60 protein-coding genes (1 of these 60 running past the window's edge) are annotated in these 55,793 nt (G+C 73.1%); 18 read left to right on the top strand and 42 right to left on the bottom strand.

Translation table 11 applies throughout. The features are described from left to right. Both E4P38_RS20205 and E4P38_RS20200 read left to right on the top strand, forming a co-directional pair. Window positions 1-385 carry the 3' portion of a hypothetical protein gene (locus E4P38_RS20205; protein WP_135133779.1) on the top strand. It extends 104 nt beyond the left edge of the window, so the window shows 385 of its 489 coding nt (coding positions 105-489); its start codon lies beyond the left edge, outside the window; the stop codon is at window positions 383-385. A 6-nt stretch (window positions 386-391) separates the two neighbouring features. Then, on the top strand, window positions 392-865 hold the full coding sequence (locus tag E4P38_RS20200; protein ID WP_135133778.1) for a ferritin-like domain-containing protein: 474 nt from the start codon (window positions 392-394) through the stop codon (window positions 863-865). 6 nt (window positions 866-871) lie between these two features. Here the strand turns inward: E4P38_RS20200 and E4P38_RS20195 are convergent, their stop codons facing one another. From E4P38_RS20195 to dxr, 5 genes are all read right to left on the bottom strand, one after another. Further along, on the bottom strand, window positions 872-2,764 hold the full coding sequence (locus E4P38_RS20195) for a penicillin-binding transpeptidase domain-containing protein (protein ID WP_245161187.1): 1,893 nt from the start codon (window positions 2,762-2,764) through the stop codon (window positions 872-874). A gap of 31 nt (window positions 2,765-2,795) precedes the next feature. Continuing rightward, window positions 2,796-3,647, bottom strand: a complete 852-nt coding sequence (locus E4P38_RS20190; protein WP_135133777.1) for a DUF4081 domain-containing GNAT family N-acetyltransferase — start codon at window positions 3,645-3,647, stop codon at window positions 2,796-2,798. Between the two features lie 14 nt (window positions 3,648-3,661). Continuing rightward, window positions 3,662-4,816, bottom strand: a complete 1,155-nt coding sequence (ispG, locus tag E4P38_RS20185) for a flavodoxin-dependent (E)-4-hydroxy-3-methylbut-2-enyl-diphosphate synthase (protein ID WP_348633800.1) — start codon at window positions 4,814-4,816, stop codon at window positions 3,662-3,664. Between the two features lie 93 nt (window positions 4,817-4,909). Continuing rightward, window positions 4,910-6,334: a site-2 protease family protein gene (locus E4P38_RS20180; protein WP_245161186.1), complete on the bottom strand. Its 1,425-nt coding sequence runs from the start codon at window positions 6,332-6,334 to the stop codon at window positions 4,910-4,912. Continuing rightward, entirely contained in the window at window positions 6,286-7,488 is a 1,203-nt protein-coding gene (gene dxr / locus E4P38_RS20175) for a 1-deoxy-D-xylulose-5-phosphate reductoisomerase (RefSeq protein ID WP_135133776.1), read from the bottom strand. The genes E4P38_RS20180 and dxr overlap by 49 nt, the downstream gene beginning before the upstream one ends. 98 nt (window positions 7,489-7,586) lie before the next feature. Between dxr and E4P38_RS20170 the strand changes: the two genes are divergently transcribed. Beyond that, a complete protein-coding gene (locus E4P38_RS20170; protein WP_245161185.1) occupies window positions 7,587-7,874 on the top strand; it encodes a DUF2631 domain-containing protein in 288 nt (95 codons plus the stop codon). Between the two features lie 17 nt (window positions 7,875-7,891). On the opposite strand, the gene E4P38_RS20165 is transcribed toward E4P38_RS20170, so the two are convergent. Then, a complete protein-coding gene (locus E4P38_RS20165) occupies window positions 7,892-8,608 on the bottom strand; it encodes a VIT1/CCC1 transporter family protein (protein ID WP_135133774.1) in 717 nt (238 codons plus the stop codon). Continuing rightward, window positions 8,605-9,831, bottom strand: coding sequence for a 23S rRNA (adenine(2503)-C(2))-methyltransferase RlmN (rlmN, locus tag E4P38_RS20160; protein WP_135133790.1), 1,227 nt, complete (start codon window positions 9,829-9,831; stop codon window positions 8,605-8,607). Before rlmN ends, E4P38_RS20165 begins: the two co-directional genes overlap by 4 nt. 81 nt (window positions 9,832-9,912) lie before the next feature. On the opposite strand from rlmN, the gene E4P38_RS20155 reads away from it, so the two are divergent. Continuing rightward, the gene (locus E4P38_RS20155; protein ID WP_135133773.1) at window positions 9,913-10,677 is read left to right on the top strand and encodes a UDP-galactose-lipid carrier transferase; all 765 of its coding nucleotides are present in this window, start codon (window positions 9,913-9,915) and stop codon (window positions 10,675-10,677) included. Window position 10,678: 1 nt separating this feature from the next. Here E4P38_RS20155 and E4P38_RS20150 read toward each other — a convergent pair whose 3' ends face one another. Next, window positions 10,679-11,329, bottom strand: coding sequence for an RNA methyltransferase (locus tag E4P38_RS20150; RefSeq protein WP_135133772.1), 651 nt, complete (start codon window positions 11,327-11,329; stop codon window positions 10,679-10,681). A 17-nt stretch (window positions 11,330-11,346) separates the two neighbouring features. On the opposite strand from E4P38_RS20150, the gene E4P38_RS20145 reads away from it, so the two are divergent. Next, window positions 11,347-12,450: a GNAT family N-acetyltransferase gene (locus E4P38_RS20145; protein WP_135133771.1), complete on the top strand. Its 1,104-nt coding sequence runs from the start codon at window positions 11,347-11,349 to the stop codon at window positions 12,448-12,450. 3 nt (window positions 12,451-12,453) lie between these two features. Here E4P38_RS20145 and E4P38_RS20140 read toward each other — a convergent pair whose 3' ends face one another. From E4P38_RS20140 to rpsB, 5 genes are all read right to left on the bottom strand, one after another. Further along, on the bottom strand, window positions 12,454-13,533 hold the full coding sequence (locus tag E4P38_RS20140) for a phosphatidate cytidylyltransferase (RefSeq protein WP_135133770.1): 1,080 nt from the start codon (window positions 13,531-13,533) through the stop codon (window positions 12,454-12,456). A 19-nt stretch (window positions 13,534-13,552) separates the two neighbouring features. Then, the gene (gene frr, locus E4P38_RS20135; RefSeq protein WP_135133769.1) at window positions 13,553-14,110 is read right to left on the bottom strand and encodes a ribosome recycling factor; all 558 of its coding nucleotides are present in this window, start codon (window positions 14,108-14,110) and stop codon (window positions 13,553-13,555) included. Between the two features lie 61 nt (window positions 14,111-14,171). Beyond that, a complete protein-coding gene (pyrH, locus tag E4P38_RS20130; RefSeq protein WP_135133768.1) occupies window positions 14,172-14,942 on the bottom strand; it encodes a UMP kinase in 771 nt (256 codons plus the stop codon). Between the two features lie 102 nt (window positions 14,943-15,044). Beyond that, a complete protein-coding gene (gene tsf / locus E4P38_RS20125; protein WP_135133767.1) occupies window positions 15,045-15,860 on the bottom strand; it encodes a translation elongation factor Ts in 816 nt (271 codons plus the stop codon). 96 nt (window positions 15,861-15,956) lie between these two features. Beyond that, window positions 15,957-16,925 (bottom strand): 30S ribosomal protein S2, encoded by a 969-nt coding sequence (gene rpsB / locus E4P38_RS20120; protein ID WP_135133766.1) that lies wholly within the window; start codon window positions 16,923-16,925, stop codon window positions 15,957-15,959. Window positions 16,926-17,222: 297 nt separating this feature from the next. On the opposite strand from rpsB, the gene E4P38_RS20115 reads away from it, so the two are divergent. Further along, the gene (locus tag E4P38_RS20115) at window positions 17,223-17,735 is read left to right on the top strand and encodes a M23 family metallopeptidase (protein WP_135133765.1); all 513 of its coding nucleotides are present in this window, start codon (window positions 17,223-17,225) and stop codon (window positions 17,733-17,735) included. Window position 17,736: 1 nt separating this feature from the next. On the opposite strand, the gene dapA is transcribed toward E4P38_RS20115, so the two are convergent. Further along, the gene (gene dapA, locus E4P38_RS20110) at window positions 17,737-18,663 is read right to left on the bottom strand and encodes a 4-hydroxy-tetrahydrodipicolinate synthase (protein WP_209309223.1); all 927 of its coding nucleotides are present in this window, start codon (window positions 18,661-18,663) and stop codon (window positions 17,737-17,739) included. A gap of 75 nt (window positions 18,664-18,738) precedes the next feature. Here dapA and E4P38_RS20105 point away from each other — a divergent pair, with 75 nt between their 5' ends. Further along, window positions 18,739-19,689, top strand: a complete 951-nt coding sequence (locus E4P38_RS20105) for a hypothetical protein (protein WP_135133764.1) — start codon at window positions 18,739-18,741, stop codon at window positions 19,687-19,689. Window positions 19,690-19,706: 17 nt separating this feature from the next. Here the strand turns inward: E4P38_RS20105 and E4P38_RS20100 are convergent, their stop codons facing one another. The 3 genes from E4P38_RS20100 to E4P38_RS20090 form a co-directional block, all read right to left on the bottom strand. Then, window positions 19,707-20,480: a class I SAM-dependent methyltransferase gene (locus E4P38_RS20100; protein WP_135133763.1), complete on the bottom strand. Its 774-nt coding sequence runs from the start codon at window positions 20,478-20,480 to the stop codon at window positions 19,707-19,709. 10 nt (window positions 20,481-20,490) lie between these two features. After that, on the bottom strand, window positions 20,491-21,300 hold the full coding sequence (gene whiG / locus E4P38_RS20095; protein ID WP_135133762.1) for an RNA polymerase sigma factor WhiG: 810 nt from the start codon (window positions 21,298-21,300) through the stop codon (window positions 20,491-20,493). A 106-nt stretch (window positions 21,301-21,406) separates the two neighbouring features. Then, a complete protein-coding gene (locus E4P38_RS20090) occupies window positions 21,407-22,342 on the bottom strand; it encodes a tyrosine recombinase XerC (RefSeq protein ID WP_135133761.1) in 936 nt (311 codons plus the stop codon). 107 nt (window positions 22,343-22,449) lie between these two features. Between E4P38_RS20090 and E4P38_RS20085 the strand changes: the two genes are divergently transcribed. Next, window positions 22,450-22,950 (top strand): hypothetical protein, encoded by a 501-nt coding sequence (locus E4P38_RS20085; RefSeq protein ID WP_135133760.1) that lies wholly within the window; start codon window positions 22,450-22,452, stop codon window positions 22,948-22,950. 10 nt (window positions 22,951-22,960) lie between these two features. Here the strand turns inward: E4P38_RS20085 and dprA are convergent, their stop codons facing one another. The 3 genes from dprA to E4P38_RS20070 are packed head-to-tail and all read right to left on the bottom strand — an operon-like array spanning window position 22,961 to window position 26,087. Next, window positions 22,961-24,214: a DNA-processing protein DprA gene (gene dprA, locus E4P38_RS20080; RefSeq protein WP_135133759.1), complete on the bottom strand. Its 1,254-nt coding sequence runs from the start codon at window positions 24,212-24,214 to the stop codon at window positions 22,961-22,963. Continuing rightward, window positions 24,211-25,731, bottom strand: a complete 1,521-nt coding sequence (locus E4P38_RS20075; RefSeq protein WP_135133758.1) for a YifB family Mg chelatase-like AAA ATPase — start codon at window positions 25,729-25,731, stop codon at window positions 24,211-24,213. The genes dprA and E4P38_RS20075 overlap by 4 nt, the downstream gene beginning before the upstream one ends. Continuing rightward, window positions 25,728-26,087 (bottom strand): YraN family protein, encoded by a 360-nt coding sequence (locus E4P38_RS20070; protein ID WP_135133757.1) that lies wholly within the window; start codon window positions 26,085-26,087, stop codon window positions 25,728-25,730. The genes E4P38_RS20075 and E4P38_RS20070 overlap by 4 nt, the downstream gene beginning before the upstream one ends. 563 nt (window positions 26,088-26,650) lie before the next feature. Here E4P38_RS20070 and E4P38_RS20060 point away from each other — a divergent pair. Continuing rightward, window positions 26,651-27,334: a calcium-binding protein gene (locus tag E4P38_RS20060; RefSeq protein ID WP_135133756.1), complete on the top strand. Its 684-nt coding sequence runs from the start codon at window positions 26,651-26,653 to the stop codon at window positions 27,332-27,334. On the opposite strand, the gene E4P38_RS20055 is transcribed toward E4P38_RS20060, so the two are convergent. After that, a complete protein-coding gene (locus E4P38_RS20055) occupies window positions 27,244-27,633 on the bottom strand; it encodes a YraN family protein (protein ID WP_135133755.1) in 390 nt (129 codons plus the stop codon). The genes E4P38_RS20060 and E4P38_RS20055 overlap by 91 nt on opposite strands. Window positions 27,634-28,169: 536 nt before the next feature. On the opposite strand from E4P38_RS20055, the gene E4P38_RS20045 reads away from it, so the two are divergent. Further along, on the top strand, window positions 28,170-28,715 hold the full coding sequence (locus E4P38_RS20045; protein WP_209309220.1) for a hypothetical protein: 546 nt from the start codon (window positions 28,170-28,172) through the stop codon (window positions 28,713-28,715). Here E4P38_RS20045 and E4P38_RS20040 read toward each other — a convergent pair. The 13 genes from E4P38_RS20040 to E4P38_RS19980 all read right to left on the bottom strand — a co-directional run bounded on the left by E4P38_RS20040 (window position 28,708) and on the right by E4P38_RS19980 (window position 37,998). Continuing rightward, window positions 28,708-29,028 (bottom strand): DUF2469 domain-containing protein, encoded by a 321-nt coding sequence (locus tag E4P38_RS20040; RefSeq protein ID WP_092196408.1) that lies wholly within the window; start codon window positions 29,026-29,028, stop codon window positions 28,708-28,710. The two genes, E4P38_RS20045 and E4P38_RS20040, sit on opposite strands and share 8 nt — an antisense overlap. Next, a complete protein-coding gene (locus tag E4P38_RS20035) occupies window positions 29,025-29,798 on the bottom strand; it encodes a ribonuclease HII (protein ID WP_135133753.1) in 774 nt (257 codons plus the stop codon). The genes E4P38_RS20040 and E4P38_RS20035 overlap by 4 nt, the downstream gene beginning before the upstream one ends. 86 nt (window positions 29,799-29,884) lie before the next feature. Further along, window positions 29,885-30,631, bottom strand: a complete 747-nt coding sequence (locus E4P38_RS20030; RefSeq protein WP_135133752.1) for a response regulator transcription factor — start codon at window positions 30,629-30,631, stop codon at window positions 29,885-29,887. Window positions 30,632-30,825: 194 nt separating this feature from the next. Next, window positions 30,826-31,722, bottom strand: coding sequence for a signal peptidase I (gene lepB, locus E4P38_RS20025; protein WP_135133751.1), 897 nt, complete (start codon window positions 31,720-31,722; stop codon window positions 30,826-30,828). A gap of 66 nt (window positions 31,723-31,788) precedes the next feature. After that, window positions 31,789-32,145 (bottom strand): 50S ribosomal protein L19, encoded by a 357-nt coding sequence (rplS, locus tag E4P38_RS20020; RefSeq protein WP_135133750.1) that lies wholly within the window; start codon window positions 32,143-32,145, stop codon window positions 31,789-31,791. 140 nt (window positions 32,146-32,285) lie between these two features. Further along, window positions 32,286-32,786, bottom strand: a complete 501-nt coding sequence (locus tag E4P38_RS20015) for an NUDIX domain-containing protein (protein WP_135133749.1) — start codon at window positions 32,784-32,786, stop codon at window positions 32,286-32,288. After that, entirely contained in the window at window positions 32,779-33,492 is a 714-nt protein-coding gene (gene trmD, locus E4P38_RS20010) for a tRNA (guanosine(37)-N1)-methyltransferase TrmD (RefSeq protein WP_135133748.1), read from the bottom strand. Before trmD ends, E4P38_RS20015 begins: the two co-directional genes overlap by 8 nt. 5 nt (window positions 33,493-33,497) lie before the next feature. Then, window positions 33,498-34,022 (bottom strand): ribosome maturation factor RimM, encoded by a 525-nt coding sequence (rimM, locus tag E4P38_RS20005; protein ID WP_245161182.1) that lies wholly within the window; start codon window positions 34,020-34,022, stop codon window positions 33,498-33,500. Window positions 34,023-34,030: 8 nt separating this feature from the next. Continuing rightward, window positions 34,031-34,267, bottom strand: coding sequence for an RNA-binding protein (locus E4P38_RS20000; protein ID WP_029339070.1), 237 nt, complete (start codon window positions 34,265-34,267; stop codon window positions 34,031-34,033). 3 nt (window positions 34,268-34,270) lie between these two features. After that, window positions 34,271-34,816 carry a 30S ribosomal protein S16 gene (gene rpsP / locus E4P38_RS19995; RefSeq protein WP_135133746.1) on the bottom strand — a complete coding sequence of 182 codons (546 nt, stop codon included), beginning with the start codon at window positions 34,814-34,816 and terminating at the stop codon, window positions 34,271-34,273. Between the two features lie 175 nt (window positions 34,817-34,991). Further along, the gene (locus E4P38_RS19990; RefSeq protein WP_135133745.1) at window positions 34,992-35,522 is read right to left on the bottom strand and encodes a hypothetical protein; all 531 of its coding nucleotides are present in this window, start codon (window positions 35,520-35,522) and stop codon (window positions 34,992-34,994) included. A gap of 74 nt (window positions 35,523-35,596) precedes the next feature. Continuing rightward, complete coding sequence (locus E4P38_RS19985) at window positions 35,597-37,366, bottom strand: proline--tRNA ligase (RefSeq protein ID WP_135133744.1); 1,770 nt, start codon at window positions 37,364-37,366, stop codon at window positions 35,597-35,599. Window positions 37,367-37,422: 56 nt separating this feature from the next. Next, entirely contained in the window at window positions 37,423-37,998 is a 576-nt protein-coding gene (locus E4P38_RS19980; protein ID WP_135133743.1) for a hypothetical protein, read from the bottom strand. 100 nt (window positions 37,999-38,098) lie between these two features. On the opposite strand from E4P38_RS19980, the gene E4P38_RS19975 reads away from it, so the two are divergent. The 4 genes from E4P38_RS19975 (at window position 38,099) to E4P38_RS19960 (ending at window position 41,760) form a co-directional block, all read left to right on the top strand. Then, window positions 38,099-38,785 (top strand): response regulator transcription factor, encoded by a 687-nt coding sequence (locus E4P38_RS19975; protein WP_135133742.1) that lies wholly within the window; start codon window positions 38,099-38,101, stop codon window positions 38,783-38,785. After that, a complete protein-coding gene (locus E4P38_RS19970; protein WP_135133741.1) occupies window positions 38,782-40,041 on the top strand; it encodes a HAMP domain-containing sensor histidine kinase in 1,260 nt (419 codons plus the stop codon). Before E4P38_RS19975 ends, E4P38_RS19970 begins: the two co-directional genes overlap by 4 nt. Window positions 40,042-40,091: 50 nt before the next feature. Next, entirely contained in the window at window positions 40,092-40,733 is a 642-nt protein-coding gene (locus E4P38_RS19965) for a hypothetical protein (protein WP_209309219.1), read from the top strand. Between the two features lie 94 nt (window positions 40,734-40,827). Continuing rightward, window positions 40,828-41,760, top strand: a complete 933-nt coding sequence (locus E4P38_RS19960) for an alpha/beta hydrolase (RefSeq protein WP_209309218.1) — start codon at window positions 40,828-40,830, stop codon at window positions 41,758-41,760. On the opposite strand, the gene E4P38_RS19955 is transcribed toward E4P38_RS19960, so the two are convergent. From E4P38_RS19955 to E4P38_RS19930, 6 genes are all read right to left on the bottom strand, one after another. After that, the gene (locus tag E4P38_RS19955; protein WP_245161181.1) at window positions 41,757-42,839 is read right to left on the bottom strand and encodes an amidohydrolase family protein; all 1,083 of its coding nucleotides are present in this window, start codon (window positions 42,837-42,839) and stop codon (window positions 41,757-41,759) included. The two genes, E4P38_RS19960 and E4P38_RS19955, sit on opposite strands and share 4 nt — an antisense overlap. After that, window positions 42,836-44,404: a signal recognition particle protein gene (gene ffh / locus E4P38_RS19950; protein ID WP_135133739.1), complete on the bottom strand. Its 1,569-nt coding sequence runs from the start codon at window positions 44,402-44,404 to the stop codon at window positions 42,836-42,838. The genes E4P38_RS19955 and ffh overlap by 4 nt, the downstream gene beginning before the upstream one ends. A gap of 66 nt (window positions 44,405-44,470) precedes the next feature. Further along, a complete protein-coding gene (locus E4P38_RS19945) occupies window positions 44,471-44,662 on the bottom strand; it encodes a hypothetical protein (protein WP_135133738.1) in 192 nt (63 codons plus the stop codon). A gap of 111 nt (window positions 44,663-44,773) precedes the next feature. After that, the gene (locus E4P38_RS19940) at window positions 44,774-47,161 is read right to left on the bottom strand and encodes a [protein-PII] uridylyltransferase (RefSeq protein ID WP_135133737.1); all 2,388 of its coding nucleotides are present in this window, start codon (window positions 47,159-47,161) and stop codon (window positions 44,774-44,776) included. A 96-nt stretch (window positions 47,162-47,257) separates the two neighbouring features. After that, complete coding sequence (locus E4P38_RS19935; protein WP_135133736.1) at window positions 47,258-47,596, bottom strand: P-II family nitrogen regulator; 339 nt, start codon at window positions 47,594-47,596, stop codon at window positions 47,258-47,260. Continuing rightward, window positions 47,593-48,951, bottom strand: coding sequence for an ammonium transporter (locus E4P38_RS19930; protein ID WP_135133735.1), 1,359 nt, complete (start codon window positions 48,949-48,951; stop codon window positions 47,593-47,595). The genes E4P38_RS19935 and E4P38_RS19930 overlap by 4 nt, the downstream gene beginning before the upstream one ends. Window positions 48,952-49,277: 326 nt before the next feature. On the opposite strand from E4P38_RS19930, the gene E4P38_RS19925 reads away from it, so the two are divergent. Beyond that, on the top strand, window positions 49,278-50,390 hold the full coding sequence (locus tag E4P38_RS19925; protein ID WP_245161180.1) for a HoxN/HupN/NixA family nickel/cobalt transporter: 1,113 nt from the start codon (window positions 49,278-49,280) through the stop codon (window positions 50,388-50,390). After that, on the top strand, window positions 50,387-50,734 hold the full coding sequence (locus E4P38_RS19920; protein WP_135133734.1) for a nuclear transport factor 2 family protein: 348 nt from the start codon (window positions 50,387-50,389) through the stop codon (window positions 50,732-50,734). The genes E4P38_RS19925 and E4P38_RS19920 overlap by 4 nt, the downstream gene beginning before the upstream one ends. On the opposite strand, the gene ftsY is transcribed toward E4P38_RS19920, so the two are convergent. Beyond that, a complete protein-coding gene (gene ftsY / locus E4P38_RS19915; protein WP_135133733.1) occupies window positions 50,731-51,915 on the bottom strand; it encodes a signal recognition particle-docking protein FtsY in 1,185 nt (394 codons plus the stop codon). The two genes, E4P38_RS19920 and ftsY, sit on opposite strands and share 4 nt — an antisense overlap. 44 nt (window positions 51,916-51,959) lie before the next feature. On the opposite strand from ftsY, the gene E4P38_RS19910 reads away from it, so the two are divergent. Together E4P38_RS19910 and E4P38_RS19905 are read left to right on the top strand one after the other, a co-directional pair. After that, a complete protein-coding gene (locus tag E4P38_RS19910; protein WP_135133732.1) occupies window positions 51,960-53,615 on the top strand; it encodes an alkaline phosphatase D family protein in 1,656 nt (551 codons plus the stop codon). 13 nt (window positions 53,616-53,628) lie between these two features. Continuing rightward, window positions 53,629-54,441 (top strand): endonuclease/exonuclease/phosphatase family protein, encoded by an 813-nt coding sequence (locus E4P38_RS19905; RefSeq protein ID WP_135133731.1) that lies wholly within the window; start codon window positions 53,629-53,631, stop codon window positions 54,439-54,441. A 9-nt stretch (window positions 54,442-54,450) separates the two neighbouring features. On the opposite strand, the gene E4P38_RS19900 is transcribed toward E4P38_RS19905, so the two are convergent. After that, window positions 54,451-55,793: AAA family ATPase (locus E4P38_RS19900; protein WP_167760640.1), on the bottom strand; the 1,343-nt coding region annotated here is incomplete at its 5' end.

Here is a 55,793-nt window from a genome sequence, read left to right as displayed (position 1 = left end):
GCCGGCGGACGAGCGGGAGAAGGTGACGAGCGAGCAGGCCGACGAGCTGGCCGCCCAGGTGGCGGTCCAGGAGGCGCTGGTCTCCGCGTTCGCCGCCGCCGGTGCGGCCGACCCCGCGCTCGCCGCCGAGGTGGCCGAACTGGCCGGTCAGGCCGATGCGCAGCTCACCCGGCTGCGGGCCGCCTCACCGGGCGGGAGCGCCTCGGCGTCCGCACCGGCAGCGGGCGCACCTGCCGGTCCCGATGCGCGTGCCTGGCTGCGGGGGCAGGTGGCCGCCGCGGCGACATCGCACGCCACTGCGAGCGTGGACCAGTCGGGTGCCCGGGCCGCCCTGCTCGGATCGATCGCCGCGGGTCTGCGCGGCCAGGACGGAAGACTGGCGTGACCGGCGATGGCTGACGACGGTTCGGGCCCCGAGGCCCTCGACGAGAGCACCGAGAACGCCGCGCTGGGCAACGCGCTCGCCGCCGAGCACGCGGCGGTCTGGGGCTACGGCGTGGTCGGCGCTGCACTCGGCGGGGACGCCCGGCAGCAGGCCGCGGGCGCCGAATCGGCCCACCGCGACGTGCGTGACCAGGTCAGCGCGCTCCTCACCGGACGCCAGGCCGAGGTGGTCGATGCCGAGGGCGCGTACGCGCTGCCGTTCCCGGTGCTGTCGGAGGTCGACGCGGCCGCCCTGGGGGCCGTGCTCGAGGACGGCGTCACGGCGGCATGGGTGCGCGTGCTGGACCAGGCGGCCGAGCGGTCGACCCGTGAGCTGGCCGTCGGCGTGCTGAGTGCCGCAGAGGTACGTGCAGTGGGCTGGCGCGTGGCCGCCGGTCAGCCGTCGGTCACGAGGCCGTTCCCCGGCCTGCCCGACGCCTGAGCAGAGTCAGCCGAGCGCCCCGAGGAACGCGTCGGTGACGGCCACGGCCGTGCTGCTGGACTGACCGCCCTCGACCAGGACGGCGAAGGCGAGATCGCCCTGCGCCCCGCCCAGCCGATAGCCCATGAACCAGCCGTGCGAGTCCGGCGGGGTGTTGCTGCCGTACTCGGCCGTGCCCGTCTTGCCGAAGACCTCGCCGCGGTCGGCCAGCGCCTTCGCCGTCCCGGTGAGCACCACTTGGCGCATCATCGGCCGGAGGGCGTCCAGGACCTGCTGCCCGGGCCCGGCAGGAGCGGCACCCGCGGCCTCGGCGCCGACGACCTCCACCGGGGCGGCCGGGGTGCCGCTGCCGATGCCCGCGGCCACCAGCGCCAGCTGCGCCGGGCTCATCAGGACCTCGCCCTGGCCGATCGCGTCGGCCGCCTTCGTCGTGCCCGTGCTGGTCGCCGGCACGGCGCCGCTGAAGATGTCGACCGGCAGCGTCCAGTCGGTGCCGACCCCGTAGGAGGCGGCCGCCGTCGAGAGCGCCCCGTCGGGCAGCTCGAGGGCCTGCTGGATGAAGGTCGTGTTGCACGACTGGGCGAACGCCTCGATGAAGGGCACGGTGCCCAGGTCGAACTGGTCCTCGTTCTCGAACTCCCGGCCGTCGACGACCGTGGTGCCGGGGCAGGCCACCGGGGAGTCGGGGGTGAGCGTGCCCGCCGACAGCAGCGCCGTCGCCGTCATGGTCTTCATGCTCGACCCCGGCGGGAACTGCCCGGTCAGGGCGTTGCCGGTGTCGGCCGCCGCGTTCGAGGAGACGGCGAGGATCTCGCCGGTCCCGGGGCGGACGACCACGAGATGCGTGGGGAGCTCCTGACCGGCCACCGCGCCGTCGGCCGCGTTCTGCACGGCCGGGACGATGGGCGTCTGCACGGGTGTACCCGGCTCCGGCGCCACCGACTCGATCTCCCGGCCCGGATCGCCGGTGTCCTCGTCGGTGCTCACGACCGAGACGGTGAACCCGGCGGTGCCGGCGAGCTGCTCCTGGAACGCGCGCTGCAGCCCCGACAGGCCGAGCTGGTCGCCGGTGGCGTACCGCGGCGACCCGTCGTCCTGGCTCTCCTCGATGACCTCGGCGGTGGCGCCGCCGACCCGGCCCAGCAGGGCGACGGCGAACCGGGACGACGGCGCCAGGAGCCGCGTCTCGGTCGGGAAGACCGCGCCCGGCAGGTCGAAGACCTGGGCGCGGATCGCCTCGAAATCGGGCCGCCGGAGCGTGATCACGGGAACGAACTGGCCTGCGGGAGCCGCCTGGACGTCGGCGACGATCTCCTCGGCCGCGATCCCCGTCGCCTGCCCCAGCGCGGCGGCCAGAGACGGCAGGTCGGTGACCTGGGCCGGGTCGACGCCGACGTTGACGACCTCGGTGGGGGCGAACAGCGGGGCACCCGAGAAGTCGGTGATCGGGGCGCGCTCGGCGAGGCTGCGGGCGAGCGCCAGGTGCTGCCCCTCCGCCAGTTCGGGGTGCACGATCGTCGGCTCGGCGACGACCTGCCAGCCGTCGTCGCCCTCGGTGAGTTCGAGCGTGGCGTCGTAGGCCCACTCGGGCGCCGCCGCCAGGTCCCAGGTGGCGGTCCACTGCACGGTGGCCGACGAGTCGTCGACGGCGACCTTCCCGACGTCGGCGGCGAGCGTCGCGTCCGGGAGGTCGGTGGCGGTCTGCTCCAGGATCGCGGTGGCCGTGTCGGCGTCGGTGGTGGCCCCGGCCGCTGCGGCGGTGTCGCCCGTCGACCATGCCTCCAGGAACGTCGTCGCCGCCTCGCGGACGTCGTCCTCGGAGCTCCCGGAACAGGCCGCCAGCAGCGGGACGGCGATCAGCGCAGACGTCAGGAAGGCAGGACCCCGTCGAGAACGCACGGGGACACATTGTCAGACGGCTGGGGACAGCTCAGAACAGCACGCTGGCGTACTGCCCGACCTCCCGGAAACCGACGCGGCGGTAGGCGGCGCGGGCGGCCGTGTTGAAGTCGTTGACGTAGAGGCTGACCACGGGGGCGATCGTGCTGCGGGCGTACTCGACCACGGCCGCCGTCCCCGCCGTACCGATGCCGCGGCCCCGCTGGGCGGGCGCCACCCAGACGCCCTGGATCTGACAGGCGGCGCGGGAGACCGCGCCGATCTCGGCCTTGAAGAGCACCTCGCCGTCCTCGATCCAGGCCAGCGACTGCCCGGCCCGCACCAGCTCGGCCACCCGGGCGCGGTACCCGGCTCCGCCGTCCACCCGGAGCGGGCTGACCCCGACCTCCTCGGTGAACATCGCGACGGCCGCCGGCAGCAGCGTCTCCAGCTCGGCCGGCCGGACCGGGCGCACGCGGGCTTCGGCGGCGACGGCCGGCGGGCCGTCGATGGCCATCAGCGGCTGGCGCGGCCGGTGATCGCGGGCGGGACCCCAGTGCGGGGCCAGGAGGTCCCAGAGCGGCGCCACGGAGGCGGCCGGCCCGACGATGGTGGAGCAGCGGCGGCCGGCCCGGCGGGCCCGGTCGGCGAACGCGGCCGCGGCGATGTGCTCGGCACCGGGGACGGCGAAGGGGATCAGGTTGGCACCGGCGAGGCAGACCGCCTCCAGCTCACGGCCGCCCCCGACGCCCCAGAGCGGGGCCCCGAGGGAGGACGCCGCGGTTCCGGTGACCTCCACCCGGCCGGCGAGGACGCACCCCGCGACCGGATCGGTCGCCAGCAGCCGGTGCACCGCGGCCTCGTCGGATTCGTCGAGGACGCGCGCGGTCGGCGTTCGCAGCACGGAGGGTCCCGGGGTCAGCTGACGCTGACGACGGGCGGCCCGGAGGGCGTGCCCACCGCGACCGGGTCGCCGGACTGCCGCATCTGCTCGGCGATCCGCATGGCCTCCTCGATGAGGGTCTCCACGATCTGGGACTCCGGCACGGTCTTGACGACCTCGCCCTTGACGAAGATCTGCCCCTTGCCGTTGCCCGACGCGACGCCGAGGTCGGCCTCGCGGGCCTCGCCGGGGCCGTTGACGACGCAGCCCATGACGGCGACCCGCAGCGGCACGTCCATGCCCTCCAGGCCGGCGGTGACCTCCTCGGCGAGGGTGTAGACGTCGACCTGGGCGCGGCCGCAGGAGGGGCAGCTGACGATCTCCAGCCCGCGCTGGCGCAGGTTGAGGGACTCCAGGATCTGGTTGCCGACCTTGACCTCCTCCACCGGCGGGGCGGAGAGGGAGACGCGGATGGTGTCGCCGATGCCCTGGGACAGCAGCGCACCGAAGGCGACGGCGGATTTGATGGTGCCCTGGAACGCCGGGCCGGCCTCGGTGACGCCCAGGTGCAGCGGGTAGTCGCACTGGGCGGCGAGCAGCTCGTAGGCCCGCACCATGACGACCGGGTCGTTGTGCTTGACCGAGATCTTGATGTCGCGGAAGTCGTGCTCCTCGAACAGCGAGCACTCCCACAGGGCGGACTCCACCAGCGCCTCGGAGGTGGCCTTGCCGTACTTGGCCAGCAGCCGCTTGTCCAGGGAGCCGGCGTTCACCCCGATCCGGATCGGGATGCCGGCGCCCGCGGCGGCCCGGGCGATCTCGCCGACCTTGTCGTCGAACTTCTTGATGTTGCCCGGGTTCACCCGGACCGCGGCGCAGCCGGCGTCGATCGCGGCGAACACGTAGCGCGGCTGGAAGTGGATGTCGGCGATCACCGGGATCTGCGACTTCCGGGCGATCGCCGGCAGCGCCTCGGCGTCGTCGGTGTCGGGGACCGCGACCCGCACGATCTGGCAGCCCGCGGCGGTCAGCTCGGCGATCTGCTGCAGCGTCGCGTTGATGTCCGCGGTCTTCGTGGTGGTCATCGACTGCACGCTGACCGGGAAGTCGGAGCCCACCCCGACACCACCCACGTCGAGCTGACGGGTCTTCCGGCGGGGGGCGAGGACGGGAGGGGGTGCAGCCGGCATGCCGAGGCTGACGGGGATCGCCATGCCCGCCAGTATCCCCCGCGTGGGCGTCCGCGCCGGTGGCGCGCCTGTGACGTGCCCCGGAGCCCGGGTCTAGTTGAGGGTGATCGGGTTGACGATGTCGGCGATGAACAGCAGCGCCGACAGCGCCAGGAACAGGCCCGCGACCACGTAGGCCACCGGCATCAGCCGGGCGATGTCGAACGGACCAGGGTCCGGCCGGCCGCGCACGCGGGCGACCGAGGCGCGCACCTTCTCGTACAGGGCGCCCGCCACGTGCCCGCCGTCGAGGGGGTAGATCGGCAGCAGGTTGAACAGGAACAGCACGAGGTTCACGCCGGCGAGCAGCTGGAAGAAGTAGCTGATCTTCTCGGTGGTCGTGAACTTGTCGAAGGCGAACACCTCGCCCGAGATGCGGCTCACGCCGACGACGCCGATGGGTCCCTGGGCGTCGCGCTCCTCGCCGAGGAAGGCCGCGCGGAAGAGGGCGGGGACGCGCTCGGGCATCTCCACGAGCTTGTCCACCGACCGCGCGATCGTCGACCCGAGGAAGCCGGGGACGGCTGTGACCGACTGCCGCACGTAGTCCTGGGCGGGGCTGACGCCGACGAAGCCGACGCTGATGGTCTCCCCGCTGTCCTGGCCCGCGTAGACGGTGTTCTCGATCGGGGTGACCGTCAGGTCCTGCCGCTCGCCGTCGCGCTCGATCGTGAAGACGACCGGGGTGTCGATGCTGCGACGGATGGCCACCTGCACCTGATCCCAGCCGTCCGTGGGCTCCTGGGAGACCCGCTTCCCGTCGAGTGCCAGCACGGTGTCGCCCGGCAGCAGGCCCGCCTTGGACGCGGGGCTCGCCTCGGGCAGGGCGCAGTTCGGCGTCCCGGTGTCGCAGATCTGCCCGGCGTCCGCGCCGGAGGTCACGATCGGGACCTCGCAGGCGTCGGTCCGGCCGGCGGTCTCCGCACCGGCCGGCAGGACGCAGTCGGGCACGCGGGCCAGCGTCGTCGTCGCCTCGGGGACGCCGAAGCCGACCAGGACGACGGTGAAGAACACGACCGCAAGGATCAGGTTGTGGAAGGGCCCGGCGAACATGACGATGACCCGCTGCCACCACGGCTTGGCGTAGAACACCCGGCCCTGGTCGGTCGGCAGGACGTCGTTGAGCGCCTGACCGCGGACCTCGGCGATGAAGCTGCGCATGCGGGTGGCGCGCTTGCTCTCGCCCTCCTCGGCCGGCGGGATCATGCCGACGATGCGGATGTACCCGCCCAGCGGGATGGCCTTGATGCCGTACTCGGTCTCCCCGCGGCGACGGGAGAACACCGTCGGCCCGAAGCCGACCATGAACTGCGGCACGCGCATGCCGAACTTCCGGGCCCACATGAAGTGCCCGAGCTCGTGGAACCCGATCGAGAAGAGCAGGCCGATCGCGAACGCGACGATCCCGAGGGTCGTGAGAAGGATCCCGCTCAGCTTCGGCCTCCGGAGATGACGCCCCGGGCGTGCTCCCGGGCCCACTTCTCCGCGGCCAGCACGTCCTCGACGCAGGTGGGTGCGCCGAGGTCCGGCGCGTCGTCGAGGGTACGCGCGACGAGGTCCACGATGCCCCGGAACGACAGACGACCCGCCACGAAGGCGGCGACGGCCTCCTCGTTGGCCGCGTTGAACAGCGCCGGGACGACGCCACCGGCCTCCCCCGCCAGCCGGGCCAGCCGCACGGCCGGGAACGCGACCTCGTCGAGCGGCGCGAACTCCCAGGTGCTGGCGGTCGACCAGTCGAGGGCCGGCTGCACCACCGGGAGCCGGTCGGGCCACGCGAGAGCGAGCGCGATCGGGAGCCGCATGTCCGGCGGGCTGGCCTGCGCGATGGTCGCCCCGTCGCTGAAGGTGACCATCGAGTGGACGATCGACTGCGGGTGCACGACCACGTCGATGTCGGCATAGGGGACGTCGAAGAGCAGGTGGGCCTCGATCAGCTCCAGTCCCTTGTTCACCAGCGTCGCGGAGTTGATGGTGACGACCGGTCCCATGTCCCAGGTGGGATGGGCGAGGGCGTCGGCGACGGTCACGTCGGCGAGGTCGTCGGCCGCGCGCCCGCGGAACGGGCCGCCGCTGGCGGTGAGGACGAGCCGGGCGACCTCGCCGCGGGCACCGCCGCGCAGGCACTGCGCCAGCGCCGAGTGCTCGGAGTCGACGGGCACGAGCTGACCGGGCGCCGCGGCCGCGGTGACCAGGTCTCCGCCGGCGACGAGCGACTCCTTGTTCGCCAGGGCCACGGTGCGGCCGGCCCGCAGCGCCGAGAGCGTCGGGCCGAGCCCGATCGAGCCGGTGATCCCGTTGAGGACGACGTCGGCCGGGCGGGCGGCGAGCTCCTCGGCCGCGCGGGGGCCGGCGAGGATCTCCGGGAGCGCGTACTCCCCCTTCGCCCAGCCGCGCTTCGACGCGGCCGCGTAGAACGCCAGCTGCAGGTCCTGGGCGGCGGTGGCCCGGGCGACGGCCACGGTGCGGACGCCGAGGGCGAGCGCCTGCTCGGCCAGCCGGGCGACGTCGCCTCCTCCGGCAGCGAGCCCGGTGATGCGCAGGCGCTCCGGGTTCTGCTGCGCGACCGCAATGGCCTGCCGGCCGATGGAGCCGGTGGAGCCCAGCACGGTCACTTCGCGGGGGGAACTCACGAGGGCATCCTCCCCCGACGGCACCGCCGTCGAGACACAGCGCCGCCCCGCGCCACCTCGCGCGGTGTTCGGGGCGACGTCCTGCCAGAATGCTCGACGTGAGCGATACGCAGCGGGTCAATCAGCCTGGTCGCGAAGAGGGCGTCGTCCGTACCGACGCGCACCCCGTCGAGCACGAACGCCCCGAGGAATGGGGCTGGCACGGCGAGATGGGCAAGTGGGGACGCCGCCTGACGATCATCCCGATCCTGTTCCTGCTGGCCATGCTGTTCGGCAACCACGAGGGCAAGATGGAGGACATCTGGCTGATCGGCTTCGCCGCCCTGCTGGTGATCCTCCTGGTCGCCGACGCACGTCGACGCAAGAACGCCTGGCGCAGTCGCTGAGCTGGGGGTCCTCAGGGTCACGCAGCCGTGACACCGATCGCCGACCCGATGGCGTAGGTGATCCCTGCCGCGACCGCTCCGAAGAGCAGCTGCCGCAGCCCGGCGTACCACCACGGCCGCGGGGTGAAGCGTGAGGACAGCGCCCCGGCGACGAGCAGGCCCACACCGCCGAAGACCAGCGCCGGCCACAGCACCGAGACGCCGAAGAGGAAGGGCAGCAGCGGCAGCAGCGCGCCGGTCCCGAACGTCAGGAACGACGACACCGCGGCCACCCTCGGCGAGGGCTTGTCCCCGGGGTTGAGCCCCAGCTCGGCGACCACGTGCAGGCGCAGCGCCGTCTCCGGGTCCTTCGACAGCTGGATGGCGACCCGCTCGGCCAGCCGGTCGTCGACGCCGCGCACGCGCAGCATCGCCGTCAGCTCGGCGAGCTCGCCGGAGGGGTTGCGCTCGAGCTCCCGGCGCTCCTTCTCGACCTCGAGGTCGAGCTGCTCGTTCTGCGTCTTCACCGACGTGTACTCACCGAGCGCCATCGAGATGGCGCCGGCGACCAGGCTGGCGACCCCCGCCAGGACGATCGCGCGTGGAGGCGCGCCACCGCCCCCCACTCCGGCGACGAGGGCGGTGTTGGTGACCAGGCCGTCCATGGCACCGAAGACCGCCGCGCGGAGCCAGCCGCCCGAGACGTCCGCGTGACTGTGGTCGTGCGCCTCGGCGTCGGCCGGGGCCTCCGTCACTGGTCGCCCTCGGCACCCAGCTCGACCGGCGGCTCCACGGTAGAAGGACCCCCTTGCCCCCCACCACTCGCGGGCTCGCGGCGGGCCCCTGCAAGGGGGCCGACGGCGACACTCGGCACGCCAGGCTCCGCGTCGGCGGCGGCGAGCTGGCCGCAGGCGCCGTCGATGTCCTGGCCCCGGGTGTCGCGCACGGTCGTCGCGACGCCGGCGGCCCGGAGCCGGGCGACGAACTCGCGCTGGGCCGGCAGCGGACTGGCGTCCCACTTGCTGCCCGGCGTGGGGTTGAGCGGGATCAGGTTGACGTGCGCGAGCCGGCCGGCCAGCAGCTTCCCGAGGAGGTCGGCGCGGAACGGCTGGTCGTTGACGTCGCGGATCAGCGCGTACTCGACCGAGTAGCGGCGGCCGGTGCGCTTGGCGTAGGCGTCGGCGGCGTCGACGACCTCGCCGACCTTCCAGCGGGTGTTGATCGGGACGAGGGTGTCGCGCAGCTCGTCGTCGGGGGCGTGCAGGCTCACCGCGAGGGTGACGTTGCGCCCCTCGTCGGTGAGCCGGCGGATCGCGGGAACCAGCCCGACGGTGGAGACGGTGACCGACCGCTGGGACAGCCCGAGGCCGTGGGGCGCCGGGGTCAGCAGGGCGTCGAGGGTCTTCCGCACGCGGGCGTAGTTCGCCAGCGGCTCCCCCATCCCCATGAAGACGACGTTGGAGAGCCGGCCCGGGCCGCCGTCGAGCTCGCCGTTCGCCATCGCGGCCGCGGCGGCGACCGCCTGGCCGATGATCTCGGCCGCCGACAGGTTGCGGGTCAGCCCCTGCTGGCCGGTCGCGCAGAACGGGCAGGCCATGCCGCACCCGGCCTGGCTGGAGATGCAGACGGTGGCCCGGCCGGGATAGCGCATGAGCACGCTCTCGACGAGCGCGCCGTCGTGCAGCCGCCAGAGCGTCTTGCGGGTGCGCCCGTCGTCGGCCGTCTGGTGCCGCACGACCGTGAGCAGCCCGGGGAGCAGCGCCTCGGTGAGGGTCTCCCGTGCCGCGGAGGGAAGGTCGGTCATCTGCGCCGGGTCGGTGACCCCGCGGTAGTAGTGCCGGGCCAGCTGGTCGGCTCGGAAAGGCGGGTGGCCGAGCTCGCTGACCGCCTCGCGGGCCTCCTCGCGGCTGAGATCGGCGAGGTGGCGTGGGGGCATCCCCCGCTTGGGGGCGTCGAAGACGAGCGGCAGGACAGTCATGGCGTCGTCCATGGTCCCACCTGTGGGGACGGACGCGGCCGTCGCGAGGCGAAGCTCACCCTCCGGTGCCAGGCTGCACGCATGAGCCGGCTGGACGACGTCGATCTGACGCTGCACCTGGGCAAGAAGGAGTACGAGAAGCTTCTGACCGCGGCCCAGGAGCGGCTGGTGCACCTGCGCCTCCTGCTCGGCGGCCAGATCGGGCCGAAGGAACTCGGACCGCCCCTCTGCGTCGTGTTCGAGGGCTGGGACGCCTCCGGCAAGGGCGGCGCCATCCAGCGCCTGGTCAGCGAGCTCGACCCCCGGCACGTGCGGGTGGCGCAGTTCGCTGCCCCCACCCACGACGAGAAGCGCCACCACTTCCTGTGGCGGTTCTGGCCGAAGCTCCCCGGCTGGGGCGGCATGGCCGTGCTGGACCGCAGCTGGTACGGGCGGGTGCTGGTCGAGCGGGTCGAGGGGTTCTCGTCCGTGGACACCTGGCAACGGGCCTACTCGGAGATCGTGGACATGGAGACGTCGCTCGCCGCCGAGGGCACGATCCTGGTCAAGTTCTGGATGCACGTGTCCCCCGAGGAGCAGCTCCGCCGGTTCGAGAAGCGCCGGGACGACCCGTACAAGATGTGGAAGCTCACCGACGAGGACTGGCGCAACCGCGAGAAGCGGGCGGAGTACGAGCTCGCCGTCGAGGACATGCTGGAGCGCACCGACCACCCGGCCGGGCCGTGGCACGTCGTCGCGGCGGACGACAAGCGCTGGGCGCGCGTCGACGTGGTCCGCACGGTCTGCCAGGCGATGGAGGACGGCTTGGCCGAACGCGGCATCGACCCCGACCCGCCCCTGTCCTGACCTAGCCGGCGCGCCCCAGGTCGGCGTGCTGGCGGATCCAGGCGTGCATGGCGATCCCGGCGGCCACCCCGGCGTTGATCGACCGGGTGGAGCCGAACTGGGCGATCGAGACGGTCATCGCGGCGGCGGCGTGCGCGTGCTCGGTGAGCCCCGGACCCTCCTGACCGAAGAGCAGCAGGCAGTCGCGCGGCAGCTGCGCGGTCTCCAGCGGGACGGCGCCGGGCGCGTTGTCCACGGCGACGACGGTCAGCCCCCGTTCGGCCGCGAAGGCGTGCAGCTCCGCCACGTCGGCGTGATGCCGGAGGTGCTGGTACCGGTCGGTGACCATCGCCCCGCGGCGGTTCCAGCGGCGCCGGCCGACGATGTGCACCTCGGCGGCGAGGAAGGCGTTCGCCGTCCGGACCACCGTGCCGATGTTCAGGTCGTGGCCGAAGTTCTCGATGGCCACGTGGAAGGGGTGCCGGCGGCGGTCGAGGTCGGCGACGATCGCCTCGACGGTCCAGTAGCGGTACCGGTCGACGACGTTGCGCCGGTCGCCCTCGGCCAGCAGCTGCGGGTCCAGCCGCGGATCCTCCGGCCAGGGGCCGGGCCACGGGCCGACGCCGACCGTGGTCCCCCAGTCGGTGGGGCCGCGCAGATCCTCATCGGTCACACAGGCAGGATCGCAGGATGGCCTCGGACGTCCTCCTGCACCTCATCGAGCCCGCCGCCTGGCGGGCCGCACTCGACGAGGGAGCGGTCCGGCCGCCGTCTCTGGACGCCGTGGGCTTCGTGCACCTCTCCACGCCCGAGCAGGTGCACCTCCCGGCGGAGCGGATCTACCCCGGCCGCCGCGACCTGGTGCTCCTGGTGGTGGATCCGGCCCGGCTGACCGACCCGGTGCGGTTCGAGCCCGGGGTGCCGGCCGATCCGGGCGGGATGCAGTTCCCGCACCTGTACGGCCCGCTGCCGACGAGCGCCGTGGTCGCCGTCGTCCCCTACCGGCCGCCGGCGCCGCTGGCACTGCCGGCGGCCGACGACCTGCTCGGCCGGGCCCTGCTGTTCACCACGTCCGTCCCCGTCCGGCGGGCGGTGGGGGTGGGCGACGTCCCGGGCGGGGTAGCGGTGCTCGATCCGGACTACGTGCACTCCCGCGACAACAACCGCCTGGTGCTCACCTCCCCGGTGGACGCCGACACGGTCGAGTCCGCGGCGGAGGAGGTGGCCGGCAACGCCGGATGGCCGCACCAGGCCGCTGCGCTGACGTTCCCCGGGGCCGACGGCGTCGCCGCCGAGCTCGGCCGACGCGGGTGGCAGCTCGAGGAGCTGGTGCTCATGGCGCGGTCGGCCGCGCCCACCGCCGGCGGGGAGCGCGCCGAGGTCGTGGCCGAGCCGGAGGTGCACGAGTTCTGGACGCGATCCTGGCGCCGGGACCTGCCCGACCGCCCCGACCGGGAACGGGTGATCGCGGACCTCGTCGGCCGCGAGCAGCTGAACGACCGCGTCGTGGCCGTGACGAACCTGGTGGTGCGCGAGGAGGGGCGGGTGGTCGCCTCCGGTCAGCTCCGCGTGGACGGCGCGACGGCGGCGGTGGAATCGGTGCTCACCGACCCGGAGTTCCAGGGGCGCGGCCACGCGGACGCGATCCTGGCCCGGGCGCTCGACCGAGCCGCCGCCGCGGGCTGCGACCTCGTGGTGCTGGAGGCGGCGGGTGACGACTGGCCGCGGCACTGGTACGCCCGGCGCGGTTTCGAGGTGCTCGGCTCGGTGTGGTGGGCCGACCGTCGGGCCTGAGCCTCAGACGGGGGCGAGGAGGGACAGCAGCAGGTAGGCCAGCGCCGCCGAGGGCAGCAGCGAGTCCAGCCGGTCCATCAGGCCGCCGTGGCCGGGTAGCAGGTTCCCCATGTCCTTGATGCCCAGGTCGCGCTTGATCAGCGACTCCCCCAGGTCGCCGATGGTGGCCGACAGGGCGATCGCGGCACCGAAGACCAGGCCGCCCCACCACGGGGCGTCCAGTGCGAGGGCCAGGATGAGCGTGGCCACGATCATGCAGGCGGTCACCGAGCCCGCGAAGCCCTCCCACGACTTCTTCGGGCTGATGGACGGCGCCATCGGGTGCTTGCCGAACGTCACCCCGGCCGCGTAACCACCCACGTCGCTGGCGACCACGGTCGCGATGAAGGCCAGCACCCGCGCCACGCCGTCGTCGGGAACGAGCAGTAGGACCGCGAAGCCGGCGAGCAGCGGGACGTAGATGGCGACCAGGACGCCGGCGGAGGCGTCCCTCAGGTAGCCGGCCGGCCCGTCGGCGAGCCGCCACAGGACGACGGCCAGCACGGTGAGCAGGAAGCCGACGACGAGGCCGGTCGGGCCGCGGCTCCAGGCCAGGCCCATCATCGCCAGTGCGCCGATGAGCAGCGGGACCAGCGGGGCGCGGAACCCGCCCGCCCGCAACGCCCGGGTGAGCTCGACGACGCCGACGAGCACCGCGGCGGTGACGACGGCCAGGAAGGCCGGACGCCAGATCGCGAGGGACGCGAGGATCACCGCGCCGAGGCTGAGCCCGACGCCGATGGCCGCGCCGAGGTTGCGGCCCGCGCGGCCACCGGCGGGCCGCTCGGTGGTGGGCAGGTCCAGCACCTCGTCCGGCAGCGGCGCCCGGGTCGAGGTGGGTACCTGCTCGGGAGGGCGGGCACCGGGCGGGCCGGGGCGGTCGCCGACGATCGGAACCGGGCCGGTGTCGCCGTCCTTCGGTCGGGGACCGGTCTCGGGCGAGTGGACGACGCCGGCGCCACCGGTGCCGCCCGCGCCGAAACGCAACGGCTCGGTACCCGGTCCGGAGGACCCGGGCCGGTCGGCGGCGGAGGGGGGTGTCATGGGCGGAGAACCGTCGGGGTCAGACCTCGAGCAGCTCGGTCTCCTTGTTCTTCACCGCGTCGTCGATGCTGTGCGTGTGCTGCGACGTGAGGTCGTCCAGCTCCTTCTCCGCCCGACGGACGTCGTCCTCGCCCGACTCGCCGTCCTTGACCAGGCGGTCGAGCTCCTCCTTCGCGCGGCGGCGGATGTTGCGGATCGCCACCTTGGCGTCCTCGCCCTTGGCCCGCGCCATCTTCACCAGGTCGCGGCGGCGCTCCTCGGTCAGCTGCGGGAAGACCACGCGCAGGACCTGGCCGTCGTTCGTCGGGTTCACCCCGAGGTCGCTGTCGCGGACGGCCTTCTCGATGGCCTGCAGCTGACCCGAGTCGTAGGGCTTGATGACCGCCATCCGCGCCTCGGGGACGGTGATGGAGGCCATCTGCGGCACGGGCGTCGGGGCGCCGTAGTAGTCGACCACGATCTTGTTGAACATGGAGGGCGCGGCCCGGCCGGTCCGCACCGAGCCGAGGTCCTCACGGGCGACCGACAGGGCCTTGTCCATCCGCTCCTCGGCATCGAGCAGGGTGTCGTCGATCACGGGTCTTCCCTCCATCGGCGCGACCTCGTGTCGCGCCGTCGTCCTCGAATGACTGCTGGGCTCAGAACGGCTGGCTGATCAGCGTGCCGATCCTCTCACCTGCGACTGCCCGGGCGATGTTGCCGTCGCGCAACAGGTTGAACACGACGATCGGCATCTGGTTGTCCATGCACAGGCTGATGGCCGTCGCGTCGGCCACCTTGAGCTGCTTGGCGAGGACGGTCGCGTAGTCCAGGTCGTCGTACATGACGGCGTCGGGGTTGGTGCGCGGGTCGTCGTCGTAGACGCCGTCCACCCCGTTCTTGCCCATGAGCAGCACCTGGCACTCGATCTCCAGGGCCCGCTGGGCGGCGACGGTGTCGGTGGAGAAGTAGGGCATCCCGGCACCGGCGCCGAAGATGACCAGCCGGCCCTTCTCCAGGTGCCGGATGGCCTTGCGCGGGATGTAGGGCTCGGCGACCTGGCCCATGGTGATGGCCGACTGCACGCGGGTCTCGAGCCCGGCCTTCTCGCAGAAGTCCTGCAGTGCCAGGCAGTTCATGACCGTGCCCAGCATGCCCATGTAGTCGGCCTTGGTGCGGTCCATGCCGGCCTGGCTGAGCTCGGCGCCCCGGAAGAAGTTGCCGCCGCCCATGACCACGGCGATCTGCGTGCCCTTCGCGGCGACCTCGGCCAGCTGCTCGGCGATGCCCCGGACGATGCCGGCGTCGACGCCGACCTTGCCGCCGCCGAAGGTCTCCCCCGACAGCTTGAGCAGGACGCGCTTGTAGCCGCTGGTGTCAGCCGGCTGGAACGCCGTGGGCGCGGAGAGGGGGGGTGTGGTGTCGGTCAACGCGAAGCCTCTCGTCGAATTCTGTGCTGGATCCTGCCGCACGAACGAACGGCCCCGCTCCCGGGACGGGAGCGGGGCCGTTCGTCACTGCTGATGCCTGGCTCAGGCCTGGCCGACCTCGAAGCGGGCGAACCGCTCGACGGTCAGGCCGGCGTCGTCGGCAACCTGCTTCACGGTGCGCTTGGGCTCGGTGATCGACGGCTGCTCGAGCAGGACGAAGTCCTTGTAGAAGGAGTTGACCCGGCCCTCGACGATCTTGACGATCGCCTGCTCGGGCTTGCCCTCTTCCTTGGCCGTCTGCTCGGCGACGCGGCGCTCGGTCTCGACCGTCTCGGCCGGGACCTCCTCGCGGGTGAGGAAGCGGGGACGCGCGGCGGCGATGTGCATCGCCACGCTGCGCGCGGCCTCCTCGGTGCCGCCGGAGTACTGCACCGCGACACCGATGGCCGGGGGCAGGTCGGTGGCGCGCTTGTGCAGGTACGTCGCGGTCGTGCCCTCGAAGGTGGCGAACCGGCTCAGGACGAGCTTCTCGCCGATGCGGGCGGACTCACCCTCGACGAGCGCGGCCACGGTCTGGCCGTCGACCTCGGTGGCGAGCAGCGCCTCGGCGTCGGCCGGCCGCGTCTGCAGCGCGATGTCGAGAAGCCGCTCGGCGAGCTTCCCGAAGTCGGCGTTCTTCGCGACGAAGTCGGTCTCGCAGTCGAGCTCGAGCAGCGCGCCGTCCTTGCTGACGACGATGCCGTTCGTCGTGGAGCGCTCGAGGCGCTTGCCGACGTCCTTGGCGCCCTTGACGCGCAGGAACTCGACGGCCTTGTCGAAGTCGCCGTCGGCCTCGGTCAGGGCCTTCTTGCAGTCCATCATGCCGGCGCCGGTGGCGTCGCGGAGACGCTTGACGTCGGCTGCGGTGAACTCAGCCATGTCACTTCCTCTGGGTCTGTGGAGTGCGAAAGAACGTGGTTCGGGCGTGCCGGGACGCCGTCCCCACCCGGGCAGGGTGGGGACGGCGCCGGCGGATCAGACCTGCGGCGTCGACTCGCCGGCGGCGGGCACGCCGCCGGGAGCGACCTCGTCCGCGGTGACCGTCGGCGGCTCGGCCGGGGTCTCGGGGAGCGGGGTGGCCTCGCCGGCCGGGGCGGCCTCAGCGGTGGCCTCCGTGGCCGGAACCGCTTCGGCGGCCGGGGCCGCCGCAGAGTCCCCACCGGTCAGGAGCTCGCGCTCCCAGTCGGCGAGCGGCTCGTCGCCACCGATGACCTTCTCGGCGCCGTCCTCGTCGCGACCGGCGTTGGCCTGCGCGGCGGAACGGGCCATGAGGCCCTCGGCGACGGCGTCGGCGATCACGCGTGTGAGGACGGCGATGCTGCGGATCGCGTCGTCGTTGCCCGGGATCTTGTAGTCGACCTCGTCCGGGTCGCAGTTGGTGTCCAGGATCGCGACGACCGGGATGTTCAGCTTGCGCGCCTCACCGACGGCGATGTGCTCCTTCTTGGTGTCCACGATCCAGATGGCGCTGGGCACCTTCTTCATGTCGCGGATACCGCCGAGGGAGCGCTCGAGCTTGGCCTTCTCGCGGGAGAGGACCAGCTGCTCCTTCTTCGACAGGCTGACCAGCGCGCCGGTCTGCTCGAGGTCCTCGAGCTCCTTGAGGCGCTCCAGCCGCTTGAAGACGGTCTGGAAGTTGGTGAGCATGCCGCCCAGCCAGCGCTGGTTGACGTAGGGCATGCCCACGCGCGTGGCCTGCTCGGCGACGGGCTCCTGCGCCTGACGCTTGGTGCCGACGAACAGGATCGAGCCGCCGTGAGCCACCGTCTGCTTGACGAACTCGTAGGCGTTGTCGATGTACCCGAGCGTCTGCTGCAGGTCGATGATGTAGATGCCGTTGCGCTCGGTGAAGATGAATCGCTTCATTTTCGGGTTCCAGCGGCGGGTCTGGTGCCCGAAGTGGACGCCGCTGTCGAGCAGCTGCTTCATGCTGACGACTGCCATGGTCGCCTTCCTGGTGGAGCGCGGCCGTGGCCGCGCGTTCTCGGTTGTGACGCGGGCACCGGGTTGGTGCGCCGCCCTGGCGTCCAGCGGCGCCACGCACCCGGCGGTTGCCCGCTGGGACCGAGGTGGCGACTGCCCCGCGTTGGCGGGAGGAGGACGCGCGAAGTCGACCCGTCGGAACGGGCCGCACCGGACAGCATACGCGAGCCGCGGAGGCGGTTTTCCCCAGCCGTCCGGCCCTCCACAGATCCCGCGCACCCCCTCCACCGGGTCCGGTCCGGATCGAGGGTCGACCGCATGCGCGCCCGATTCCGCCTCTTCCTGCTAATCCTCTTCATGGCGGGGTTCACCCCCGTCCCGGCCGCCGCCGACGTCGCGCCGGTCGCTCCGGCGATCACTCCCCTCTGGACGGCGCCGCTGGGCGGCGACCTGGCGGTGACCCGGCCGTTCGACCCGCCGCCGGGCCCGTTCTCGGCCGGACATCGAGGCGTGGACCTGGGCGGCACCCCCTGGTGGCCGGTGCTGGCCGCGGGCGACGGGGTGGTGGTGTTCGCGGGAACGGTGGCCGGGCGGCCGGTGGTGAGCATCGACCACGCGGACGGCCTGCGGACGACGTACGAGCCGGTGGACCCGTCGGTGGCCGCGGGTCAGCGGGTGACCCGCGGCTCCCCCATCGGCACGCTGATCGGCGGCCACGGCGGGTGCCCCCGGGAGGCCTGCCTGCACTGGGGCCTGCGCCGGGGCGAGGGCTATCTGGACCCGATGACCCTGCTGCGCCCACCGCAGGTCCGGCTGCTGCCGATGGGGTAGTTCACCCGGGCCCGCTTTGGGCGGCCCGTTCTCGAGGCGTCCCGCTGATCGCGGCGAGGGCGTGGTCGATCGCCGACCTCGACGCGTTGGTCAGCGGCAGGCGCACGTCCGGTGTCGGCAGCCTGCCCTGGGCGTGCAGGACGCCCTTGATCACCGCGGGATTCGGCTCCGCGAACAGCGCCAGCGCGATCGGCAGCAGGGCTTCCGCGCGAGCACGGGCGTCTGCGACCCGCCCGGCCAGCCCGTCGGCGGTCATGCGCACGAAGTCCGCCGTCCGGACGTGTGCGGCGGCGGCGATCGCTCCGGCACCGCCCATCAGGACGACGGGCAGGAGGTAGGCGTCGTCCCCGCCGAGGACCGCGAAGGAGGGTGGCGCTTCGGCCAGGAGGCGCAGCGTGTCGGCGTCGACACCGCCGACGGCCTGCTTCACGCCCGCGATGTTGGGGGAGGCCGCGAGCTCCAGCAGCGAGGCGGCCCCGAGCCCCCGCCCGGTGCGGTAGGGGACGTTGTAGAGGACCAGCGGTACCGGTGACCGTTCGGCGACCGCGGTGAAGTGGGCGATGATCCCCGCCTCCGACGGGCGCACGTAGTACGGCACCACCGTGAGCGCGGCGACCACGCCGGGCACCTCGGCGAGCTGCTCGTGCCGGGCGATCGTCGTGCGCGTGTCGTTGGTGCCGGCCCCCACGATCAGCTGCGCGCCCGTGTCGCCGCACACCCGCGCGCACGCGGCCACGACCTCGCGCCGCTCGGCGTCGTCGAGTGCCGCATCCTCACCCGTCGTGCCCAGCGCGACGATGCCGGCGGCGCCCGCGTCGAGGGACTCGGCCGCGAGACGTTCCAGGCACGCCACATCGACCCGCCCGGCCTCGTCGAACGGGGTCACCAACGGGACGAAGAGACCCTCGATCAGTCGCTGCCTCAGCACCCCCCGAGGCTATCGGGGCAGGCCGGGCACGGCGGACGCCTTCTCGGAGCGGTCTCCACTGGCTAGCCTGCCGCGATGGTTCTCGACGCCCCCGCCGCCGCCCGGTGGCCGGGAGTGCGCCCGGGACGCGGTCACTACGAGAGCTACTACCTGCGGGCGGTGCACCCGACGCAGCCGCGCGGCGTCTGGATCCGCTACACGGTCACCGCGGCACCCGGCGGACCGCCGAACGGCCAGCTGTGGTTCACCCTCTTCGACCGGGCCGCAACGCCACCGCTGGCCGTCCGGGTCGACGCCGGGGAGGCAGTGAGCGGGGGCGACGCCTGGATCCGGTTGGGCGAGAGCACCTTCGGCCCGTCGGCGTTCGTCGGTCAGGCGGCCTCGTCCGGGCGTTCGGTCTCCTGGTCACTGCGCTCCAGCGCCGAGGAGCAGCCGCTCGAGCATCTCCCCCACGACTGGATGTACAGCGCCCGCCTCCCCCGCACGAAGATGCTGACCCTCTCCCCGACGGCGGTGTTCGACGGCACGCTCGAGGTCGACGGCGACACCATCGACGTCACGGGATGGCCCGGCATGGTCGGGCACAACTGGGGCGAGGAGCACGCGGCGAGCTGGATCTGGATGCACGGGCTGGCGTTCGACAACCACGGGGCCGACACCTGGCTCGACGTCGCGGTCGGACGGCTCGCGCCGGGTCCGGTGACCACGCCCTGGGTCGCGAACGGTGCACTCAGCCTCGACGGCGAGCGGCTGGCCCTCGGCGGGCTCGGCCGGCGGGTCACCGTCGTCGCCGAGGAGGACCACTGCGTCCTTCGACTGCCCGGCAAGGGCGTGACGGTCATTGCAGCCGCCGCCGCGCCCGCCGAGGCTTTCGTCGAGTGGGACTACGCGAGCCCGGACGGCTCGGCGCACCGCGTCGTCAACTGCTCGGTGGCCGATCTGACGATGCGTATCGAGCGGCGCGGAGCAGCGCCGGTCGAGCTGAGAGGGCCGCACCGCGGCGCATACGAGCTGGGCCGGCACTGACCGGAACGGAGCCGCGATCAGCTGCCGACGGCCCGCCACATCGTCCAGCGGTCCTGCTCGACCAGCGGCCCGTCCGGGAGCCGCGCGCGCAGCTCCCCGACCAGCTCGGCCAGCTCGGCGTCGTCCACCTCGTGCAGGATCGAGCGCCCGGTACGCGACGCGATCTCGGCGAGGTAGTCCTCCCGGTCGGCATAGCGGCGGCGCACCTCCCACAGCGACGTCGTCGCGACGTCACCGAAGCCGGCCGACGCCAGCGCACGGGAGAGCGCGTCGGGGGTGGGCCTGCGGGCGTTCTCGACGTCCAGCAGCCGGGGGAAGACCTCGAAGAGCCAGCCGCGGGGATGCGCCGGCGACCCCGGCTGGGCGACGTCGTCGGGGGTGCGGTCCTGGATCAGCAGGACCCCGCCGGGCCGCAGCAGCCGGGCGGCCTCGGCCGCGACGGCGACCAGATCAGGGACGTGGTGGACGAGGGCCCGCTCGAAGACGACGTCGGCACAGCTGTCCGGCAGGCCCGTGGCCGCGGCCTCACCGAGCCGGAACGTGACGCCGGGCAGGTGTCCGTGGCTCGACCGGGCCTCGTCGAGGATCGGCGAGCTGGAGTCGATGCCGGTGACGGTCTCGGCACCCAGCTCCTGCCACGCCCGGACGTAGGTCCCTCCGCCGCAGCCGACGTCCACGACGTCGGCACCCGCCGGGTCGACCAGGCCGACGACGGTGTCTCGCCAGGAGCTGTCGGCCTCGCGGTCGGAGTAGGTCCGCCGGTTCGCCGGGTCGCGGAAGTCGATACCCACCGGCGAGGCGTCAGGCGATGTCGGCGAGCTTGGTCCGCAGGTGAAGCACGGCCTTGGTGTGCAGCTGGCAGATCCGGCTCTCGGTCACCCCGAGTACCCGGCCGATGTCGGCGAGGGTCAGGCCCTCGAAGTAGTAGAGGCTGACCACGACCTTCTCCCGCTCGGGTAGCTGCTCCACCGCGCGCGCCAGCAGCTGGCGGGCCTCCCCGTGCTCGGCCATCGCCTGCGGGTCCAGGGCGCTGGAGTCCTGCAGGGTGTCTCCGAGGCTGGGCGCGCCGCCCTCGTCGTCGCTGAGCAGCTCGTCGAGGGCGACGACGTTGACCAGGGACAGCTGCCCGAGGAACTTGCGCACCTCCTCGACGTCCATGTCCAGGACCTCGGCGACCTCTTCCTCGCTCGGGGTGCGGTGCAGCTTGGCCTCGAGCTCGTCAACGGCACGCTGGAACGCGCGGGCCTTCATGCGCACCGACCGCGGGATCCAGTCGGTGTTGCGGAGCTCGTCGATGATGGCGCCGCGGATGCGGGCCATCGCGTAGCTCTCGAACTTGACCTCACGGGTGGGCTCGTACCGGGTGATCGCGTCGATCAGCCCGAACGTGCCGTAGGAGACCAGGTCGGCCTGTTCGACGTGCGCGGGCAGACCGCTGCCGACCCGGCCGGCGACGTACTTCACCAGCGGGGCGTACTGCAGGATCAGCCGGTCGCGCAGACCCGGGTCACGGCCGGCGACGTACTCCGTCCACAGCTCGGCCAGCAGCGCGTCGGCATCGTCCGGGGACTCGTCGAACTCGTCGATCCGATGGATGGTGGCCTCAGGCACGGTCGCCCTCCTCGCTGCTGCTGCCGGGTCGTGCTCGGTGGTCCTGCCCCGTTCCGGCGGCCGTTGCACGGCCACCGCCCTCACCTGTCAGCACTCGGCCACCCTCTCAGGCGCGGGGATGCGCTTGGGCATGGACCGCACGGAGCCGTTCGACCGTCACGTGCGTGTAGATCTGGGTCGTCGCGAGGCTAGCGTGGCCCAGGAGTTCCTGTACGGAGCGGAGGTCTGCGCCGCCCTCCAGGACATGGGTGGCCGCCGAGTGCCGGAGCCCGTGCGGCCCGATGTCCGGCGCACCCGGAGCCGCTGCGACCGCCTTGTGCACCGTGCGCCGTGCCTCCCGGGCGTCGAGCCGGTGCCCCCGCGCCCCGAGCAGCAGAGCCGGACCCGAGTCCGGCGTCGCGAGTGCGGGGCGCCCCCGGGTCACCCAGGCGTCCAGCGCCTGCTCCGCCGGGACGCCGTAGGGCACGCTGCGCTCCTTGCGGCCCTTGCCCAGGACCCGCAGCAGCCGGCGCCCGCGGTCGACGTCGTCGACATCGAGGCCGACGAGTTCGCTCACGCGGATGCCGCTGGCGTAGAGCAGTTCCAGGACGACGGCGTCGCGCAGTCCGATCGGCTCGTCGGCGCCGGCCGTCGAGTCGACGACGGCGCGTGCCTGGTCGGGGGCGAGCACGTCGGGCAGCGTGCGGTGCGCCTTCGGGCTGACCAGGCGCAGCCCGACGTCGTCGGGGGTCAACCCGGCCCGGCGCAGCCAGGCGGTGAACGACCGCGCGGATGCCGCATGGCGGGCGGTCGTCGCCCGGCTGTGCCCGCGGGTGCGCCCCTGGGCGAGCCAGCTGCGGAGCGCCGCGAGATCGAGCTCGTGGACCTGCCGGCCGCCGCGCCGGGCCAGGTGGTCGAGGAGCCAGACGGTGTCGGTCACGTAGCCGCGGAGGGTGTGCTCCGAGAGGTCCCGCTGGGTGCGCAGGTGCTCCTCGTAGCCGGCCAGCGCCTCCGCGAGGGCCGACGGGAGTGCCGCCCGTGCGTCTGCTGTCCCGGCGGCCACCCCGGAACCGTGCGGCGACACGCCAGGGGCGTCAAGCCGCCGCGCCGGACCCGTCCCGTAGCCGCTGCTCCCGGAATTTCGCTTGACCGGCTCCGAGACTGGATCTCGTGAAGCTCACGTTCCGCCGGATGGCCGACCGCCGTCCGGTCGAGACGCTCGTGGAGCGGGACGACGGTGTCGCGTTCACCATGCGCGGCGCCGGGGGCGGCAGCGACCTGCCCCATGACCTCGCGCACGCCGTCGTCGAGCGGCAGCTGGGTGTCGATGACGGCATCTGGGGATGCGTCGCCGACGGAGTCGTCTGGCGAAGCATGACCCACCTCTCCGGTCGTCGTCCGCCGCACGCCGCCGAGCGGTCGGATCGGCTCAAGCGCGAGCGCTCGGCGTCCGTCCAGCGCGCAGAGAGGCTGGCCGACCTGGTGGGCCGCCTCGCCTCCGGTGCCGACGTGCTGCCGGGTGAGATCCCGGCAACCGGCAAGCCACCCGCCGCCCTGGCCGCAGCCGCGGCAGAGCTCCGGGACGTGCAGCGGCGCTGGGCCGGCCTGACCGTGGGCGAGATCTGGGTGGTCGAGTGGGGGGTCGTCCGCGGACGGTCCGGCCGGCGGTAGTCCCGGGAGCTCAGCCGGCGGCCCCGTGCCTCACCTCCTTCGGCGGGGGCACCAGACGCCACCCGGTCCCGGTCCATTGCACGAGGTCGGCCAGTTCGAGCACCGGCAGCACCCGGAGCACGTCCAGGACGTCGCACCCGGCGACCGCCGCCAGTCGGTCGGCGCTCACTCCGGAACGGACCGGGCAGGCGTCGAGCACGCGGCCGGCCAGGTCCGACAGGCCGTCCCGCGGGGACTCCGGGCGCTCCGGTGGACGGGCGAGATCCGTCCCGATCCCCCCGACCGCCTCGATGACGTGCTCGGCCGACGCGACCAGTCGGGCTCCCGCCTCCTCGTCGCGCAGCAGTTCGTGGCAGCCGACGCTCATCGCGGAGGTCACCGGCCCCGGGACGACGAGGAGCTGACGGCCGAGATCGCGCGCCCGGCGGGCCGTCGCCTGCGCTCCGGACCGTGCCGCAGCCTCCACGACGACGGTGCCCCGGGTCAGCGCGGCGATCAGCCGGTTGCGCACGAGGAAGCGATGCCGCAGCGGCGCGCAGCCCGGCGGCCATTCACTGACGAGCAGGCCGGTCTCGGCGATCCGGTTGAAGAGGGCGCCATGAGCAGCCGGATAGGGCCGGTCGACACCGCAGGCCAGCACCGCCAGGGTCGGCGCCTCCGCCGCCAGCGCGCCGCGGTGCGCGGCGGCGTCGATGCCGAAGGCGCCGCCGGAGACCACCGTCCAGCCGCGCTCCCCCAGCGCGTGACCCAGCTCCGCCGCCACGTGCTCGCCGTACGCCGTCGACGCCCGGGAACCCACGATCGCCACGGACCGGTCCACCAGCTCGTCGAGCCGCGCCGGACCGCGCACCCACAGCGCCACGGGCGGGACCGGGGCGAGGGTCCGGTCCGACTGCTTGGTGTGATCGTCCGGTTCGGAACTCACCGCCACCGTCAGCGCATGCAACGGCAGCGCCGGCCACTCGTCGTCCTCGGGGATCACCAACCGGGCACCACAGCGCTCGGCCCGCGCGAGGTCGGCCAGGCTCTCGTCCTGACCTGACCGCACCCCGACGATCGACCGGAGGCGGTCAGGGGCACGCCCCGTCCGCAGCCGCCGGACCGCCTCGACCGGACCCACGTCGTCGACGTAGCGCCAGAAGTCGATGGTGCCGGGCTCGGCGACGCGGCTCAGCCACGCGCGGGCCCGCCGGACCGCCGGGTGCACCTGCCCCGGTCGCACCGATGCAGCCGCCGCCGCCTCGAGGTCCTCGTCGATGGTCATGCCGCCACCCGCTGCAGACGCATGCCGAGCGCCTCGGCGATCTCGTCGGCGCCCGGGACGGTTCGCCCCGCCAGGTCGCTCAACGTCCACGCGACGCGCAGCACCCGGTCGAAGCCGCGGACCGACAGCGCGCCGCGCTCCAGGGCCCGCTCGGCGAGCCGGAGCGAGGGACGCGGCACCGCCCAGCGCTCGCGCAGCAGTCGACCCGGGATCTGGCTGTTCACCGACAACCCCGTACCGGAGAGCCGCTCTGCCGCGGCCGCCCGCGCGGCCGCGACCCGACCGGCGACGACCGCTGTGGTCTCCGGCGGGGCGACCCCGTCCAGCCACGCCGCACGGGTGACCGGCGGGAGATCGACGCGGAGGTCGATCCGGTCGAGGAGCGGGCCGGACAGCCGGGACTGGTAGCGCCGCCGCTCCAGCGCGCTGCAGGTGCAGGCCGCGTCACCGGCGGCGCTGGCGCACGGGCACGGGTTGGCCGCCAGGACCAGCTGCGCCCGGCACGGGAACGTCGCCGACCCCGCCGCGCGGTGGATCGTCACGGAGCCGCGTTCCAGGGGTTGGCGGAGGGTGTCGAGCACGGCCCGGGGGAACTCGGGTGCCTCGTCGAGGAAGAGGACGCCGCGGTGCGCCCGGCAGAGCGCGCCCGGGCGGATCTGCCCGGAGCCGCCGCCGATCAGCGAGGCCATCGTGGCCGAGTGGTGCGGGGCCTCGAACGTGGGCCGCCGGACCAGGGGCGCCTCCGCGGGCAGGGTGCCTGCGACGGAGTGGATGGCGGTCACCTCGAGCGCCGCCTCCTCGTCGAGCGGGGGCAGCAGCCCCGGCAGGCGTTCGGCGAGCATCGTCTTGCCGGCGCCCGGCGGCCCCGTAAGGAACAGGTGGTGACCGCCGGCGGCCGCGACCTCCACGGCCCGGCGGCCCGACGCCTGGCCCACCACGTCCCCCAGGTCGGGTGCCGGCGGCGCCGGGGGCAGCGGGCCGCGCACGTGCCGCGTCAGGGGTGCCCGGCCGGCGAGATGCGCGACCACCTCGGCGAGCGTCTTCGCGGCGAGCACCTCGATGCTGTCGACGAGGGCCGCCTCGTCGGCGTTGGCCGCCGGCACCACGACCTGCCGGTGACCGGCCCGGGCGGCGGCCAGGACCGCCGGCAGCACCCCCCGGATCCCGCGCACCGATCCGTCGAGACCGAGCTCCCCCAGCAGGACGAGCCGGTCGACCGAGTGGCCCGGCACGACGTCGGATGCGGCCAGGACCGCCGCCGCCAGGGCCAGGTCGAAGCCGCTCCCCTGCTTGGGCATGGCCGCCGGTGACAGACCGATAGTGATCCGGCGATGCGGGAAGGTGGCGCCGGCATTGACGATCGCGGCGCGGACCCGGTCGACCGACTGGCGCACCACCGCATCCGGCAGCCCGACCAGGACGACCTGCGGAACGCCGGCCGCCATGTCGACCTCGACCTCCACCATCGCGCCGTGCACGCCGGCCAGGCCGACCGACCAGGTGCGGGCGAGGGTCACAGGAATGCCGCCCGCAGGTGGGTGACCAGCGCCGGACGCGACGGCCGGACCAGCACCCCGACGACGTCGAAGCGCAGGTCCGGGGCGTGCTCGTCGTGCGCGGCGAGCCAGCGTTGGGCGAGGGTGCGCAGGCGCCGGCGCTTGGCAGGCGTCACCGCCTCGACGGGATGACCGAAGCCGACTCCCCGCCGGGTCTTCACCTCGCAGAAGACCAGGGCATCGCCCTCGCGGGCGACGATGTCCAGCTCCCCCTCACGGCAGCGCCAGTTGCGGTCGAGGACGCGCAGCCCGACGTCGGTCAGATAGGTGGCGGCAATGCGTTCGCCGAGGGCGCCGAGTTCGAGAGTGGTGGACACCCGTCGACGGTCGCCCCGACGGGCACACCGGACCAGCGACTGGAGGAACCTGTGGACGGCCGGCACGGCTGTGGACGGGGGCCGGCGGCACACGACCTCGGGGGGCCAGGGTGATCATCGCTGTGGGGGCAACGGGCCAGGTGGGCAGCCGCGTCGTGCGGCGGCTGCGCGCCGACGGCGCCCCCATCCGCGCCATGGTCCGAGACCCGGCCACCGCGACCGACTTCGCCCGGACCGGCGCGGAGCTGGCCGCGGCCGACCTGAGCCGGCCGGAAACCCTCGACGCGGCCCTCGGCGGAGTGACGGTCATCGTGGCCTGCCAGGGCCGTCGCCCCCATCCGCCCCGGCGACAGCGCCGCGGCACACGCCACCCTCCCGGGATTCCCGAGGGCCCACCACGTTCCCTCGTAGGCCCGGACGAGCAGAGGCAACTCAGCGTCCCCTCTGAAGCGTCGTCGTGCGGCGAGGGCTTTTGACCCTCGGGAGGGACTTCCGACCCTGGGTCGTAGCGCAGGGCTGTTCCTAGGTTGGCCAGCGCGGGGGGCTGACCAAGGGAGAGTTTTGTGCGCCTGACACGGAGTGTGCTCGGCTTGCCCGTCCTGATCGCAGCAGTCCTGGTGCCGGGGAGCGCCGCGGCCGCCGGTCCGTCCCCGGGGTGCGAGGTCCCGCCGGAGGGACTCCCGGGCTTTAATTTGATCATTGGGACCGACGGACGGGACGTGCTCCGGGGTACCAACGGGCCGGACGCCATCTGCGGAGGTCTGGGCAACGACGTCATCCAGGCACTCGGGGGCGACGACATCGTCTTCGGCGACACGACCACCTTCTTCGGCAACCAGAACGCGGCCGGTGGCAACGACGTGATCAACGCCGGGGAGGGCAATGACGAAGTCTTCGCAGGCCCGGGGGGCGACATCGTCTCCGGCGACGGGGGCAACGACTCCCTCTTCCTGGCCGTCGGGAACGACATCGGGAACGGCGGCGCCGGTGAGGACAACGTGATCGGTGGCTTCGGCCGGGACGTGATCAACGCCGGAGCCGGCAACGACCTGGCGGCTGGTGGTCCCGACGCAGACGTGGTCGCCGGTGGCGCCGGCGACGATGCTCTGTTCGGGCAGTTCCCACCGCCCCCACCCGACGCGCCGGGTGAGCTGCCTCAGGCGCCCGAGGCGCGGGATGTGTGCTCTGGCGGCGGCGGGTTCGACACTGCCGTGGAGTGCGACGTCGAGGGGTCGATCGAGGGCTGACCGCCCACAGTCTGCCGCGAGTGGCTGACGCGGGTGGAGGGCCGGTTCACAGCACGACCGGTCCCCCACAGTCCCTCGGAAGCGGTGGTGCGGGGCGCACCCGGTACGGCGTCGCCAGCCCTGCGCCTATTCCGACGGGGTGTCTCGCAGAAGACCTGTGCGTCGCCCTCGGGGGCGACGATGTCCAGCTCTCCCTCACGGCAGCGCCAGTTGCGGTCGAGGACCCGCAGGCCGGCATCGGTCAGGTAGGTGGCGGCGATGCGTTCGCCCAGGGAGCCGAGTTCGAGAGTGGTGGACACCCGTCGAACCGTCGCCCCGGCCGATACCCGGCGCCGGCCCCTGGAGGAACCTGTGGACGGCAGGCACGGCTGTGGACGGGAGTCCGCAGGAGACGAGCTCGGGGGCCCATCGTGATCCTCGTGGTCGGCGCAACGGGACAGGTCGGGAGCCTCGTCGTCCGGAACCTGCGGGCAGCGGGCACACCGGTGCGCGCGATGGTCCGCGACCGGGCGAAGGCAGACGACTGGCCGCGACCGGAGCCGAGCTGACGGTCGGCGATCTGCGCAGTCCGGAGACCCTCGACGCCGCACTGGACGGCGTCACGGCGGTCGTCGCGACAGCCAACGGTCGCCCCCATCAGCCGCGGTGACAGCGCCGCGGGCGTCGACGTGGGCTACGCCGAGCTGGTCCGCCGCGCCGAGCGCTCCGGCGTCTCGCGGTTCGTGCTCGCCAGCGTTCCCGTGACTCCCCTCGACGAGCGGGTGCCCGTCGCCCGCAGAAGCGGCGCATCGAGCGGCTCCTCGCCGAGTTCAGCCTGTCCTGGCTGTCACTGCGGATGCCGCCGTTCATGGAGGTGTGGCTGGCTCTCGTCGGCAGTGAACTGCCGCTCCGGGGCGAGCTGCGGCCGACCCTGGGCCGCCCGTACCCGACGCTGCAGCGGTTCCGTCGGCTCACCGGCGCCCCGATCGACCGGCACGGGGTGATGGTGGTCCCCGGGCCGGCGTCGGCACGGCAGGCGTTCCTCTCGGTGCACGACGCGGCCCGCGGGCTCGCGGCAGCGGTCGGCGAGGGCACCGGTTCCGGAGCGGTCGACCTCGGCGGCCCCGAGTCCCTCTCCTGGACCGACGTCGCCGCGATCTATGCCGACGTGCTCGGCCGTCGCGTCCGCGTGGTCAGCCAGCCCGCCGCCGCGTTCGCCGTCCTCCAGCGCGTCTTCGCGCCCGTGGCGCCGTCCCTGGCCGGTGTCATGGGACTCAACCGGCTGATCGCGACGTCGGAGACCGACTGGGACACCACGTCGACGGCACAGCAGCTCGGGCTGGGTCCGCTCCGGACCGTGGCGGGGGTGCTCGAGGAGAAGGCCGCGCTGCCGGTCAGGTGATGCGCGGGTTCTCCGGCAGCTCGAGGTCGGGCTTGTCCAGCTCCTCGACGTTGACGTCCTTGAACGTCAGCACCCGAACGTTGCGGACGAACCGCGCGGGCCGGTACATGTCCCACACCCAGGCGTCGGAGAGCTTGAGCTCGAAGTAGACCTCTCCCCCGGCCTCCCGCACCTGCAGGTCGACGGAGTTGGCGAGGTAGAACCGCCGCTCGGTCTCCACCACGTAGGTGAACTGCCGGACGATGTCGCGGTACTCGCGATAGAGCTGCAGCTCCATCTCGGTCTCGTACTTCTCAAGGTCCTCGGTGCTCATGGCAGCTCTTCCAGCGCAGGGACCATGGCTCCATCATCGACCATGTCGACCGGCGCCGTGACCTCGAGTGCCCTGGCGGCGTGCGCGTCGCGGGCGCCGCGCACGTTGACGAAGCGCATCCGGTGCTCGGGACAGGGCCCGTGCCGGTCGAGGGCAGCACTGTGGACGTCGGTGATGTAGCCCTTGTGGCCCGCGAAGTCGTACTCCGGCCACTTCTCGTGCAGCTCGACCATCATCCGGTCGCGGGTGACCTTGGCGACCACCGAGGCGGCCGCTACGCAGGCCGCCACGCGGTCGCCCTTCCAGACGGCGAGACCGGGTCGGGCCAGTCCGGGCACCGGGAACCCGTCGGTCAGCACGTAGTCCGGCTCGGGATCGAGGTTCCAGACCGCGCGCCGCAGCGCCTCGATGTTGGTGACGTGCATGCCGCGGGCGTCGAGGTCCTCGACCGGCATGACGACGACCGACCACGCGACCGCGCGGTCCACCACCTCGGCGTAGACCCGGTCCCGGGCGGCGGGGGTGAGCAGCTTGGAGTCGGCGAGCCCCGGAACGCGGCCCCGTCGTCCGGACGGCAGGACGCAGGCCGCGGCCACGAGCGGGCCGGCACACGCGCCACGACCGGCCTCGTCGGCACCGGCGACGGCCGAGAACCCGCGCCGGCGCAGCGACCGCTCCATGTCCCAGAGGGCATCCGGGCGGTCGTCGACGATCGTCCGCCGGGCGCGCACGGCGGGGCTCGACTCGGTGTGGATGGAACGGAGGGCCATTGCGAAGCGACCCTACGACCCCCTGGGAACGCACGACGGGCCGGCCTCCCCGAAGGAGACCGGCCCGGTGTGCCGGAGCGGGAGGATCAGATGTCGGCGCTGTCCAGGTCCGCCGCACTCAGATCCGAGCCGTCGAGCTCGGGAGCCGGGACCGCCGCCGACAGGCCGTGGCCGCAGGTGCAGCCGGGCTGACGGTTGGACAGCACGAGGGAGACCGCGTGGGCCCGGTCGCGGGCACCCAGCTTGCGCAGGATGGCCTTGACGTGGGACTTGACGGTGTCCTCGCTGATGAAGAGGTTGCGGCCGATCTGCCGGTTGGACTGACCCAGCAGCAGCTCGTCCAGCACGTCGGACTCGCGGCGGGTGAGCGGCACCTCCGGCGCGAAGGGCTTCGCAGCCGGCACGGCCGACGGCTCGACCCGGCGGATCTGCGGGTCGACGACGGTCCGGCCCGCACGAGCGGCCAGGATCGCCCAGCCGAGCAGCGTCGGCGAGGTGTTGATCATGAGGTAGCCCCGGATGCCCGCGGCGATCGCCTCGTTCACGACGGCCGGGTCCTCGGACGTGGCCAGCGCGACGATCGCGACACGGGGGAAGCGGCGCCGCAGGTCGCGGCAGGCGTTCAGGGTCGCGGCGCGGCCGGACCCCAGCTCCACCACGACGGCGTCGGGGCGGGCCGACTCGACCAGCGTGAGGGCGCGACGCAGTTCGCCGGGCGTACCCACCGACTGCATGCCGGCCGTCTCGTTGATCATGCTGACCAGGCCGCGGCGCAGGACGGGCGCGTCGGCGAGGAGGAGCACGCGGGTGACCCCGCGGGCGGTGCTCGCCATAGGTGCAGACACAACTGACTCCGTTTCGACTCCGGTGAACTTACAAAGTCTCCATCGGAAGGGTGAAACGGTTACTTGAATACTTTTCCAGCATTCTTCTGATTGCTATCAGCGACCAGCAATGGCCGCCGAGTCGATCCCACGCGTAACGCGGGGAAAGGCCGACTCCCATTCCGAGAGGAGCGGCGCGCCATTCAGTCGGGTCGGGACGCCCGCCACCGGCGCCACAGCACGACGGGCACGGCCCCGGCCAGCCCGATCGCCATCGGCGCGCTCGAGGCCGCCAGCGCCATGGCGCCGTCGTCCGTGCCCTGGATGTCCGGGGAGGCGAGCAGCCCGAAACGGCTCACCGGCCAGACGATGACCGCGGCCTTGCCGATGACGTCGTCCACCCCGATCGTGCCGCCGTACCGGTCGCCGACGTGCACCCGGGAATCCGCCGAGGCCGAGCGGTGATCGCCCATGACCCACAGCCGGCCTTCCGGCACGGTGACCGGACCGAAGGCGCGGGACTCCAGCGGGGTGTTCTCGAAGATGTAGGGCTCCTCGAGGGGTGTGCCGTCGACGGTCACCCGGCCTTCCGCGTCGCAGCACTGCACGGTCTGCCCCGCTGTGGCGATGACGCGCTTGACGAAGTCGTCCTCGCTGGGCGGTGCGACTCCCACGGTGCGGCCGAGCCACAGCAGCGCTCCGGAGAACCAGTTGCTCGGCTCGGCGACCTGCACCTCCGGCGTCCAGGTGTCCGGGCCCTTGAAGACGACGATCTCGCCGGGCTCGGGCTCGCCGAACCAGTACGGGACCTTGTTGACCAGCACGCGGTCGCCGGTGCACCCCGTGCAGCCGTGCAGGGTCTGCTCCATCGAACCCGACGGGATGAAGAAGGCCTGCACAAAGAAGGTCTTCACCACCAGGGCCAGGACGAAGGCGATGAGCAGGAGCACCGGCAGCTCGCGGAGCAGGGACCCCTTCTTCTTCTCCGCCCCTCGGCGGCGGAACCGCCGCGACGACGCGCCATCGGCGGCGTGCTCCTGCTTCCCGGGTTCGTCACCAGGAACGACGTCGGCGGGCCCCCCGGGCCGATCACTGCTCATTGCGAGCAGCGTACGGCGCGGGAGACCCGCCGCGACGACAGCCGGTCGTGACCGGCTCTCAGCGTGTCAGCGCGAGATTATGTCGCGCTTCTCCTTGATCTTGGCGGCCTTGCCGCGCAGCTCACGGAGGTAGTACAGCTTGGCGCGGCGGACGTCACCGCGCGTGACGACCTCGATCTTCTCGACGACCGGGGTGTGCACCGGGAAGGTGCGCTCCACGCCGACGCCGAAGCTGACCTTGCGCACGGTGAAGGTCTCGCGGACGCCGCCGCCCTGACGGCGGATGACGACGCCCTGGAAGACCTGGATGCGCGAGCGGTTGCCCTCGACCACGCGGACGTGGACCTTGACGGTGTCCCCGGCGCGGAAGTCGGGGATGTCGTCGCGCAACGAGTCGGCGTCGAGTGCGTCCAGGGTGTTCATCTCGGCAGTCCTCATGTTCTGGCTCAGTACTTGAGCGGCGTCGTTCGGTTGGTGCAGACAGCGGAAAGCCCAGCCGTCCGAATCAATGGCAGCGGCTCCTCGTCGGAGCTTCCGCAGCAGTCCTCTACTGTGCCACATCTTCAGGAGACGATGCGCGGGGGCCCCGTCCAGGGGCCGGTGAGCAGCTCGGGAAGCCGGTCGGCGAGGTCACCCGGGGCGAACTCCTCCGCGCTCGCGGCGATCTCGGACGCCGACCACCAGCGGTGCGGCTCGTCGCCGAGGATCTCCAGGTCGGTGCGCCCGCTCGCGTCCACCTCGTGGACGACGTCGCGGAGCACGAAGAACGTCTCCCGCGAGTCGATCTCCAGCCCGGCGAAGACGTCGAGGTTCCGGCGCAGCCAGATCGGCCCCTCGAGCGCGGCCGGTCCGACCACCAACCCGATCTCCTCCGCCAGCTCCCGGACGGCGGCGACGCGCAGCGACTCGCCGTCCTCCACTCCGCCGCCCGGCGTGTACCAGAACAGCACGTCGCCGGGGGGCACCGCGGGGTCCGTCAGCCGGGCTCCGAGGAGCAGCACCCGGCCGGCCGGGTCGAGGACGACGACCCGAGCAGTGGGCCGCACCCACGGCCGGTCAGCCATCGAGCGCAGCTTGCTCCGCCTCGGTCAGCGCAGCGAAGAGATCGGGACGGCGGTCCGCGGTGCGGCGCAGCGACTCCGCGCGCCGCCAGCGGGCGATCGCGGCGTGGTCGCCCGACAGCAGCACGGGCGGCACCTCGTGGCCGCGCCAGGACGCCGGGCGGGTGTAGGACGGCCCCTCGAGCAGTCCGTCGGCGTGCGAGTCGAACTCGACCGACTCGGCGTTGCCGACGACACCCGGAAGGAGCCGGGTGACCGCCTCGACCATCACCAGGACGGCGGACTCCCCGCCCGCGAGCACGTAGTCCCCGATGGAGACCTCGGAGACGGGACCGGCATCGCCGGCCCAGTCGGCGACCCGCTGGTCGATGCCCTCGTAGCGGCCACAGGCGAAGACCAGCCCCGGCTCGGTCGCCCACTGCGCCGCCAGCGCCTGGGTGAACGGCTGACCGGCGGGCGTGGGGACGACCAGGCGGGTACCCGGAGGGCGGACGGCGTCCAGAGCGCGGCCCCACGGCTCGGGTCGCATGACCATGCCGGGGCCGCCGCCGTAGGGGGAGTCGTCGACGGTGCGGTGCACGTCGTCGGTCCACTCCCGCAGGTCGTGGACGCCGATGCTCACCAGGCCGCGCTCGGCGGCCTTGCCCAGCAGCGACTGGCGCAGCGGGGCGAGGTACTCGGGAAAGATCGTGATGACGTCGATCTGCATGGGAGTCAGAGCTCCAGCAGGCCCTCGGGCGGGTCCACCACGACGAACCCGCCGTCGAGGTCGACCGTGGGGACGATCGCCGAGACGAACGGGATCAGCAGGTCACCGCCCTCCGCTCGGCGGACGACGAGCAGGTCCTGGGCCTCGTGACGGACGACGGTGATCTCGCCCAGCACCGTGCCGTCGGTCAGCCGGACGGCAAGGCCGACCAGCTGGTGGTCGTAGTAGGAGTCGGGGTCCTCGATCTCCGGGAGATCGGCCACGTCGACGAGGAGCTCGGTGTTGCGGACGGCCTCGGCGTCCTCACGGCTGTCGACGCCCTCGAGCCGGAGCAGGAGGGTGCCGCTGTGCCAGTGCACGCCGGTGATGGTGATCGGCCCCCGGTCGGCCGGGTCGGTGCGCAGCACGGCCCCGGGCACGAAGCGGAGATCGGGGTCGTCGGTGCGGACCTCGACGGTCACCTCACCACGGACACCGTGGGGCCGACCGATGCGGCCGACCACCACGGTGTCGAAGGTGTGTTCCGGCAAGCCCGTACTCAGCGCCCGTCGGTGTCGACGACGTCGACCCGGAGACCGCGTCCGCCGACGCCGGTCATCACCTGGCGCAGTGCCTTGGCGGTGCGCCCGCCGCGGCCGATGACCTTGCCGAGATCGTCGGGGTGCACCCGGATCTCGAGGGTCTTGCCGCGGCGGTTGGTGAGCAGATCGACGGTCACGTCTTCCGGGTGGTCGACGATGCCCTTGACCAGGTGCTCGAGCGCTTCTTCGAGCACGTCTTACTCGGCGGGCGTCTCGGCGGGAGCCGGGGTCTCCTCGGCGGGAGCCTCGGCAGCCGGAGCCTCCGGAGCGGCGGCCTCGGCGGCCGGCGTCTCCTCGGGAGCAGCAGCGTCGGCGGCCGGGGCGGCCTCGGCGGGAGCCTCGGCAGCAGCCTTCTTCGGCGCCGCCTTCTTCTTGGCGGTGGTGGCGTCGGTCGTCGGCTCGTCCATGCCGGAACGGACGGCGGCCTCGTAGAGGGCCTTCTTGTCCGGCTTGGGCTCGGCGACGCGCATGGGCGGCGGCGCTGCCTCGCCCTTGAACTTCTGCCAGTCGCCGGTCACCCGGAAGATGGCGGCGACGGCCTCGGTCGGCTGGGCGCCGACGCCGAGCCAGTACTGCGCCCGCTCGGTGTCGACCTCGATGAAGGAGGGATCCTCCTTCGGGTGGTACTTGCCGATCGTCTCGATCGAGCGGCCGTCACGCTTGGTCCGGGCGTCGGCGACGACGATGCGGTAGTACGGCGCGCGCATCTTGCCCAGGCGCATGAGCTTGATCTTGGTGGCCACGGTGGGTGGTGTACTCCTCGAACGCTGGATCGGTTGCTCGCCGGAGCGGCGTGTGGGGGTACGCCGGGGCGGAGCCATGGACACGACGGCGTCGGTGAGAGGGCCGCCGCAGCCGTGTTCGACCCGCCATTGTGCCAGATGCCGGACCCCTCGCTTCCCCGCCCCTGGCGAGGGCTCAATCGATGCGGACGGGGCCGTGCACCTGGGCGCCGCGCTGCGGGGTCCAGTCGATGAAGCCGTGCTCGAAGTTGCTCCGGCGGTGCGCCGCGTCCCCGAACTCGTCGCTCATCGGGTAGCCGAGGGGGCCGCGCTCGAATCCGGACCTCTCCCATGCGCTCCGGATGGCGCCGCGGACCTCGTGGGCCCCCGTCTCCGGGGTCCAGTAGATGGATGCCACCGGGTCGCCGACGATCTGCATCGACCGGAAGTGGTTGAAGCGGCCGCGTCGGTCCGGGGTGGTCGTCTCGTCGGTCACGGGATAGCCGAACTGCTCCCGTCCCATCTGCTGCCACTTCTCCCCGATGGCACCGTGGACCTCGAAGGCGCCGAGCTGCGGATGCCAGCTGATGATCACGCCGTCCCGGAACGGCTGGGCCCGCCCCACGCCGTCGAACGTGGGGCGTTCCACGTCCAGGGCGGGTCCGGTGAAGCTGTTGCCACCGAGGGCGAGCCACTTGTCGCGGATGGCACCGATGACATCGGCCATGACGGTCACCTCGAACCTGTGAAGGGATCCGAGCGACGCTAGGGCTGCGCCGTCACAGGCCCATCACCGCGACGTCACGCGGGCGTCGGGGCAACCTGGCCCCGGACGGCGGCCAGCACCCTCGCCGCGGCGTCGGCGACCGGGACGTCCTCGCGCGCGTCGGTCGCCCGGTCGCGCAGCTCGAGAACGCCGTCGGCCAGGCCGCGGCCCACGGTCACGATCGTCGGCATCCCGAGCAGCTCGGCGTCCTTGAACTTCACGCCCGGGGAGACCTTCGGCCGGTCGTCGTACAGCACGGTCAGACCGGCGGCGACGAGCTCCGCGGCGAGCGCCTCGGCGGCCTCGAAGATCGCCGGGTCCTTCCCGGTGGCGACGACGTGCACGTCGGCCGGGGCGACCTCCCGGGGCCAGATCAGCCCGAGCTCGTCGTGGTTGGACTCCGCGATGGCCGCGACGGCGCGGGAGACGCCGACGCCGTAGGAGCCCATCGTGACGGTGACGAGCTTGCCGTTCTCGTCGAGCACCTTGAGGTCGAGGGCCTCGGCGTACTTGCGGCCCAGCTGGAAGATGTGCCCGATCTCGACGCCGCGGGCCAGCTCCAGCGGGCCGGAGCCGTCGGGGGCGGGGTCGCCGGCGAGCACCTCGGCGGCTTCGACGACGCCGTCCCAGGTGAAGTCCCGGCCGGCGACGAGGTCGAAGACGTGCTTGCCGGGCGCGTTGGCGCCGGTGATCCAGCGCGAGCCGGGAGCGACGCGCGGGTCGACGAGGTAGCGGATCTTCGACTCGTTCTCGCTGCCGAGCACCTGCGGGCCGATGTAGCCCTTCACCAGCGCCGGGTGCTTGTCGAACTCGGTGAACGGCTCCACCTCGGCGGGCGCCACCTGGGCCTCGAGCCGCTTCGCGTCGACCTCCCGGTCCCCCGGGATGCCGATTACCAGGGGCTCGCGGGTGCCGTCGGGGTGCACGAGCGTGACGACGACGTTCTTCAGCGTCGACGCGGCGGTGTAGCCCTGGTCGGGGAACAGCTGCTGGGCGACCGCGACGAGCGTGTCGATCGTCGGGGTGTCCGGGGTGTCCTCGACGTGCGCCTCGGGCAGACCATCGAACGGGATGGACGCTGGAACCACAGTGACGACGGCCTCTGCGTTGGCGGCGTAGCCCCCGGGCGAACGGACGAAGGTGTCCTCGCCGATGACAGTGGGGTGCAGGAACTCCTCGCTCCTGGATCCGCCCATGGCGCCGGACATCGCCGAGACGATGACGTAGTCGAGCCCGAGCCGGTCGAAGATCCGGATGTAGGCGTCGCGGTGGGCGGCGTAGGAGCGGTCCAGGCCGGCGTCGTCGACGTCGAAGGAGTAGCTGTCCTTCATCGTGAACTCGCGGCCGCGGATCAGCCCGGCCCGGGGTCGCGCCTCGTCCCGGAACTTGGTCTGGATCTGGTACAGCGACAGCGGCAGGTCCTTGTACGACGAGTACAGGTCCTTCACCAGGAGCGTGAACATCTCCTCGTGCGTCGGCCCGAGGAGGAAGTCGTTCCCGCGGCGGTCCTGCAGACGGAAGAGGTTGGGCCCGTACTCGGTCCACCGGCCGGTCGCCTCGTACGGCTCACGGGGCAGCAGCGCGGGGAAGTGCACCTCCTGCGCGCCCATCGCGTCCATCTCCTCGCGGACGACGCGCTCGACGTTGCGGAAGACGCGGAAGCCCAGCGGCAGCCAGGTGAACCCGCCGGGCGCGGCCCGGCGGATGTAGCCGCCGCGGGCGAGCAGCCGGTGGCTGGGGACCTCGGCGTCCGCCGGGTCGTCACGAAGGGTGCGCAGGAACAGGGTCGACATCCGCAACAACACGGGGGAAGTCTCCCAGGCGGGGCGAGCCGTTTGCCCCGCCGGTCCCGGCAGCGCCGTCAGTCGTCTCCGCCGTGGCCGCCGCCGCCGCGGCCGGAGGAGTAGGAGTCGTCCCCGGCCGGGTCGTCGGACCCGTGGCCTCCTCCGCCACGACCCGACGAGTCGTCGGCGGAGGACGGCGCAGCGGGCGTCGTCGGCCCCGGTGTCGTCGATGCCGAGGAGCCGCCGTCGGCTCGCGGCCCTTCGACGGAGAACTGCGGCCCGCCGTCGACGCAGACCGTGTGGACCTCGACCTTCTGACTGCCGTTCCTGAACTCGACCTCGCCCTGGTCGGAGGAGTCGTCCACCCACCAGCCCGGCGCCGGGGCACTCGCGAGGTCCGGGGCGCCGCTGGTGCAGGCGGCGAAGACCGTCCCGCCGACGGTGACCTGCTCCCCCGGGGCGGCGGCCGTCGGGGCAGCCGTCGGGGACGTCGACGGGGACGTCGACGGGACGGAGGCGGTCGTCGACGCCGCCACCTGCTGCGTCCCCGGTGACGCCGACGCGTCGACCAGGGAGACCGCCAGGAACCCCAGTCCGACGGCCGCGGCGGCCGATGCGGTCCAGGCTGCGCCGAGGACGAGGCTGCGGTTCACCGTCGCAGCATGCAGCCGAACGGGTTAAGAGCGCCCCAAGACGGGGTCAAGACGGGTCCGGAACGGCCGGAGGCGCCGGATCGGGCGTTAGCGTCGCGCCGTGGCCCAGCTCCTGGTGGTGGAGGACGACGAGCGCATCCGCGCGGCCCTGATCCGGGCGCTGCGCGAGCGCGGTCACGCGGTGAGCTCGGCGGGGACGGCGCTGGCCGGACTGCGCCAGGCGGTCGAGGACCGTCCCGACCTCGTCGTCCTGGATCTGGGCCTGCCGGACCTCGACGGCCGGGAGATGCTGCGGATGCTGCGGGCCGTCTCCACCGTGCCGGTCATCGTGGCCACCGCGCGTGACGACGACGAGAGCATCGTGCAGGCCCTGGACGCCGGCGCCGACGACTACGTGCTCAAGCCGTTCCAGGCCGGACAGCTCGAGGCCCGCATCCGCGCGGTGCTGCGTCGTGCCGCCGGCGTCGACGCCGGTCCGACCCCGGTGACCGTCGGGGACCTCACCGTCGACCCGCGGAGCCGCCGGGTGACCGTCGGCGGGCGGGCGGTCGAGCTCGCCCCGAAGGAATTCGACCTGCTGGCCTACCTGGCGGCGCGCTCGGGCACCGTCGTCTCCAAGCGCGAGCTGCTCAGCGAGGTGTGGCAGCTGCCCTACGGCGGGTCGGACAAGACCGTCGACGTCCACCTGTCGTGGCTGCGCCGCAAGCTCGGCGAGAGCGCGGCCGAGCCCCGGCTGCTGCAGACCGTCCGGGGGGTCGGCGTCAGGCTGGCCGAGCCCGAACCGTGAGGCGGCAGATCACGCTGCTGGTGGCGGCCACCACGTCGGTCGTCCTGCTCGCGTTCCTGCTGCCGGCGGCCTCGCTGGTCGCCCGGGTCGCCGAGGCGCGGGCCCTGGACGCGGCCCGGGCCCAGCTGCAGTTCCTGATCCCCTCCGTCGGGCTCGACGACCGGGCCCAGGTGACGGCGAACCTCATCGGCACCTCCCCCGATTTCACCGTGGCGGTGCGCTGGACCGACGACACCTGGCTCGAGGAGACCGGCGCCCTGGGCGACCGGATCGCGCCGGCGAGCCCGACGGTGGTCGAGAGCGACGACGGGACGCGACTGGTGCAGCCGGTCCGCCGCATCGACGGGACGGCGGTCATCGAGGTCTTCGTGCCGGCCGGGCAGCTGCGCGCGGGCGTGACCCGCACCTGGCTGGTCCTCGGCGGCCTCGGCGTCGTCCTCCTCCTGCTGGCCCTGGTGGTGGCCGACCGGCTGGCCCGGTCCCTCACCCGGCCGGTCACCGACCTGGCCGCGACCGCGCACCGGCTCGGCAGCGGCGACCTGACCGCCCGGGCCACGCCGGCGGGACCTCGGGAGGTCCGGGCGGTGGGGACAGCGGTGAACCGGCTCGCCGGCCGGATCGACGAGCTCCTCGTCGCCGAGCGCGAGGCCGCCGCGGATCTGGCGCACCGCCTGCGCACGCCGCTGACCGCGCTCCGGCTGGACGTGGAGGGACTGGCCGACGCCGACCGCACCCGGCTGCTCGCCGACGTCGACGCGGTGGCCCAGGGCATCGACGAGGTGATCTCCGAGGCGCGACGCCCGGTCCGGGAGGGCCTGGGCGCCGGGTGCGACGCGACGGCCGTCGTCGGCGAGCGGGTGCACTTCTGGTCCGTCCTCGCCGAGGAGGAGGGACGCGCGGTCACCGTCGACCTGCCCGGTGTCCCGCTGTCGGTCCGGGTGGCCGCGGCCGACCTCGGCGCCGCGGTGGACGCCCTGCTCGGCAACGTCTTCTCCCACACCCCCGACGGGACGGCGTTCGGGGTCGCCGTCCGGCCGAGGGACGGCGGCGGCGCGGAGGTGACGGTCGCCGACACGGGCCCGGGGACCGAACCCACCGCGGTCGAGCGGGGCAGCAGTGGCGGGGGGTCGACCGGACTCGGCCTGGACATCGCCCGGCGCACGGCCGAAGCGTCCGGCGGCCGGCTGAGGATCGACTCCTCCCCCACCGGCACGACCGTCTCTCTCGAGCTCGGCCCGCCGGGTGGTGAGACATGACCCCGCACCCGAAGAGGGCGCCTGCACCCGGAGTACCCGAAGGGCACACCGTGGATGCTGTCGAGGTGGACCGCGGGACAGATGGCTCACGAGAGCGAACGGGCTACCGACGATCGGCCGGGTCGGCGCGGGGCGAGGCACGGCGCCGGGAACTGCTCGATCGCGTCACCGACGACCTGTCGGTCAACGGCCTGGTCGACTTCTCCCTCAGGCGTGCCGCGCGGGCGGCCGGTACGACGCACAAGGTGCTCCTCTATCACTTCGACGGAGTGGACGACCTGCTCGGACAGGCGGTCCTTCGATTGCGCGAGAGGCGCATCGTCAGAGGGCTGGCAGCGACGCGGGAAGCGGCGGGAGCCACGTCGTTGGCCGATCGCGTGCGCGCCGTCTGGCCGGTCCTCGTCAGCGAGGAAGCGCGGGTGCTCGACCAGGCGATCGGTCTGGCGATGTACGACCCGGACCGGTACGAGGGTCTCGGCCGGGGAGCGTCGAAGCAGTACCTGCCGTCGCTCCAGTCGCTGTGTCCCGAGGAGTGGTCCGACCGGCGCAAGCTCGAGGTCGCCGAGATGATCCTCGCGACGCTCCGGGGATTCCTCGTGGATGCCCGCACCAGCGGCGACACCGCCGGGATCGCAGCGGGGTTCGAGGCCCTGGCTCGGGCGTTGGAGCGCGAGGAAGCCGCGGGCCAGTAGGCGCCGGCCCTGCACTCCGGAACCACGGGGAGGTGCGGCCGCCTGGACACGATGCGAACCACGTGGTTCGCTTCGCCTCCGGAGCCTCGTCCAGGTGAAGGCGGTCGTGCAGATGCCCATGGAGCGCAAGAAGGCCCGCTTCGTCAGCGGCGACACCGAGTGCGCGGCCTGGTACTACCCGGGGACGAACGGAGCGTGCGTGGTCATGGCCGGGGGGATGGCCGTGACCAAGGAGCCGGGGACCGACCTGTTCGCGCGGCGCTTCCACGACGCCGGGTTCTCCGTCCTGGCGTTCGACTACCGCCATTTCGGGGAGAGCGGTGGAATGCCGCGCCAGGTCGTGCGCATCCGCGAGCAGCTGGCCGACTGGCAGGCCGGGATCAGCTTCGCTCGCACCCTGCCGGGAGTCGACCCGGCAAGGGTCGCGATCTGGGGGTTCTCGGTCTCGGGCGGTCACGTCCTGTGCGTCGCGGCCCGGAAGCTGGAACTCGCCGCCGCGATCGCGCAGACGCCCACCGCAGACGGACAGGCCGCCACGCGTAATGCGTTGCGCCACCAGGAACCACTCGCGCTGCTCCGCCTCATGGGCAGGGGGCTCCGCGATGCCCTTGGCGGCCTGGTCGGCCGTGCACCGTTGCTGGTACCACTCGCCGGAGCCCCGGGGACCGTTGCTGTCCTCACGACACCGGACGCCATCCACGGTGACGCGGCACTCGATCCCGACAACAGGTATCCCGAGTGGCAGCAGGCGGTCGCGGCGCGCTCGGCACTGCGCGTCGGGCTCTACCGGCCGGGGCGCTTCGCTTCGCGGGTCCGGTGTCCGCTGCTCGTCGTCGTCTGCGACCAGGACCAGTCGGCCCTCCCCGGGCCCGCCGCCCGTGCCGCGCAACGCGCGCCCCGCGGAGAGCTGGTCCGCCTGCCCGGCGGGCACTACGCCCCGTTTGCCGACGCGCACGAACCGGCGGCCGACGCCGAGCTGTCCTTCCTGCGCGAGCACCTGCTCGAGTACGCCGGAAGGCCGGGCTAGACGACGATGCGACCTCTCAGCAGCATCCGCTGCGGTCGCTGCAAGGTGTCGAGGTCGGCCCGCGGGTCGCTGTCGTAGACGACCAGGTCGGCCGGCGCGCCCTCCTCGATGCAGGCGAGCCCCAGCCACTGGCGGGCAGCCCAGGAGGCGGCGGCCAGCGCGGCCTCGGCCGGGATCCCGGCGGCGTGCAGTGCCCGCACCTCGTCGGCGATGACCCCGTGCTCGATGCCGCCTCCGGCGTCGGTGCCGGCGTAGATCGGCACCCCCGCCTCGAAGGCGGCCCGCACGACCGCGCCGGAGCTCGCGTACAGCCGGCGCATCGTGCTGGCGTAGGCCGGGAACTTCGTCTCCCCCGCCTCGGCGAACCCGGGGAAGTTCTCCACGTTCACCAGCGTCGGGACGACGGCGGTGCCGCGGGCGGCCATGTCGGCGAGCAGGTCCTCGGTCAGCCCGGTGCCGTGCTCGATGCAGTCGATGCCCGCAGCGATCAGGCCGGGCAGCGCATCGGTGCCGAAGGTGTGCGCCGTGACCCGGGCGCCCTCCTCGTGCGCCACCGCGATCGCGGAGGCCAGGACGTCGGTCGGCCACTCCGGCGCCAGGTCCCCGACACCACGGTCGATCCAGTCACCGACGAGCTTGACCCAGCCGTCTCCGCGTCGCGCCTGCACGCGGACCTCGGCGGCCAGGTCGCCCGGATCGACCTCCACCGCGAGGGCGGGGATGTAGCGGCGCGGGGCGGCGATGTGCCGCCCCGCGCGGATGATCCGCGGCAGGTCCGGCTCGTCGTCCAACGCCCGGGTGTCGACCGGCGAGCCGCAGTCGCGCAGCGCCAGCACCCCGGCCGCACGCTCGGTCAGCGCCTGCGCGCGGGCGGCGGCGAGGTCCTCGACCGAACCGCCGCCCGAGGCGATCCCGACGTGGCAGTGGGCATCCACCAGGCCGGGCACCAGCCAGCCGCCGCGGCTGACCGTCTCCGCACCGAGGACCGGCTCGAACGTGATCCGCCCGTCGCGCACCCACAGGTCGCGGTGCTCGCCCTCGGGCAGCAGCACCCCCGACAGGTGCAGCACCGACGTCACCGGCCCGGCCGCTCGTCCCCGGGCTGGTCGAAGTTGAGCTTGGTCAGGTCGGGAAAGCCCTGCCCCGGCGGGAGGCCGGGCATGCCGCCGGGAAGCCCGGTCGGGAAGCCGGCGCCGGGCGGCAACCCGGGAGCACCGCTGGGCCGGCGGGCCGGGCCGCCGGAGCGCGCCTTGCCCTTCCCCTTCTTGCCCTTCTTGGGCTGGGCCTGGATCTGGCGCCCGCGCTGCTTCTTCGACATCGGCCCCATACCCGGCAGGCCCATGCTGCCGGCCATCTGGCTCATCATCTTCTGGGCCTGCGTGAACCGCTCCAGCAACTGGTTGACGTCGGTCACGCTGACCCCGGAGCCGTTCGCGATCCGCACCCGCCGCGAGGCGTTGATGATCTTCGAGTTGACCCGCTCGGCCGGCGTCATCGACTGGATGATCGCCGCGGTGCGGTCGAGGTCGCGGTCGTCGACCTGCTTGAGCTGCTCCTTCATCGCCCCGGCGCCGGGCAGCATGCCCAGCAGGTTGGCGATGGGACCCATCTTGCGGATCGCCATCATCTGCTCGAGGAAGTCCTCGAGCGTGAAGCCCTCCCGGGACGCGAGCTTGCCGGCCATCCGCTCGGCCTGGTCGGCGTCGAAGGTCTTCTCGGCCTGCTCGATGAGCGTGAGCACGTCGCCCATGCCGAGGATGCGCGAGGCCATCCGCTCGGGGTGGAAGACGTCGAAGTCGGTGAGCTTCTCGCCGGTCGAGGCGAACATGATCGGCTGGCCGGTGACGTACCGCACCGAGAGCGCGGCACCACCGCGGGCATCGCCGTCGAGCTTGGTGAGGACGACGCCGGAGAAGCCCACCCCGTCGGCAAAGGCCTGCGCCGTGGTGACGGCGTCCTGACCGATCATCGCGTCGACGACGAACAGGGTCTCGTCGGGCTGCACCGCGTCGCGGATGCCTGCCGCCTGCGCCATCAGCTCGGCGTCGATGCCCAGCCGGCCGGCGGTGTCGACGACGACGACGTCGTGCATGGTGCGGCGGGCGTGCTCGATGGAGTCCGCGGCCACCCGGATCGGGTCGCCGACGCCGTTGCCCGGCTCCGGCGCGTAGACGTCGACGCCGGCCTGACCGGCCACCACCGAGAGCTGCTGGACGGCGTTCGGGCGCTGGAGGTCGGCGGCGACGAGCAGCGGCGTGTGGCCCTGGCTCTTCAGCCAGCGACCGAGCTTGCCGGCCAGCGTCGTCTTACCGGAACCCTGCAGGCCGGCGAGCATGATCACCGTCGGCGACGTCTTGGCCAGCCGGATCCGGCGCGTCTCGCCACCGAGGATCTTGATGAGCTCCTCGTTGACGATCTTGACGACCTGCTGGGCAGGGTTCAGCGCCTGGGAGACGTCCGCCCCGCGGGCGCGCTCCTTGACGGCGTCGATGAAGGCCCGCACGACCGGGAGCGCGACGTCGGCTTCCAGCAGCGCGATGCGGATCTCCCGCGCGGTGGCATCGATGTCGGCCTCGGTGAGCCGACCCTTGCCGCGCAGGCCGGTGAAGACCTTGTCCAGGCGGTCGGAAAGGGTCTCGAACACAGCACGTCCTCGGAAGAGTCAGATCGTGGCGCCGGCCGCGCCACCTGACCCCAGGGTATCGAGCCTTCAGGCAGCGACGCGGGCCCACACGGTCGCGGACGTCGCGGCCACGTTCCCGATCAGCAGCGCGGCACCGCAGTCGGCGCAGGCCCACTCCGGGCAGTCGCCACCGTCGTCGGTGTGGCCGTCGGCGCACGGCGGCTGGACGAACTCACGGATCTCGCCACACGGCGGGCAGGGCCAGGAGCGGCTGTCCACGGGGGCTCCTCTCGGCTACGGCACGGCTAGGGCACGGCTAGGCACTCGGTCAGGGGGACCATTCCGTCCCGTCCTGCGACCGTCGCACGCCCCACCGACAGAACCGGAGAACTAACCCGGCGTGTCCGCCCAGCCGGCCGCGAGCGCGCCCTCCTCGGCGGCTCCCCGGGTGGCGGCCACCAGGGCCTGCTCGACGCGGCCGCGCTGGTCGGGGTCCACCGCCTCACCCGAGGGGTTGCAGACGTAGAAGCAGTCGACGGCATCCGCGCCGAGCGTCTCGATCCGCGCCGAGGTGACGTCGAGCCCCTCCCCGGTGATCGCTGCCGTGAGCCGGTACAGCAGGCCCGCCCGGTCACCCGCGCGCACCTCGACGATGCCGGTCGCGGCGCCGCTGACCTCCCCGTTGTGCCAGGAGATCCGCGGCGGTGCCGAGCGGACGGCGTCCTGGCGGTAGTCCGCCTCCCGCTGGCGGAGCCGCTCGGCCAGCGGCAGAGTGCCGTCCAGGGCGGCGCGCATCGCGTCGGCCAGGATCTCCGGCACCGGCGCCCGGCCGAACCGGGGCCGGACGGCGAAGACCCCGGTGCCGTAGCCGTCCTCGACCGACATCTTGGCCGCCCGGACGTCGAGCTGGTTGAGGGCGAGCACGCCGGCGCAGGTGCTCAGCAGACCCTGCCGGTCGGGTGCGCCGATCGTGACCTGCTGGCCGTCGGCGACGTCCTCGATGCCGACGGTCACCGCTCCCGTCGCCCCCGGGAGGTCCGGAGCCTGCGCGGTGACCTGTGGTCGGGTGGGCTCCAGCACCGGCTCGGGTTCGGGCATCGGCCCGCCGCCCAGCTTCGCCTGGATCCGTGCCACCAGCGCGGCGACGAGGTGCGCCTTCCAGGGCGACCAGGCCGAGACGCTCGTCGCGGCGCCGTCGGCCTGGGCGAGGGCGTGCAGCAGCTGGAGTGCGGCGGGGTCGTGGCCGATCGTCGCGGCGACGCGGTCGATGGTGGCCGGGTCGTCGATGTCCCGGCGCGTGGCCGTGGCCGGGAGCAGCAGGTGGTGGCGCACCAGCACGGCCAGCGTGGCGACGTCCGGCGGCGAGAAGCCCATGCGGGTGCCGATCTCGGCGGCGATCGGCTCTCCGACCACGCTGTGGTCTCCCGGCCAGCCCTTGCCGATGTCGTGCAGCAGCGCGGCGACCAGCAACAGGTCCGGCCGGTCGACGTCGCGGGTCAGCTCGGCGGCGGCCGCTGCCGCCTCGACGAGGTGGCGGTCGACGGTGAACCGGTGCCAGGGGTGGCGCTGCGGCAGGGAGCGCACGCGGTCCCACTCCGGGATCAGGCGCGACAGCAGGCCCTCCTGGTCCAGCTGCTCGAGCAGCGGCACGGCCGCGCGACCGCTGGCCAGCAGGCGGAGGAAGGACCAGCGCACCTCCGGCGGCCAGGGCTCGGGCATCGGCGGGCTGTGCACCGCGAGCACCTTGAGCGTGTACGGCGAGAGGAGCAGGTCCGCCCGCGCCGCGGCGGCCGCGGCGCGCAGCAGGAGACCGGGGTCGGCGGCCGGACGTGCGTCGCGGGCGAGCACGACCTCGTCGCCCTGGCGGACGACGCCCTCGGCGAGCGGCTCGCGGCGCACGCGCCGGTAGCGCCCGCGCGGGCGGCGCACGAGCGCAGCCTCCACGCGACGCCAGGTCTCATCCGCCACGAACGCCAGCCGCCGTCCGGCCAGGCTGACCTCGCGCAACAGGGTGTCCTCGTCGGCCAGGCCCAGGGCGTCGGCCACGGGCCGCTGCTCCTGGCGGACGAGGACGTCATGCGCACGTCCGGTGCGCCGGCGGAGCTCGTCGCGCACGTCGAGCAGGAAGGAGTAGGCCGCCTCGAGCTCGGCGGCGGGCTCGTCACCGAGCTGGGCCGCCGCGATCGCCCGGAGGACCTGTCCCTCCCGGAGACCGCCGTAGGCCTCCTTGATGTCGGGCTCGAGGAGGAACGCGAGCTCCCCCAGCTGGCGGGCCCGATCACGGCGCAGGTCGCGCAGCTGCGGGAGCAGCCGCGAGGCCGCCTGCCGCCAGCTGGCCAGCGTCGCCGTCCGCAGCCGGGCCGCCAGGTCGGCGTCCCCGGCGACCAGCCGGACGTCGAGCAGGCCGAGCCCGGCCTTCACGTCGGTGGAGGCGACCGCGACGGCCTCGGGGATCGAGCGGACGGAGTGGTCGAGCCGGACGCCGGCGTCCCAGATCGGGTACCAGAGGGCATCGGCGACGGCGGCGATCTCCGGCCGGCCCTCGTGGACGAGGACCAGGTCGAGGTCGCCGTGGGGCGGGAGCTCCCGGCGGCCGAGGCTACCCACGGCCACGAGCGCGAGCCCGTCGAGGCCGGTCCGCGGCGGCGGTCCGCCCCGCCGCTGCTTCGGCGCCGGAGTTCCGGTGACCGCGTCGCCGAGGAGGCCGGACAGCCAGGAGTCGACCGCCGCCGTGCGCTCGGGGCGCGGAAGCCCGGGCAGTGACTGAAGGTCCAGCACGTCTCCCCCTCGTCCATGACAGTCGACCGGGGTGGCGGGCGATCCCACCACCCCGGCCGACGGAGTGTTCAGTGCCGGTGGATCAGAGCGCCGACGTCACAGAGCATCGTCGCCGCGTTCGCCGGTCCGCACGCGGACCACCTCGTCGATCGTGGTCACCCACACCTTGCCGTCGCCGATCTGGCCGGTCGAGGCGGACTCGACGACCGCGTCGACGACGCGGCTGGCGTCGAGCTCGCTGACGACGACCTCGATGCGGACCTTCGGCACGAAGTCCACCTGGTACTCCGCCCCGCGGTAGACCTCGGTGTGCCCGCGCTGCCGGCCGAAGCCCTGGACCTCGCTCACGGTGAGACCGGCGATGCCGATCAGCTCGAGGGCGTTCTTGACGTCGTCCAGCTTGAACGGCTTGACGATGGCAGTGATGAGCTTCATGCCCGGACCCCTTCGGTGTTACGGGCCTCGGCGTGCGCCTGGCCGGCCAGAGATGTTCCCCCACCGCTGCTTCCGCCCAGGGAGGCGAAGTCGTACGCGGTCTCGGCGTGCTCGACGCTGTCGATCCCGGTGACCTCGTCCTCCTCCTTGATGCGGAAGCCGATCGTCTTCTGGATGAGAAAGCCGATGACCAGCGTGAGGATGAACGAGTACGCCAGCACCGCGAGGGCACCGACGGCCTGGCGCCAGAGCTGGTCGACGCCCCCACCGTAGAAGAGCCCGTCGACGCCGGCCGTGGTGGCCGCCGAGGCGAAGAAGCCGACCGCCAGGGTGCCCCACAGACCGCCGACGAGGTGGACGCCGACGACGTCGAGCGAGTCGTCGTAGCCCAGCTTGTACTTCAGGCCGACGGCCAGGGCGCACACGACGCCGGCGATGAGACCGATGAGGATCGCGCCGATCGGCGTGACCGACGAACACGACGGCGTGATGGCGACCAGTCCGGCGACCACACCGGACGCCCCACCGAGTGAGGTGGCGTGACCGTCGCGGATCTTCTCCGTCGCCAGCCAGCCCAGCGTGGCCGCGCCGGTCGCCACCAGCGTGGTCACGAAGACCTCGGCGGCCTGACCGTTGGCCGACAGCGCCGAACCGGCGTTGAACCCGAACCAGCCGAACCAGAGCAGCCCGGCCCCGGCCATGACGAGCGTCAGGTTGTGCGGACGCATGGGGTCACGGCCGAACCCGCGGCGCTTGCCGAGCACGAGCGCGAGCGCCAGACCCGCCGCACCGGCGTTGATGTGCACGGCGGTACCGCCGGCGAAGTCGATCGCCAGCAGCTTGTTGGCGATCCAGCCGCCGGTCTCGGACTCCGCGCCGTTGAAGGCGAAGACCCAGTGGGCGACCGGGAAGTAGACGATCGTCGCCCAGATGCCGGCGAAGACCATCCACGGGCCGAACCGGGCACGGTCGGCGATCGCACCGGAGATCAGGGCGACGGTGATGATGGCGAAGACGGCCTGGAAGGCGACGAAGGCCATCGACGGGATGGTGAAGACCAACTCGCTGGCGGCGAAGCCGTTGTCGATCCCCTCGGTCCCGAGCAGGCCGTCGAGGCCGAAGAACTCGAACGGGCTCCCGACCAGGCCTCCGCCGACGTCGTCGCCGAAGGCCATCGAGTAGCCGTAGAGCACCCAGAGCACGCTGATCAGCGCCAGGGCCCCGAAGCTCATCATCATCATGTTCAGAACGCTCTTCGCGCGGACCATGCCGCCGTAGAAGAGCGCCAGACCGGGGGTCATGAGCAGCACCAGGGCGGCGCTGGTCAGGACCCAGGCGGTGTCGCCGGTGTCCACGGCAACCTCCTGACGGTGTCGGTGTGGCCCTGTCTGAGGGAAAGCCACGGAGAGGAGCCCGGGATACCTGGGGCACACCGGGCGAGGGTGGGGTGAGCTGTCGCTGCTCCGACGGAGCGGCGACGTGGCGCTCACCGTGCCGTCGCCGTGTTTCGGGGGCGGTCGCCGAGAAGTTTCGGGACGGTGAACTCCCGTCCGCGTGTCCGGTCGTTTCGTTCCAGTCGTGTTGCGCGACCGGCATCCAGTGACGTCGACCACACGGAGGGCTGTTCCGTCGTCCTCCCCGACGAGCTTGTTGCGAACAGTTCGCAGTAAGCTCCGCGACCGTGACCTCAGGAGTCCAGGCGGACCAGCGCGCAGCGACCACCGCAGCCCCGATGCCCGCGCGGGAACGACGGTCGCTCGCCGGGATGGCCGGGTTCGTCCTGCTCCTGCACCTCGTCGGCTGGGGCGTGCTGATCTTTGCCGTCGCCCCGCGCGACTACCAGCTCGGCAGCACCGGCGTCCTGGGCGTCGGGGTCGGCCTGACGGCGTACATGCTGGGTGTCCGGCACGCCTTCGACGCCGACCACATCGCCTCGATCGACAACACCACCCGCAAGCTCGTCGGGGACGGCACGTCCTCGGTCAGCGCGGGCTTCTGGTTCTCCCTCGGCCACTCCTCGGTCGTGTTCGCCGCGAGCCTGCTGCTCGTGGCCGGGGTGCGCTCGGTCGCCGGCGTCGTCCAGAACGAGGAGAACCAGGTCGGCCAGACCCTCGCCCTGGTGGGCACCATCGTGGCCGGCGCGTTCCTGGTGCTCATCGGCGTGATGAACCTCGTCGCCGCGGTCGGCATCGCCAAGGTGTTCCGCCGGATGCGCACCGGCGAGTACGACGAGGCCGAGCTCGAGCGGCACCTGCACAACCGGGGCTTCCTCGCCCGGATCCTCGGCCGCGTGACCCGGCGGGTCAGCAAGCCGTGGCACCTGTACCCGGTGGGCCTGCTGATGGGCCTCGGCTTCGACACCGCCACGCAGGTCGCCCTGCTCGTGCTCGCGGCCGGCTCGGCGGCGTTCGTCCTGCCCTGGTACGCGATCCTCGTCCTGCCGATCCTGTTCGCCGCCGGCATGAGCCTCTTCGACACCGCGGACGGCGTCCTCATGTCGCGGGCCTACGGCTGGGCGTTCCTCAAGCCGGTCCGCAAGGTCTTCTACAACCTCGCCGTCACCCTGCTGTCGGTGACCGTCGCCCTCGTCATCGGGATGCTGGTGCTCACCGGCCTGCTCGTCGAGCGCCTCGGCATCGACTCCGGCCCGCTGGTGTGGATCGCCTCGCTGGACCTCGGCTACGTCGGCTTCGGCATCGTGGGGCTGTTCGTCCTCACCTGGGCCGTGGCGCTGGCGGTCTGGCGGTTCGGCCGCATCGAGGAGCGCTGGACGCCGGAAGGACTGCCACTGTGACCACGCCGCGACAGATCGCCGAGGCCTTCTCCGGGCACCGGTTCCGTGAGGCCTATCCCGCCCTCGCCCCGGACGTCCGCTGGATCTCCGTCGGGGAGGGCACGCTGACCGGGCGCGACGCGGTCGTCGAGGTCTGCGAGGCCACGCTCAGGGAGCTCTCCTCGGGGACGGCGGAGTTCCAGCGCTTCGTCGTCATCGCCGGGACGGACGCCGCTGCGGTGGACGTGATCGGCCGATACGTGGACGCCGACGGCGAGGTCAGCCTCGTCTCCTCCTGCGACATCTACGAGTTCAGCGACGGGCTCGTCACGTCCATCACGTCCTACGCCGTCGAACTGGACTAGTCCTCGCCGCCCACCAGCGCCTCCGCGAACGCCCGGGGCTCGAACGGGGCAAGGTCGTCGGCCCCCTCCCCCAGCCCGATCAGCTTCACCGGGATGCCGAGCTCGCGCTGCACCGACACGACGATGCCGCCCTTCGCGGTGCCGTCGAGCTTGGTGAGGACGACGCCGGTGACGGTGACCGCCTCGGTGAAGACGCGGGCCTGGACGATGCCGTTCTGGCCGGTGGTGGCGTCGAGCACGAGCAGCACCTCCGTGACCGGCGACTGCTTCTCCACGACCCGCTTGATCTTGCCGAGCTCGTCCATCAGCCCCGACTTCGTGTGCAGCCGGCCGGCGGTGTCGATCAGGACGACGTCCACCTCGCCCTCGACACCGGTGCGCACCGCCTCGAAGGCCACCGAGGCCGGATCGCCGCCCTCGCGGCCGCGGACGGTCAGGACGCCCACCCGCTCGCCCCAGGTCTCCAGCTGGTCGGCGGCGGCGGCGCGGAAGGTGTCGGCGGCCCCGAGGACCACGCTCTTGCCGTCGCCGACGAGGACACGGGCGATCTTGCCGACCGTCGTCGTCTTGCCGGCGCCGTTCACGCCGACGACGAGGACGACGCCGGGCTGACCGTCGTGGCGGTCGGTGCCGAGGGTCCGGTCCATGTCGGGTCCGAGGACGGCGGTGAGCTGGTCGACCAGCAGGTCCCGCAGCCCTGAGCCCGAGGCGGTCGCCAGCACCATCGACTGCGTGCGCAGCCGGTCGACGATCTGCGTGGTGGCCGCCACCCCCACGTCGGCGGCCAGGAGGGTCTCCTCGACCTCCTCCCAGTCGTCCTCGGTGAGCTTCTCCCGCGCGAGAACGGTCAGCAGCCCCCGGCCCAGGGAGGACTGCGACCGCGCCAGCCGCGAGCGCAGCCGGATCAGCCGGCCCGCGGACGGCGGCGGGGTCTCGAACGTGAGCCCCGGCTCGGGCTCGGCCGGCGGCAGCTCCACGGACGGCGCCGCGTCCGGGACCACGGCGTCGGGCTGCTCGACCGGGGGTGCCGTGGGCTGCGGAGGCCGCGGGCGGGTCAGGGTCGTGCCCGCCGCCGCGTCGTCGTCCAGGCGCACGGTCCGGCGTCCCCGGCCGACCAGCAGGGAGACCCCGAGGATCAGCGCGACGACGAGGATCGCGATCGCGATCAGCACGAATTCCATGACCGGAGTCTCTCAGCACGACCCCGGTGAGACAGGCTGGACCCATGCCTTCCGATCCACGCTTCCCGGAGCTGCTGCTCGGGCCCCTCCTGCGCCACGTCGACCCGGTGTCGGCCACCCTGTGGGTCGAGACCGACCGGCCCTGCGAGGTCGAGATCCTGGGGCGCCGGGCACGGACGTTCTGCGTCAGCGGGCACCACTACGCGCTGGTGGTGGTCGAGGACCTCGAGCCGGGCAGCACGACTCCGTACGGGGTGCACCTGGACGGGGCGGCGGTGTGGCCGCCGCCGCAGTCGTCGTTCCCGCCGAGCCGGATCCGCACTCCGGGCGACGAGGGCGGCTTCCGCATCGCCTTCGGCTCCTGCCGCTACGCGACGCCGGGGACGGCCGACAGCGCCGATCGCATCCCGCCGGACGCACTCGACGCCTACGCCGAGCGCGTCGCGCACCAGCCGGAGGAGGCGTGGCCCGACGCGCTGGTGCTCCTCGGCGACCAGGTCTACGCCGACGAGCTGACGCCGCCGACCCGCTCGTGGCTGAGCCTGCGCCGGGGCGAGGAGGCGCCGCCCGACGCCCAGGTGAGCGATTTCGAGGAGTACACCCGGCTCTACGCGGAGTCCTGGAGCGATCCCGGCGTCCGCTGGCTGCTGTCGACGATCCCGTCGTCGATGATCTTCGACGACCACGAGATGATCGACGACTGGAACACCTCGGCGGCCTGGCGCCGCGAGGTCACCGCGGAGGACTGGTGGAGCGCCCGGATCAGCGGCGGCCTGGTCAGCTACTGGATCTACCAGCACCTCGGCAACCTCAGCCCACAGGAGCTGGCCGAGAACAAGACCTGGCAGGCCGTCAAGGGGCTGCACGAGGACTCCGATGACGCCGAGCCGATGCTGCGCGAGATGGCCGAGCGGGCCGACACCGAGCCGGCGAGCATCCGCTGGAGCTTCGTGCGGCACTGGGGTGACGCCCGGCTGATCATGATCGACAGCCGGGCCGGCCGGGTGCTCGACGAGCAGGGGCGCCGGATGGTCGACGACGAGGAGTTCGCCTGGATCGAGGCGGCGATGCAGCGGGGTGTCGAGGAGGGCGTGCAGCACCTGATCATCGGCACGTCGCTGCCCTGGCTGCTGCCGCACGCCATCCACAACATCGAGCGGTGGAACGAGACGCTCAACGTGCGGCACGAGGGTGCGTGGCGGGGCAGGCAGGCCGAGAAGCTGCGGCAGGCCGCGGACCTGGAGCACTGGGCCGCGTTCGGGGAGTCCTTCGAGCGGCTGGGCCGGGCGCTGACGTCGGTGGCCCGCGGTGACCACGGACCCGCCCCGGCGACGGCGCTCGTGCTCTCCGGCGACGTCCACCACGCCTACGCCGCGGAGCTCGTGCAGCCCGCCGGACTGACCGGCCGGGTGCACCAGCTGACGGTCTCGCCCCTGCACAACCAGGCGCCGCACCCGATCCGGGTCGGCTTCCGGATCGGCTGGAGCCGCTGGGCGAAGAGATTCACGGCGACCCTGGCGAGAGCGGCGAGGGCCGAGCCGAGCGTTCTCGAATGGGACAAGCAGGCCGGCCCGTTCTTCGGCAACCAGATCGGGGAGCTGGTGCTGTCGGGCCGGGAGGCGCGGTTCCAGCTGTCGGTGACCGATCTCGGTCAGCCCGACCTGCGCCAGGTCCTCGACCTGCCGCTCTCCCAGGGGTGACAGGCTTGCGCGCATGACTGGTGCTCCCGGAATGCGGCCGGCCCCCGGTCCCGACCAACCGCCCATCCCGGTGCGGCTGGTCTCGTTCAACATCCACCACGGCGTCGGGGACGACGGCCGGCACGACCTCCCCCGGCTGGCGACGGTCCTGGCCGCGGCGGACGCGGACGTGATCTGCCTCCAGGAGGTCGACCGGCACTTCGGTCCGCGCAGCGAGAACGTGGACCAGGCGCTGCTGCTCTCGCGGGCGCTGGACATGCAGCTGGCCTGGGGGCCGGCGGTCGACGAGCCCCGGCCCGGTGGTCAGCCGCGCGGCGAATACGGCAACGCCCTGCTCTCCCGGCTGCCCCTCCTGATCAGCGACGTGCACCGGTTGCCGGGCGGCGGGGAGCCGCGCAGCGCGCTGCGCACGATGATCGAGCTGGACGGCGGGGCGCTGTGGGTGACGACCACGCACCTGAGCCGCAAGAGCGGCGACCGCGCCGCCCAGGTGGCCGCGCTGGCCGAGCTGCACACCGGTCCGATGGAGACCGGCATCGTGGTCGGCGACTTCAACGCGGCCCCGGACGCGCCGGAACTCATGACGCTGCGGCAGAAGTTCGGCGACGCCTGGGAGCTGGCGAACGAGCGCGACGACCGGGCCGGCTGGAAGTTCTGGCAGCACGACGAGGGGAACACCCACCCGGCGCGCTCCCCGCACCGGCGGATCGACCAGGCCTGGGTGACCCAGGGCGTCGCCGTCGCGGCGGCACAGGTGCTGGACGGCGCGGGCGCGTCGGACCACCTTCCGCTGATGGTGGATCTCGAGGTCCGCTCCGGCGTCTGAACGGCTCGGCTACGCCGTCTCCAGCTCGCGCAGCCGCTGGCTGATGACGCCGGTGATGCCGTCGCCGCGCATGCTGACGCCGTAGAGGGCGTCGGCGATCTCCATCGTCCGCTTCTGGTGCGTGATGATGATCAGCTGCGACGTGGCGCGGAGCTGCTCGACGAGGCTCAGCAACCGGCCGAGGTTGACGTCGTCGAGCGCCGCCTCGACCTCGTCGAGCACGTAGAAGGGCGAGGGCCGGGCCCGGAAGATCGCGACGAGCAGGGCGACGGCGGTCAGCGAGCGCTCGCCGCCGGAGAGCAGCGACAGCCGCTTGACCTTCTTCCCCGGCGGCCGGGCCTCGATCTCGATGCCGGTGGCGAGCAGGTCGTCGGGCTCGGTGAGCAGCAGCCGGCCGTGGCCGCCCGGGAACAGGGTGGCGAACACGATCTCGAACTCGCGCTGGACGTCGGCGAAGGCCGCGGCGAAGACCTCGTGGATCCGCTCGTCCACCTCCCGGACGACGGTGAGCAGGTCGCGCCGGGTGGACTTGAGGTCCTCGAGCTGCGTGGCGAGGAAACCGTGCCGCTCCTCCAGCGCCGCGAACTCCTCCAGCGCCAGCGGGTTGACCTTGCCGAGGGTCGTGAGGTCGCGCTCGGCCTTCGCGGCCCGTCGCTCCTGGACGGCGCGCTCGTAGGGCACCGGGTCGGGCTCGGGCTCCCCCGCCGCCTCGGCCGCGGCCACCTGCTGGGGCGTGGGCGGCACCGGCGCGGCGGGCCCGTACTCGGCCAGCAGCGTCGGCAGGTCGACGCCGTACTCCTCGGCGGCGCGGATCTCCAGCGCCTCGATCCGGTACCGCTGCTCGGCGCGGGCGACCTCGTCGCGGTGCACCTCGTCGGTCAGCCGGTCCAGCTCGGCGGTGGCCGCGCGCACGCGGCCCCGGACCTCGAGCAGCTCCGCCTCGAAGGAACTCCGAGCGGACGTGAGCTCGTCGCGTTCGACGGCGGCCCGTGCCAGTGAGGTCGCGAGGGCGGCGAGCGCCGTCTCCGCGTCGACCCGCACGGAGGCGGCCACAGCCGCGCCGCGCTCCCGGGCCACTCTCGCCGCCGCAGCCCGTTCCCGGGCGGCCCGCTCCTGCCGGGCCTGGCGGCGCAGGGACTCGGCCCGGCCGTGCAGGGCGCGGGTCCGCTCCTCGGCGGTGCGGACGGCGAGCCGCGCCTCGGTCTCGCTCTGACGCGCCGCGGCGTCCTCGATGAAGGCCCGGCGGTCCTCGGGGCGGCCGGACAGGACGGCGTCGAGCTGCCCCTGCCCGACGATGACGTGCATCTCGCGGCCGATCCCGGAGTCGCTGAGCAGCTCCTGGACGTCGAGCA

It is taken from the genome of Blastococcus sp. CT_GayMR16 (assembly GCF_004570875.1).
Lineage (GTDB): Bacteria > Actinomycetota > Actinomycetes > Mycobacteriales > Geodermatophilaceae > Blastococcus_B.
Note: the sequence above shows the minus strand (reverse complement) of the source record. Positions and strands in the feature narration are given on the sequence as shown.

Excerpts from the sequence above, each read along its gene's own strand:
- E4P38_RS20030 (WP_135133752.1), bottom strand. The coding sequence starts at position 30,631 with ATGGCGAGCACCGCCCGCGGGGTCACCCGCGTGCTCCTCCTCGCCGAC.
- E4P38_RS19935 (WP_135133736.1), bottom strand. The coding sequence starts at position 47,596 with ATGAAGCTCATCACTGCCATCGTCAAGCCGTTCAAGCTGGACGACGTC.
- E4P38_RS20015 (WP_135133749.1), bottom strand. The coding sequence starts at position 32,786 with ATGGCTGACCGGCCGTGGGTGCGGCCCACTGCTCGGGTCGTCGTCCTC.
- E4P38_RS20145 (WP_135133771.1), top strand. The coding sequence starts at position 11,347 with ATGGCCTCGGACGTCCTCCTGCACCTCATCGAGCCCGCCGCCTGGCGG.
- rpsB (WP_135133766.1), bottom strand. The coding sequence starts at position 16,925 with ATGGCAGTCGTCAGCATGAAGCAGCTGCTCGACAGCGGCGTCCACTTC.
- E4P38_RS20115 (WP_135133765.1), top strand. The coding sequence starts at position 17,223 with ATGCGCGCCCGATTCCGCCTCTTCCTGCTAATCCTCTTCATGGCGGGG.
- E4P38_RS19905 (WP_135133731.1), top strand. The coding sequence starts at position 53,629 with ATGACTGGTGCTCCCGGAATGCGGCCGGCCCCCGGTCCCGACCAACCG.
- E4P38_RS20045 (WP_209309220.1), top strand. The coding sequence starts at position 28,170 with ATGCCGCCGTTCATGGAGGTGTGGCTGGCTCTCGTCGGCAGTGAACTG.
- dprA (WP_135133759.1), bottom strand. The coding sequence starts at position 24,214 with ATGACCATCGACGAGGACCTCGAGGCGGCGGCGGCTGCATCGGTGCGA.
- E4P38_RS19990 (WP_135133745.1), bottom strand. The coding sequence starts at position 35,522 with ATGGCCGATGTCATCGGTGCCATCCGCGACAAGTGGCTCGCCCTCGGT.
- E4P38_RS20155 (WP_135133773.1), top strand. The coding sequence starts at position 9,913 with ATGAGCCGGCTGGACGACGTCGATCTGACGCTGCACCTGGGCAAGAAG.
- tsf (WP_135133767.1), bottom strand. The coding sequence starts at position 15,860 with ATGGCTGAGTTCACCGCAGCCGACGTCAAGCGTCTCCGCGACGCCACC.
- rplS (WP_135133750.1), bottom strand. The coding sequence starts at position 32,145 with ATGAACACCCTGGACGCACTCGACGCCGACTCGTTGCGCGACGACATC.
- rlmN (WP_135133790.1), bottom strand. The coding sequence starts at position 9,831 with ATGACTGTCCTGCCGCTCGTCTTCGACGCCCCCAAGCGGGGGATGCCC.
- ispG (WP_348633800.1), bottom strand. The coding sequence starts at position 4,816 with ATGCCGGCTGCACCCCCTCCCGTCCTCGCCCCCCGCCGGAAGACCCGT.
- trmD (WP_135133748.1), bottom strand. The coding sequence starts at position 33,492 with ATGCAGATCGACGTCATCACGATCTTTCCCGAGTACCTCGCCCCGCTG.
- ftsY (WP_135133733.1), bottom strand. The coding sequence starts at position 51,915 with ATGGAATTCGTGCTGATCGCGATCGCGATCCTCGTCGTCGCGCTGATC.
- E4P38_RS20140 (WP_135133770.1), bottom strand. The coding sequence starts at position 13,533 with ATGACACCCCCCTCCGCCGCCGACCGGCCCGGGTCCTCCGGACCGGGT.
- E4P38_RS20105 (WP_135133764.1), top strand. The coding sequence starts at position 18,739 with ATGGTTCTCGACGCCCCCGCCGCCGCCCGGTGGCCGGGAGTGCGCCCG.
- E4P38_RS19910 (WP_135133732.1), top strand. The coding sequence starts at position 51,960 with ATGCCTTCCGATCCACGCTTCCCGGAGCTGCTGCTCGGGCCCCTCCTG.
- E4P38_RS20200 (WP_135133778.1), top strand. The coding sequence starts at position 392 with ATGGCTGACGACGGTTCGGGCCCCGAGGCCCTCGACGAGAGCACCGAG.
- lepB (WP_135133751.1), bottom strand. The coding sequence starts at position 31,722 with ATGAGCAGTGATCGGCCCGGGGGGCCCGCCGACGTCGTTCCTGGTGAC.
- E4P38_RS20040 (WP_092196408.1), bottom strand. The coding sequence starts at position 29,028 with ATGAGCACCGAGGACCTTGAGAAGTACGAGACCGAGATGGAGCTGCAG.
- E4P38_RS20035 (WP_135133753.1), bottom strand. The coding sequence starts at position 29,798 with ATGGCCCTCCGTTCCATCCACACCGAGTCGAGCCCCGCCGTGCGCGCC.